General features: G+C 37.8%; 53 protein-coding genes and 1 tRNA gene (2 of these 54 cut by a window edge). 42 read left to right on the top strand and 12 right to left on the bottom strand.

Annotation, left to right across the window (positions count from 1 at the left end):
- Nucleotides 1-574, bottom strand: the 5' end (the start) of a protein-coding gene (locus O3643_RS00285; RefSeq protein ID WP_371499016.1) for a UDP-N-acetylmuramoyl-L-alanyl-D-glutamate--L-lysine ligase. Its footprint begins 872 nt before the window's first position; 574 of the gene's 1,446 nt are visible here — the first part of the coding sequence; it begins with the start codon at nucleotides 572-574; its stop codon lies beyond the left edge, outside the window.
- Nucleotides 575-679: 105 nt separating this feature from the next.
- On the opposite strand from O3643_RS00285, the gene O3643_RS00290 reads away from it, so the two are divergent.
- The 20 genes from O3643_RS00290 (at nucleotide 680) to O3643_RS00385 (ending at nucleotide 23,995) form a co-directional block, all read left to right on the top strand.
- Nucleotides 680-2,302, top strand: a complete 1,623-nt coding sequence (locus tag O3643_RS00290) for an oligosaccharide flippase family protein (protein WP_371499018.1) — start codon at nucleotides 680-682, stop codon at nucleotides 2,300-2,302.
- Between the two features lie 189 nt (nucleotides 2,303-2,491).
- Entirely contained in the window at nucleotides 2,492-4,450 is a 1,959-nt protein-coding gene (locus O3643_RS00295; protein ID WP_371499020.1) for a peptide ABC transporter substrate-binding protein, read from the top strand.
- Between the two features lie 142 nt (nucleotides 4,451-4,592).
- Entirely contained in the window at nucleotides 4,593-5,687 is a 1,095-nt protein-coding gene (locus O3643_RS00300; RefSeq protein WP_371499022.1) for a cystathionine gamma-synthase, read from the top strand.
- Nucleotides 5,688-5,691: 4 nt separating this feature from the next.
- A complete protein-coding gene (locus O3643_RS00305; protein ID WP_371499024.1) occupies nucleotides 5,692-6,858 on the top strand; it encodes a MalY/PatB family protein in 1,167 nt (388 codons plus the stop codon).
- Nucleotides 6,859-6,950: 92 nt separating this feature from the next.
- Nucleotides 6,951-10,049, top strand: a complete 3,099-nt coding sequence (locus O3643_RS00310) for an SNF2-related protein (RefSeq protein ID WP_371499026.1) — start codon at nucleotides 6,951-6,953, stop codon at nucleotides 10,047-10,049.
- Nucleotides 10,050-10,095: 46 nt separating this feature from the next.
- The gene (locus O3643_RS00315; protein ID WP_371499028.1) at nucleotides 10,096-10,689 is read left to right on the top strand and encodes a cystathionine gamma-synthase; all 594 of its coding nucleotides are present in this window, start codon (nucleotides 10,096-10,098) and stop codon (nucleotides 10,687-10,689) included.
- 11 nt (nucleotides 10,690-10,700) lie between these two features.
- Nucleotides 10,701-12,035 carry a UDP-N-acetylmuramate--L-alanine ligase gene (gene murC / locus O3643_RS00320; protein WP_006151975.1) on the top strand — a complete coding sequence of 445 codons (1,335 nt, stop codon included), beginning with the start codon at nucleotides 10,701-10,703 and terminating at the stop codon, nucleotides 12,033-12,035.
- 8 nt (nucleotides 12,036-12,043) lie between these two features.
- The gene (locus O3643_RS00325) at nucleotides 12,044-12,559 is read left to right on the top strand and encodes a GNAT family N-acetyltransferase (protein ID WP_371499030.1); all 516 of its coding nucleotides are present in this window, start codon (nucleotides 12,044-12,046) and stop codon (nucleotides 12,557-12,559) included.
- Entirely contained in the window at nucleotides 12,556-13,050 is a 495-nt protein-coding gene (locus tag O3643_RS00330) for a GNAT family N-acetyltransferase (RefSeq protein WP_024053528.1), read from the top strand. Before O3643_RS00325 ends, O3643_RS00330 begins: the two co-directional genes overlap by 4 nt.
- An 82-nt stretch (nucleotides 13,051-13,132) precedes the next feature.
- Nucleotides 13,133-14,800: an endolytic transglycosylase MltG gene (mltG, locus tag O3643_RS00335; RefSeq protein WP_371499032.1), complete on the top strand. Its 1,668-nt coding sequence runs from the start codon at nucleotides 13,133-13,135 to the stop codon at nucleotides 14,798-14,800.
- A 74-nt stretch (nucleotides 14,801-14,874) separates the two neighbouring features.
- On the top strand, nucleotides 14,875-15,357 hold the full coding sequence (gene greA / locus O3643_RS00340) for a transcription elongation factor GreA (protein WP_006148148.1): 483 nt from the start codon (nucleotides 14,875-14,877) through the stop codon (nucleotides 15,355-15,357).
- Between the two features lie 82 nt (nucleotides 15,358-15,439).
- Entirely contained in the window at nucleotides 15,440-16,813 is a 1,374-nt protein-coding gene (locus O3643_RS00345; protein ID WP_371499034.1) for an amino acid permease, read from the top strand.
- Between the two features lie 97 nt (nucleotides 16,814-16,910).
- Nucleotides 16,911-17,321 (top strand): GNAT family N-acetyltransferase, encoded by a 411-nt coding sequence (locus O3643_RS00350; RefSeq protein WP_371499036.1) that lies wholly within the window; start codon nucleotides 16,911-16,913, stop codon nucleotides 17,319-17,321.
- A 198-nt stretch (nucleotides 17,322-17,519) separates the two neighbouring features.
- Nucleotides 17,520-17,729 (top strand): helix-turn-helix transcriptional regulator, encoded by a 210-nt coding sequence (locus tag O3643_RS00355; RefSeq protein WP_006151491.1) that lies wholly within the window; start codon nucleotides 17,520-17,522, stop codon nucleotides 17,727-17,729.
- The gene (locus O3643_RS00360) at nucleotides 17,719-18,207 is read left to right on the top strand and encodes a DUF6773 family protein (RefSeq protein ID WP_006148151.1); all 489 of its coding nucleotides are present in this window, start codon (nucleotides 17,719-17,721) and stop codon (nucleotides 18,205-18,207) included. The genes O3643_RS00355 and O3643_RS00360 overlap by 11 nt, the downstream gene beginning before the upstream one ends.
- A 107-nt stretch (nucleotides 18,208-18,314) precedes the next feature.
- Complete coding sequence (locus O3643_RS00365; protein WP_371499038.1) at nucleotides 18,315-19,775, top strand: nicotinate phosphoribosyltransferase; 1,461 nt, start codon at nucleotides 18,315-18,317, stop codon at nucleotides 19,773-19,775.
- Nucleotides 19,772-20,596 carry an ammonia-dependent NAD(+) synthetase gene (gene nadE / locus O3643_RS00370; RefSeq protein WP_247912609.1) on the top strand — a complete coding sequence of 275 codons (825 nt, stop codon included), beginning with the start codon at nucleotides 19,772-19,774 and terminating at the stop codon, nucleotides 20,594-20,596. Before O3643_RS00365 ends, nadE begins: the two co-directional genes overlap by 4 nt.
- A 553-nt stretch (nucleotides 20,597-21,149) precedes the next feature.
- Nucleotides 21,150-21,881 (top strand): ABC transporter ATP-binding protein, encoded by a 732-nt coding sequence (locus O3643_RS00375; RefSeq protein WP_000247939.1) that lies wholly within the window; start codon nucleotides 21,150-21,152, stop codon nucleotides 21,879-21,881.
- Nucleotides 21,882-21,898: 17 nt separating this feature from the next.
- Nucleotides 21,899-23,215 carry a beta-carotene 15,15'-monooxygenase gene (locus tag O3643_RS00380; protein WP_371499040.1) on the top strand — a complete coding sequence of 439 codons (1,317 nt, stop codon included), beginning with the start codon at nucleotides 21,899-21,901 and terminating at the stop codon, nucleotides 23,213-23,215.
- Nucleotides 23,216-23,452: 237 nt separating this feature from the next.
- A complete protein-coding gene (locus tag O3643_RS00385; RefSeq protein ID WP_371499042.1) occupies nucleotides 23,453-23,995 on the top strand; it encodes a GNAT family N-acetyltransferase in 543 nt (180 codons plus the stop codon).
- Nucleotides 23,996-24,041: 46 nt separating this feature from the next.
- Here the strand turns inward: O3643_RS00385 and O3643_RS00390 are convergent, their stop codons facing one another.
- From O3643_RS00390 to O3643_RS00405, 4 genes are all read right to left on the bottom strand, one after another.
- Nucleotides 24,042-25,124 carry a M24 family metallopeptidase gene (locus tag O3643_RS00390; RefSeq protein ID WP_371499044.1) on the bottom strand — a complete coding sequence of 361 codons (1,083 nt, stop codon included), beginning with the start codon at nucleotides 25,122-25,124 and terminating at the stop codon, nucleotides 24,042-24,044.
- A 115-nt stretch (nucleotides 25,125-25,239) separates the two neighbouring features.
- Nucleotides 25,240-26,022 carry a lipid II isoglutaminyl synthase subunit GatD gene (gatD, locus tag O3643_RS00395; protein ID WP_371499046.1) on the bottom strand — a complete coding sequence of 261 codons (783 nt, stop codon included), beginning with the start codon at nucleotides 26,020-26,022 and terminating at the stop codon, nucleotides 25,240-25,242.
- Nucleotides 26,022-27,365, bottom strand: coding sequence for a lipid II isoglutaminyl synthase subunit MurT (gene murT, locus O3643_RS00400; protein WP_371499048.1), 1,344 nt, complete (start codon nucleotides 27,363-27,365; stop codon nucleotides 26,022-26,024). Before murT ends, gatD begins: the two co-directional genes overlap by 1 nt.
- Before the next feature lie 98 nt (nucleotides 27,366-27,463).
- Nucleotides 27,464-28,780, bottom strand: coding sequence for an FAD-containing oxidoreductase (locus O3643_RS00405; protein ID WP_371499050.1), 1,317 nt, complete (start codon nucleotides 28,778-28,780; stop codon nucleotides 27,464-27,466).
- 339 nt (nucleotides 28,781-29,119) lie between these two features.
- Here O3643_RS00405 and O3643_RS00410 point away from each other — a divergent pair, with 339 nt between their 5' ends.
- From O3643_RS00410 to O3643_RS00500, 19 genes are all read left to right on the top strand, one after another.
- Nucleotides 29,120-30,694 carry a DEAD/DEAH box helicase gene (locus tag O3643_RS00410; protein ID WP_036753502.1) on the top strand — a complete coding sequence of 525 codons (1,575 nt, stop codon included), beginning with the start codon at nucleotides 29,120-29,122 and terminating at the stop codon, nucleotides 30,692-30,694.
- A gap of 272 nt (nucleotides 30,695-30,966) precedes the next feature.
- Complete coding sequence (gene codY / locus O3643_RS00415) at nucleotides 30,967-31,755, top strand: GTP-sensing pleiotropic transcriptional regulator CodY (RefSeq protein ID WP_004252433.1); 789 nt, start codon at nucleotides 30,967-30,969, stop codon at nucleotides 31,753-31,755.
- Complete coding sequence (locus O3643_RS00420) at nucleotides 31,755-32,330, top strand: cysteine hydrolase family protein (RefSeq protein ID WP_247912603.1); 576 nt, start codon at nucleotides 31,755-31,757, stop codon at nucleotides 32,328-32,330. The genes codY and O3643_RS00420 overlap by 1 nt, the downstream gene beginning before the upstream one ends.
- Before the next feature lie 77 nt (nucleotides 32,331-32,407).
- A tRNA-Leu gene (locus tag O3643_RS00425) sits at nucleotides 32,408-32,493 on the top strand.
- Nucleotides 32,494-32,627: 134 nt separating this feature from the next.
- Nucleotides 32,628-33,905, top strand: coding sequence for an ABC transporter permease (locus tag O3643_RS00430; protein ID WP_371499053.1), 1,278 nt, complete (start codon nucleotides 32,628-32,630; stop codon nucleotides 33,903-33,905).
- 13 nt (nucleotides 33,906-33,918) lie between these two features.
- Nucleotides 33,919-34,566 carry an ABC transporter ATP-binding subunit Vex2 gene (gene vex2, locus O3643_RS00435; RefSeq protein WP_070677916.1) on the top strand — a complete coding sequence of 216 codons (648 nt, stop codon included), beginning with the start codon at nucleotides 33,919-33,921 and terminating at the stop codon, nucleotides 34,564-34,566.
- A 47-nt stretch (nucleotides 34,567-34,613) separates the two neighbouring features.
- Entirely contained in the window at nucleotides 34,614-35,993 is a 1,380-nt protein-coding gene (gene vex3, locus O3643_RS00440) for an ABC transporter permease subunit Vex3 (protein WP_371499055.1), read from the top strand.
- 70 nt (nucleotides 35,994-36,063) lie between these two features.
- On the top strand, nucleotides 36,064-36,720 hold the full coding sequence (locus O3643_RS00445) for a response regulator transcription factor (protein WP_371499057.1): 657 nt from the start codon (nucleotides 36,064-36,066) through the stop codon (nucleotides 36,718-36,720).
- The gene (gene vncS / locus O3643_RS00450) at nucleotides 36,717-38,036 is read left to right on the top strand and encodes a sensor histidine kinase VncS (RefSeq protein WP_371499059.1); all 1,320 of its coding nucleotides are present in this window, start codon (nucleotides 36,717-36,719) and stop codon (nucleotides 38,034-38,036) included. Before O3643_RS00445 ends, vncS begins: the two co-directional genes overlap by 4 nt.
- A 147-nt stretch (nucleotides 38,037-38,183) precedes the next feature.
- The gene (locus O3643_RS00455) at nucleotides 38,184-39,065 is read left to right on the top strand and encodes a class II fructose-bisphosphate aldolase (protein ID WP_016466093.1); all 882 of its coding nucleotides are present in this window, start codon (nucleotides 38,184-38,186) and stop codon (nucleotides 39,063-39,065) included.
- Between the two features lie 130 nt (nucleotides 39,066-39,195).
- Nucleotides 39,196-40,128 carry an alpha/beta fold hydrolase gene (locus O3643_RS00460; RefSeq protein ID WP_371499061.1) on the top strand — a complete coding sequence of 311 codons (933 nt, stop codon included), beginning with the start codon at nucleotides 39,196-39,198 and terminating at the stop codon, nucleotides 40,126-40,128.
- Nucleotides 40,129-40,185: 57 nt separating this feature from the next.
- Nucleotides 40,186-40,731, top strand: a complete 546-nt coding sequence (locus tag O3643_RS00465) for a histidine phosphatase family protein (protein ID WP_371499063.1) — start codon at nucleotides 40,186-40,188, stop codon at nucleotides 40,729-40,731.
- 319 nt (nucleotides 40,732-41,050) lie between these two features.
- Nucleotides 41,051-42,043, top strand: coding sequence for an ATP-binding cassette domain-containing protein (locus tag O3643_RS00470; protein WP_371499065.1), 993 nt, complete (start codon nucleotides 41,051-41,053; stop codon nucleotides 42,041-42,043).
- 1 nt (nucleotide 42,044) lies between these two features.
- Nucleotides 42,045-42,863: an ABC transporter permease gene (locus O3643_RS00475; RefSeq protein WP_371499067.1), complete on the top strand. Its 819-nt coding sequence runs from the start codon at nucleotides 42,045-42,047 to the stop codon at nucleotides 42,861-42,863.
- 1 nt (nucleotide 42,864) lies between these two features.
- Nucleotides 42,865-43,650: an ABC transporter permease gene (locus tag O3643_RS00480; protein WP_371499069.1), complete on the top strand. Its 786-nt coding sequence runs from the start codon at nucleotides 42,865-42,867 to the stop codon at nucleotides 43,648-43,650.
- A 636-nt stretch (nucleotides 43,651-44,286) separates the two neighbouring features.
- Nucleotides 44,287-45,273 carry an ATP-binding cassette domain-containing protein gene (locus O3643_RS00485; RefSeq protein WP_003010129.1) on the top strand — a complete coding sequence of 329 codons (987 nt, stop codon included), beginning with the start codon at nucleotides 44,287-44,289 and terminating at the stop codon, nucleotides 45,271-45,273.
- Entirely contained in the window at nucleotides 45,270-46,064 is a 795-nt protein-coding gene (locus tag O3643_RS00490) for an ABC-2 family transporter protein (protein WP_003013825.1), read from the top strand. Before O3643_RS00485 ends, O3643_RS00490 begins: the two co-directional genes overlap by 4 nt.
- A 1-nt stretch (nucleotide 46,065) precedes the next feature.
- Complete coding sequence (locus tag O3643_RS00495; protein ID WP_003013947.1) at nucleotides 46,066-46,851, top strand: ABC transporter permease; 786 nt, start codon at nucleotides 46,066-46,068, stop codon at nucleotides 46,849-46,851.
- Between the two features lie 442 nt (nucleotides 46,852-47,293).
- The gene (locus O3643_RS00500; RefSeq protein ID WP_371499072.1) at nucleotides 47,294-47,608 is read left to right on the top strand and encodes a hypothetical protein; all 315 of its coding nucleotides are present in this window, start codon (nucleotides 47,294-47,296) and stop codon (nucleotides 47,606-47,608) included.
- Nucleotides 47,609-47,642: 34 nt separating this feature from the next.
- Here O3643_RS00500 and O3643_RS00505 read toward each other — a convergent pair whose 3' ends face one another.
- The gene (locus O3643_RS00505) at nucleotides 47,643-49,328 is read right to left on the bottom strand and encodes an N-acetylmuramoyl-L-alanine amidase (RefSeq protein ID WP_371499074.1); all 1,686 of its coding nucleotides are present in this window, start codon (nucleotides 49,326-49,328) and stop codon (nucleotides 47,643-47,645) included.
- 108 nt (nucleotides 49,329-49,436) lie between these two features.
- Nucleotides 49,437-49,796 (bottom strand): DUF3397 domain-containing protein, encoded by a 360-nt coding sequence (locus tag O3643_RS00510; protein WP_371499692.1) that lies wholly within the window; start codon nucleotides 49,794-49,796, stop codon nucleotides 49,437-49,439.
- A gap of 245 nt (nucleotides 49,797-50,041) precedes the next feature.
- On the opposite strand from O3643_RS00510, the gene O3643_RS00515 reads away from it, so the two are divergent.
- Complete coding sequence (locus tag O3643_RS00515; protein WP_225750514.1) at nucleotides 50,042-51,292, top strand: dicarboxylate/amino acid:cation symporter; 1,251 nt, start codon at nucleotides 50,042-50,044, stop codon at nucleotides 51,290-51,292.
- 13 nt (nucleotides 51,293-51,305) lie between these two features.
- Entirely contained in the window at nucleotides 51,306-52,247 is a 942-nt protein-coding gene (locus O3643_RS00520; protein WP_371499076.1) for a RimK family alpha-L-glutamate ligase, read from the top strand.
- A gap of 67 nt (nucleotides 52,248-52,314) precedes the next feature.
- On the opposite strand, the gene O3643_RS00525 is transcribed toward O3643_RS00520, so the two are convergent.
- Genes O3643_RS00525 through O3643_RS00545 form a run of 5 tightly spaced genes read right to left on the bottom strand, consistent with a single transcriptional unit; the run spans nucleotide 52,315 to nucleotide 57,019 of the window.
- Nucleotides 52,315-53,178, bottom strand: coding sequence for a YihY/virulence factor BrkB family protein (locus O3643_RS00525; RefSeq protein WP_371499078.1), 864 nt, complete (start codon nucleotides 53,176-53,178; stop codon nucleotides 52,315-52,317).
- A gap of 39 nt (nucleotides 53,179-53,217) precedes the next feature.
- The gene (locus O3643_RS00530) at nucleotides 53,218-55,272 is read right to left on the bottom strand and encodes a cation:proton antiporter (protein WP_371499080.1); all 2,055 of its coding nucleotides are present in this window, start codon (nucleotides 55,270-55,272) and stop codon (nucleotides 53,218-53,220) included.
- 11 nt (nucleotides 55,273-55,283) lie between these two features.
- Nucleotides 55,284-55,538 carry a hypothetical protein gene (locus tag O3643_RS00535; protein ID WP_006148185.1) on the bottom strand — a complete coding sequence of 85 codons (255 nt, stop codon included), beginning with the start codon at nucleotides 55,536-55,538 and terminating at the stop codon, nucleotides 55,284-55,286.
- The gene (locus O3643_RS00540) at nucleotides 55,531-56,088 is read right to left on the bottom strand and encodes a class I SAM-dependent methyltransferase (protein ID WP_371499082.1); all 558 of its coding nucleotides are present in this window, start codon (nucleotides 56,086-56,088) and stop codon (nucleotides 55,531-55,533) included. The genes O3643_RS00535 and O3643_RS00540 overlap by 8 nt, the downstream gene beginning before the upstream one ends.
- Nucleotides 56,072-57,019, bottom strand: a complete 948-nt coding sequence (locus O3643_RS00545) for a TIGR01212 family radical SAM protein (protein WP_371499084.1) — start codon at nucleotides 57,017-57,019, stop codon at nucleotides 56,072-56,074. The genes O3643_RS00540 and O3643_RS00545 overlap by 17 nt, the downstream gene beginning before the upstream one ends.
- A 191-nt stretch (nucleotides 57,020-57,210) precedes the next feature.
- Here O3643_RS00545 and O3643_RS00550 point away from each other — a divergent pair, with 191 nt between their 5' ends.
- On the top strand, nucleotides 57,211-57,671 hold the beginning of the coding sequence (locus O3643_RS00550; RefSeq protein ID WP_371499086.1) for a PTS transporter subunit IIBC. 1,726 nt of this gene lie beyond the right edge of the window; the window shows 461 of its 2,187 coding nt (coding positions 1-461); its start codon is at nucleotides 57,211-57,213; its stop codon lies beyond the right edge, outside the window.

The raw sequence follows: 57,671 nt of genomic DNA on the forward strand, positions 1-57,671 counted from the left end.
AGTAGGCTTGACTAGAAACTTCCATAATAAGGTGGCTTCTTCCATTCTTAACAGCCTGGGCCATCATATCAAAGAGGTCGATGCTTTCAGGTGTTGTCAGAGCAGACTTGAAGAAAGTTTTTCCGTCCAAAGTCGTATTCATAGTTGATAACATAGCAGGACGATGTTGCTGATTTAAGATATTGTAGGCGAAGTATGCCGCTGTTGTTTTTCCTTTGGTACCAGTGAAAGCGAGAAGTTTTAGTTTTTCCTGAGGGTTGCCATAAAATTCCATGGCAATCAAACTCATAGCTTTTTTAATATCGTTAACGACAATAACAGGGATGCCTACTTCGTAGTCCCGCTCGGCTACATACCAACCGAGTCCTTGTGAGATTGCCGAAAGAAGAAATTCCTTCTTAAAAGCAGCTCCTTTTACAAAAAAGAGGCTATTATCTTTTGCTTTTCGGCTATCATAGCAGATGCTATCAAAAGTTACATCGTTGTAGTTGTAGTGGTAATATCCTTGGTTGATAATCTCACGGAAGAGATTGTCTTTCTTTAAAATATCTAATACGGTTTCAATCTTTATCATACTTTCTATTGTAAACTGAAAGTCTGAATTTTACAAGTAACAAGGAAAAGTTTATAATGGAAGATAAGGAACATTTCCTAGTTATTAAAAATGAATGAGGAAGTTATGTCTAACGAAAATAATCATCAGCAGGCCCAGATGTTGCGAGGGACTGCCTGGCTAACAGCAAGTAACTTTATCAGTCGCCTCCTCGGGGCTATTTACATTATTCCCTGGTATATCTGGATGGGGACTTATGCTGCAACGGCTAACGGTCTCTTTACCATGGGCTATAATATCTACGCCTGGTTCTTGTTGATTTCGACAGCAGGTATCCCAGTGGCGGTCGCTAAGCAGGTCGCTAAATACAATACCATGCATGAGGAAGAGCATAGTTTTGCCCTGATTCGAAGCTTCTTAGGCTTTATGACTGTATTGGGACTTGCCTTTGCCTTGATTTTATACCTCTTTGCACCTTGGTTGGCGGACCTTTCCGGAGTCGGAAAGGACTTAATTCCTATTATGCAAAGTTTAGCGTGGGCTGTCTTGATATTCCCGTCTATGAGTGTTATCCGTGGATTTTTCCAAGGGATGAATAATCTTAAGCCCTATGCCATGAGCCAAATTGCTGAGCAGGTTATCCGTGTCATTTGGATGCTCTTAGCAACCTTTATCATCATGAAGCTTGGTTCAAAAGATTATCTATCAGCTGTTACCCAATCTACCTTTGCAGCTTTTGTGGGAATGGTAGCTAGTTTTGCAGTCTTACTTTATTTCCTTTATAAGGAAGGATTGCTCCAAAAAGTTTTTGAAACACGAGATAAGATTGACAGTAAGAGTCTTTTGGTTGATACGATTAAGGAAGCTATTCCGTTTATCTTGACGGGTTCTGCTATTCAGCTTTTCCAAATCTTGGATCAAATGACCTTTATCAATAGCATGAAGTGGTTTACCAACTATAGTAATGAAGACTTGGTTGTCATGTTTTCTTATTTTTCTGCTAATCCTAATAAAATCACCATGATTTTGATTTCGGTTGGAGTTTCGATTGGTAGCGTTGGTTTGCCTCTCTTGACTGAGAACTATGTCAAAGGGGATTTGCCAGCGGCTTCTCGTCTCGTTCAAGATAGTATCACCATGCTCTTCCTATTCCTCTTACCTGCAACGGTTGGAGTAGTCATGGTAGGTGAACCACTCTATACAGTCTTTTACGGTAAGCCAGATGGCTTGGCTATGGGTTTGTTTGTCTTTGCAGTCTTGCAGTCAACAATTCTAGGTTTGTACATGGTCTTGTCACCAATGCTTCAGGCGATGTTCCGTAACCGCAAAGCAGTCTTGTATTTTGTTTATGGCTCAATTGCTAAGATTGTTTTGCAATTACCATCGATAGCGATTTTCCATAGTTATGGCCCACTAATTTCAACAACTATCGGTCTCATTATTCCAAATGTTTTGATGTACCGTGATATATGTGAGGTGACAGGTGCACGCCGAAAGATTATTCTGAAGAGAACAATCTTAGTTACTATTTTGACTCTAGTTATGTTTATTCTAGTAGGACTCTTGCAATGGATTATTGGATTTGTCTTCCAACCAACTGGACGTTTCTGGAGTTTCCTATATGTCGCCTTAATTGGTACAATCGGTGGCGGGCTTTACGGAGTTATGTGTCTCTATACTCGACTTTTGGATAAGGTTATTGGACAGGAAAAAGCAAATCAGTTACGAGCACGATTAAAATTATCATAATAGTTTATAAATAAAATGAACAGTTTGAACTTTTAAGGAAAATAAGTTTAAATTGTTCATTTTTTATTTAAAAAAGAGAGAAAAAAATAAAAATTGTAGAAAAAAATAAATTTTTAACACATAATCACTTGACTAAAAAAAACTTTAACTGTATAATGATACAAATATTTAAATTTGGAGGTTCTGTTTATGAAAAAGTCTAAGGCAAAATATCTGACGCTGGCAGGCGTTATCCTAAGTGCAGGTCTGCTATTGGCGGCTTGTAGCAACTCAGCTAGTTCTACTAAAACATACAACTATGTATATAGTAGCGATCCATCTAGCCTAAACTATCTCTTAGAGAATCGTGCAACAACAGGTGATGTTGTGACAAACTTGGTAGATGGTTTGATGGAAAATGACCAATACGGGAACTACATTCCTTCATTAGCTGAGGATTGGACAGTTTCCCAAGATGGTTTGACTTATATTTACAAACTTCGTAAGGACGCCAAATGGTATACAGCAGATGGTGAAGAGTACGCCCCAGTTACAGCACAAGATTTTGTGACAGGATTGAAGTATGCTGCGGATAAAAAATCTGAAGCTCTCTATCTCGTTCAAGACTCTGTTGCTGGCTTGGATGACTATATCAACGGAAAAACAACTGACTTTTCAACAGTTGGTGTAAAGGCTATTGACGATCAAACAGTGCAGTATACTTTGAAACAACCAGAACCTTACTGGAACTCAAAAACAACTGCGACTATTCTGTTCCCAGTAAATGCAGACTTCTTGAACTCAAAAGGGGATGATTTCGGTAAAGTGGATCCAGCAAATATCTTGTATAATGGTCCATTTATTCTCAAATCATTCACCTCTAAATCTGTCATGGAATACAAGAAAAATCCAAATTACTGGGATGCAAAAAATGTATTCGTGGATGAAGTGAAGTTGACTTACTACGATGGAAGCGACCAAGATGCCTTGGCACGTAACTTCATGGAAGGAGTTTACAGCTACGCACGTCTCTACCCAAATAGTTCGAGCTTTGAAGGAATTAAGGAAAAGAATAAAGATAATATTATTTACAGCATGCAAGATGCGACATCCTACTATTATAACTTTAACCTAGATAGACAATCTTATAGCCATACTTCAAAAACAACTGATGCTGAAAAGACAGCCCAACAAGAAGCAGTTTTGAATAAATCATTCCGTCAGGCTATCAACTTTGCCTATGACCGTACTGCTTATGGTGCCCAATCTCAAGGGGAAGATGGAGCAACTAAGATTATCAGAAACTTGCTCGTTCCACCATCATTTGTAACACTTGATGGTGAAGATTTTGGTGATGTCATAGCTTCTAAGGTGGTCAATTACGGTCAAGTATGGCAAAATATGAACTTCGCTGATGCCCAAGATGCTTACTACAATGCCGATAAGGCCAAAGAAGTCTTTGCTCAAGCCAAGAAAGAATTGGAAGCCAAAGGTGTTCAATTCCCAATTCACCTGGATTTACCGGTTGACCAAACCTTTAAGAAGGGGGTGTTAGAGGCAAGTTCTTTCAAACAGTCTATTGAATCTGTTCTAGGTGCAGATAATGTCGTTATCGATATTCAAATGCTTACTACTGAGGAAATGGATAGTATTGGTTATCTAGCGAATACAGCTGCACAAAAAGACTATGACCTTTATAACGGTGGTTGGGGACCAGACTACCAAGACCCATCAACTTACCTCGATACTCTTAGCTTAACAAGTGGTGGTTCATTGCAAAACCTTGGTTTAGAACCTGGAGAAAGCAATGCTAAAGCAACTGCAGTTGGTTTGGATACCTATACTAAGATGTTGGAAGAAGCGAATGCTGAACAAGATTTGAACAAACGTTATGATAAATACGCTGAAGCTCAAGCTTGGTTGGTGGATAGCTCTCTAGCAATTCCAAACGTTTCTAAAGGTGGAACACCTACATTGAGAAAAACAGTTCCATTCTCTGCAGCCTTCTCTCAAGCTGGTAATAAGGGTGTTGAATCCTACAAATACGTGAAATTGCAAGATAAGATTGTCACAACAGCTGAGTATGAAGAAGCTAGACAAAAATGGCTGAAAGAAAAAGAAGAATCTAATAAAAAAGCCCAAGAAGATTTTGCTAAACACGTTAAGTAATGACTCTAAATTTAAAAACGGTAACCTTTAATGAGGTTATCGTTTTTTATATAGTTTGAAACTATAACTAGCTCTTGAAAACAAGAAAACGAAGGATCCAAAATAAGTGGTACAATAGTTACTATAGATTTGGAGGTAAAGTATGAGCAAATCATTTCATATCAACACAATTTTAGCACAAGCAGGGATCAAGTCTGATAAGGCAACAGGTGCTTTGGTTACACCAATTCACTTTTCAACGACTTATCAGCACCCAGAATTTGGTCAATCAACTGGATTTGACTATACCCGCACCAAAAACCCAACACGTAGCAAGGCAGAGGAAGTTTTGGCAGCTATTGAATCCGCCAAGTATGCTTTGGCGACTAGTTCAGGTATGTCTGCGATTGTCTTAGCCTTTAGTGTCTTTCCAGTAGGGAGTAAGGTCTTGGCTGTCCGTGACCTTTACGGTGGTTCTTTCCGTTGGTTCAATCAAGTGGAACAGGAAGGGCGTTTCCACTTTACCTATGCCAATACAGAAGAAGAGTTGATTGCTGAGCTAGAAAAGGATGTGGATGTACTCTATATCGAAACACCAACCAATCCTTTGATGTTAGAATTTGATATTGAAAAATTGTCAAAATTAGCTCATGCTAAGGGTGCTAAAGTTGTCGTGGACAATACCTTCTACAGCCCGATTTACCAACGTCCAATTGAAGACGGGGCAGATATTGTCCTTCATTCAGCAACAAAATATCTTGCAGGGCATAATGATGTGCTAGCTGGTGTAGTTGTGACAGATAGTGCTGATTTATACGAAAAACTCTTCTACAATCTCAATACGACAGGAGCTGTTTTGTCACCATTTGATAGCTATCAGTTGATTCGTGGGCTTAAAACTTTGTCACTTCGTATGGAGCGCTCAACAGCCAATGCCCAAGAAATCGTAGCCTTTCTAGAACAATCGCCTGCTGTCAAAGAAGTCTTGTATACAGGACGTGGGGGGATGATTTCCTTTAAAGTAGCTGATGAGAAGCGTATTCCTCATATCTTAAATACCTTGAAAGTGTTCTCTTTTGCTGAAAGTTTAGGTGGGGTTGAAAGTCTGATTACATACCCAACTACTCAAACACATGCAGATATTCCTGCAGAGGTTCGTCATTCTTATGGATTGACAGATGACCTCTTACGCTTGTCTATTGGTATTGAGGATGTTAGAGATTTGATTGAAGACTTGCGTCAAGCCTTGGAAGGATAAAACTATGGGAAAATATGATTTTACGACCTTGCCCAATCGTTTTGGACACCATACCTACAAATGGAGAGAAGTAGAAACTGACCGAGAAGTATTGCCGGCTTGGATCGCTGATATGGACTTTGAAGTGTTGCCTGAGATTCGTCAGACTGTCCATGACTATGCAGAGCAATTAGTCTATGGCTATACCTATGCTAGTGATGGGTTGATTGAAGCCGTTCAAAACTGGGAGGAAAAACATCATGGTTATCGCTTTGATAAGGATGCTCTAGTTTTTATCGAAGGAGTAGTACCTGCCATTTCAACAGCCATTCAAGCCTTTACCAAAGAGGGTGAAGCAGTCCTCATTAACACACCGGTTTATCCTCCTTTTGCTCGCAGTATAAAGCTCAATAATCGTAGACTAATCACCAACTCTCTAGTAGAAAAAGACGGACTTTTTGAGATTGACTTTGATCAATTGGAGAAAGATTTTGTCGAAGAGGAAGTAAAACTCTATGTTCTCTGCAACCCTCATAATCCTGGTGGACGTGTTTGGGAGAAGGAAGTCTTAGAGAAGATTGGACAACTGTGTCAACAACATGGAGTCTTGCTAGTTTCAGATGAGATTCACCAAGACGTTGCCTTATTTGGAAACAAGCACCAGTCATTCAATACGGTAAATGAAGCCTTCAAAGAATTTTCACTAATTTTAAGCAGTGCTACCAAAACTTTCAACATTGCAGGAACCAAGAATTCTTATGCTATCATCGAGAATCCTAAATTAAGAGTGGCTTTCCAAAAACGCCAGCTTGCGAATAATCAACATGAGATTTCAGGTTTGGGATATTTGGTAACGGAAACTGCCTATCGCTATGGTGAAGATTGGTTGTCAGAACTCAAAGAACTGATTGAGAAACACATAAATTATGTAGTGGATGTGTTTGGTAAAGAAACTAAAATCAAGGTCATGAAACCTCAAGGGACCTATCTCATTTGGCTTGATTTTTCAGCCTATGATATTAGTGATGAAGAACTAAGAAAACTCTTGAGAGACGAAGCCAAGGTTATCCTGAATAGGGGCTTGGACTTTGGTGAAGAAGGAACTCTTCACGCTCGCTTGAATGTAGCCATGCCGACATCTGTCTTGGAAGAAGTTTGCCAACGAATCATTGCCACTTTTTCAAATTATTAAAAACCTAGCCTTTTAGGAGAAAAGTACTCCTAGAAGGCTATTTTCATAGACAGAAATGTGGTATAATTAAGAGATAAAGTAAAGGGGACACTATGGCTAAATTGATTCCAGGAAAGCTTCGAATGGAGGGAGTAGAACTCTACGAAACTGGTCAGATTGAAATCATTAAAGAACAAGATCATCGCATCTATGCGCGTGTAGCGGATGAAGAAATTCGCTATAGTTTGGATGATGATTTGATTTTTTGTACCTGTGCATTTTTCAAAAAAAGAGGTTACTGTGTTCATTTGGCGGCATTGGAATATTACCTGAAAAATGACCAACTAGGGCAAGAAATCTTACTCAATCTAGAGGCTAATCAGGAAGAAAAGGAAATTGTTGAGACACAAGTGACTTTCGGAGGAAAATTCTTGGAGTCTATCCAAGTACCTAGTCAGTCTGACCTCTATCAGCTTTCTGCTCAAGGACAGGTGGAAGCAGGAACCAATCGCCTTATCTGGACTTTAAGGATTGGTCTTTCTAAGCAAGAAAAATTTTATGTAATCAGGGATATTCCTCTGTTTTTAAAAGTCATAGAGACCGCTAAACCATACATGATTGGGAAACATTACGAGACCTCATTAAGACTTGAGTATTTTGATAAAGCCAGCCAAGAAGTTTTGAGTTTCTTGCTAGGACTGGTTGAGGAGAAAACGGACAATCCTATTTTTTTCCCAAATCAAGGGCGACATCTCTATTTCCCTAAGACTTTTTTTGAACAAGGTGTCTGTCTTCTGATGGCCTTAGATGTATTCCAATTTGATCATCAGCTTACAACTTATCACCATCTTCTTTTCCAAGACTTTGATGGTCAAGCAGGTTTGTTTTCTTTTGAGATTAAAGAAAAATCCAACTATTATGAGATGGAAATCCTCGAACGGACAGGGGTCAATGTCTTTTATGGGGGACAAGTTTTATTCTCTAAAGGCAATTTTTACCTATTGACGAAAAAACAGGCTAGTTTATTAGATGCGCTTAGAAAAGTTCCTTTAGATAATGGTGGCAGAAAGATCTTACAGTTTGATACTCGTGATCGAGATCTTTTAGCTTCGACCTTGTCACAGTTTAAATGCCTAGGAAAAGTAGAAGCTCCTGATTCACTACAAATTCAATCCTTCCGTCCGTCTTTTTATATGGATCGTGAAGAGGATGGTTCTATTCGATTAGATATGCAATTTCAATATGAAACTTGCCTAGTAACCAATCGTAATGAACTAGAGAAACTTCCTTTTGCTAGTGACATTCAATTGGAAAAACAGATTTTTCAGTTGGCCTTATCTGCTGGGTTTGAAGCGGATTTTCGTTCATGGCGTCAAAGTTTGAAAGCTGAAGTAGTCCATACATTCTTTCAGGAAGTATTACCAGCCTTTTCAGCGCTAGGAGAATTAAAGATTTCAGAGAGCATGCAAGATCTTTATCAGATTCAAAAACCTCAAGTTCAGATATCATCTAAGGGAAGTCTTTTAGAAATTCAATTTGATTTTCAGGATATTGATCAAGAAGAAATCAATCGAGCAATGAAAGCTCTCGTTGCCAAGCAGGACTATTATATTAGCTCGTCTGATCAGGTCTATTATTTTGATGAACAGACAAAACGTATTCGTCAAGATTTAGAGGAATTAGGAATTGATGAGATAGAGAGTACTGCTTTCCAGGCTCGCAAGTCTTTAGCTTATACCTTATCTCATCTGTTTAAGGACCAGGACCAAGTTACTTTTACTGATGAATTTCGTCATTTGGCGCATCATTTAACGCATCCAGAGGATTTTCCGATGAAGTCCCTAGATATTCGAGCCCAACTCAGGGATTATCAGAAAAAAGGGATTCAATGGCTTCAGATGTTAGATCATTATGGATTTGGTGGAATTTTAGCTGATGATATGGGTCTTGGAAAAACCTTACAAGCCATCGCCTTTTTAAGTAGCCAACTTCAGGAGAATAGCCGTGTCTTGATTCTTGCTCCATCTGGTCTCATCTATAATTGGGCTGATGAATTTAAAAAATTTGCACCAAATTTGGATGTGGCTGTCGTACATGGATTGAAACCTTATCGCGAGACTATTTTAGCAGAAAAACATCAGGTCTATGTGACCAGTTATGCCACTTTCCGTCAGGATAGTGAAATCTATCGAAATTTATCTTTTGATTTTCTATTTCTAGATGAAGCCCAAGTGATGAAAAATGCCCAAACCAAAATTGCTAAGATTTTGAGAAAGTTTGTGGTTCCATCAGTCTTTGCTCTTTCCGGAACACCAATTGAAAATAATCTAGGGGAATTATGGTCTATCTTTCAGATTGTATTGCCAGGACTTTTGCCGGCAAAAAAAGACTTTATGAAATTGCCTGCTGAGAGAGTGGCACAGTTTATCAAACCATTTGTCATGCGTCGAAAAAAAGAGGATGTTCTTACAGAGTTACCTGATCTGATAGAAGTCGTTTATAAAAATGAACTGGAGGACCAGCAAAAAGCTATCTATCTAGCTCAACTTCAACAGATGCAAGAGCGCTTGGGACAAGTGACCGATGCAGAATTTCAACGAAATCGAGTTGAAATTTTAACAGGACTCATGCGTCTTCGCCAGATTTGTGATACTCCAGCTCTATTTATGGAAGATTATAAGGGAGATAGCGGGAAGCTTGATAGTTTACGAGATCTGCTAGGTCAAATTGCTGAGGGAAATCATCGTGTACTCATCTTCTCTCAATTTAGGGGAATGCTTGATCGCATCGAAAATGAGTTGCCTCAGCTTGGCTTAACTTCCTTTAAGATTACTGGCTCTACACCATCACAGGAGCGTCAAGAAATGACCAAGGCTTTTAACCAAGGTGAACGCGATGTGTTTTTGATTTCTCTAAAAGCTGGTGGAGTTGGTCTCAATCTTACTGGTGCAGATACAGTTATTCTGGTAGATTTATGGTGGAATCCAGCTGTCGAATCACAGGCAATTGGTAGGGCTCATCGAATGGGACAAGACCAAGCCGTCGAGGTGTATCGTCTGGTAACTAGAGGCACAATTGAGGAGAAGATTCAAGAGTTGCAGGAAGAGAAAAAGAATCTGGTCTCAGAAGTATTGGATGGAACAGAGTCTCGTGGAAGTCTCACACTTACTGAAATTCAAGAAATATTAGGAATTTCTGAAGCCAAGACTTGAAAAATCAAGACTTTACGTTATAATGGAGTATTGAAAGGGAATAAAAATGAAACAAGTACGATTTCCAATAGTGTCAGATGATGAGATCATGCTGACAGAGATGCCATTTATGGATTTATATGATGAGTCGGATCTCATTAGTAATATCAAGGGAGATTACCAGGACAAAAACTACTTGGAATGGTCACCAATTACTACCGAAAAAAAGCCACTGGTTCAAGCATCAGATAAGCTACCTGAAAAGAAGGAAAAATCCTATGCTGAACTTGCTCGTGAAGAAGCAAGAGCTGATCTAAAACGGAAACGTTCAGCAAAATATTTGACTCAAGATGTTAGTTTTACGAAACGTTATAAACCTTCAAATAATGTAGTAAGACAGGCAAATCAGCCAACAGCTCCATTCCAAAAGGAAAATCCTGGGGAGCTAGCAAAATTTAGTGACAAACTAACTCAGAACCATTATATTTTAGCTGAAATGGCTCCTCAGATGCAACAGACAACTAAAGAAGAGCATCTTGGACCAAAGAAAAATAATTATGATTTTTTAAAGAAAAGCCAAATTTATAACAAAAAAGAAAATCAATCAGAAAAAGAACGTAAAATTGCTCAAGAGTTGAACTTGACAAATATGACAGAGTAAAGGGGAAAAAGATGGCAAAAACCTATCATTTTATCGGAATTAAAGGATCAGGGATGAGTGCCTTGGCCTTGATGTTGCACCAAATGGGGCATAAGGTCCAAGGATCTGATGTGGAAAAATACTACTTTACACAAAGAGGCTTAGAGCAAGCAGGTATCAAAATTTTGCCTTTTGATGAGAAGAATCTTCAAGGGGATTTAGAAATCATCGCTGGGAACGCCTTTCGTCCAGACAACAACGTTGAAATTGCCTATGCAGACAAGAATGGGCTAAGCTATAAACGTTATCATGAATTTCTTGGTAGCTTTATGCGTGACTTTATCAGTATGGGTGTTGCCGGAGCACATGGTAAGACTTCAACAACTGGGATGCTTTCTCATGTTTTGTCACACATCACTGATACAAGCTATCTAATTGGAGATGGTACAGGTCGTGGTTCTGAAAATGCCAAGTATTTTGTCTTCGAATCAGACGAGTACGAACGTCATTTTATGCCATATCACCCAGAGTACTCTATTATTACTAATATCGACTTTGACCATCCTGACTATTTCACAAGCTTAGAGGATGTCTTCAACGCCTTCAATGATTATGCTAAACAAATCACCAAAGGTTTGTTTGTCTACGGTGAAGATGCTGAGTTGCGTAAGATTACAGCAAATGCCCCAATCTATTATTACGGTTTTGAAGCAGACAACAATGACTTTGTAGCTAGCGATTTGCTTCGTTCAACAACTGGTTCAACTTTCACAGTTCACTTCCGTGGTCAAGAGTTGGGTCAATTCCACATTCCAACTTTTGGTCGCCACAACATCATGAATGCAACAGCAGTAATTGGTTTGCTTTATACTGCTGGCTTTGACTTGGATTTGGTGCGTGAACACTTGAATACTTTTGGAGGCGTTAAGCGTCGCTTTACAGAAAAGATTGTTAACGATACAGTCATTATCGATGATTTTGCGCATCACCCAACTGAAATCATTGCAACTCTAGATGCTGCACGTCAAAAATATCCAAGCAAGGAAATCGTCGCTATTTTCCAACCGCATACCTTTACTCGTACAATTGCTTTGTTGGATGATTTTGCACAAGCCTTGAATCAGGCTGATGCAGTTTACTTAGCACAAATCTATGGATCTGCTCGTGAAGTTGACCATGGTGATGTTAAGGTTGAAGATTTAGCAGCCAAGATTGATAAAAAACATCAAGTTATCACTGTTGAAAATGTATCTCCACTCTTAGACCATGACAATGCTGTATACGTCTTTATGGGAGCAGGTGACATTCAATCATATGAATACTCATTCGAACGTCTCTTGTCAAATTTGACAAGTAATGTTCAGTAAGGAACACCATGGAATTTCCAATTAAAATAAGGGAAGTTCAGCAATCTGATATCGAGCAGGTTTGCTTGATACAGGAGAGTACTCAAAACTTCCAAGAAACATTTAATAGAGAAATAATAGAAGAACGTATCCGTAATTTTGCGGATACGTTTCTCTTAGCTAGTTTGGATGATCAGGTGATTGCTTATATTTTAGCGACAGATTTTGCTACATCCTCAGTAAGTAGATGGATAGTAGAGATGGCAGATGGAGAAGCTATTAGTAATAGAAATCTTGTGATTGATGCTTTATCTGTTCATCCGAATTATCAAGGGCAAGGATTTGGAACCTTGTTGCTCGCAACCATGAAACAAGTTGCTCTTCAACAAAATAGCCCCGGTATTTATCTGGTCTGTAAAGATGAATTGCTGTCTTATTTTGAGATGAATGAATTTATAGAGCAAGGAATAGTAGATCTGGGAGTCGGAAATGAAGTTAATTTTCTCATGTGCTGGAAGAATCCCTTTTATCAGGAGGAACTATGATTATTCGACAAGCTAGACTGAGTGATTTAGACCGTATTTTAGAGATTGAACTAGAAAATTTTTCTATTGAAGAAGCCATACCTCGATCTGTCTTTGAAGCACATTTAAAGGAAATAAAAACGAGCTTTCTAGTGGCTGAAAAAGAGGGAGAGATACTTGGTTATATCGAAGGTCCGGTAATCCCTCATCGTTATTTACAAGATCAGTCTTTCACTGAAGAAATAAAAGACCACAGTCATAAGGAAGGTGGTTATATATCTGTGACTTGTCTTTCTATAGCAAAAAAAGCTCAATCTCTAGGGCTAGGGAAAAAACTCCTGACAGCATTGAAAGAAGTGGCTCTTAAGCATGAACGAGAGGGGATCAATCTGACCTGTCATGACTACCTTATTGAATACTATGAGAAGCATGGTTTTGTCAATGAAGGAAAGTCTAAGTCCCAATTTGCGGGAGAAGAATGGTATGATATGGTCTGGGAAAACAAGAATTAGTGAGTAGAAAGGCTTCTAAGGTTGCTTTTCTTTAGTTTTTAAGATATAATATTAAGGATTATCAACAAGGAGGTAAATACCTTTGAGCGAAAATTCAAATGAAGAAAAGTTGAGTTTTAAAGAGCAAATTTTGCGAGATTTAGAACGACTAAAAAAAGAGGCAAATGAAGTTGAACAAACGGATGACCTTTTTTCAACTTTAGCAAAATCTTCTGAAGCAACTTCAGAAAAAAAGGAACCAAGTATTTCGGAAGAGGAGTTGATTGCAAAATCAGTTGCAGCTGTTGATCAATTGATTGATAATGCCCCAACTGTTCCTGAGCGTCCTGTTCTTGTAGAAGAAGTTCCAGAAGAAGCTGCAGAGGAAGTACAAGAAGAAATTCCAGAAGCAGTACGAGAAGAAGTAGTTGAGTCATCTCAATCAATTCCGGAAAAAGAAGAGAATAATTCAATTCCAACTAGAGTTTCAGTTTCTTATCGTGCATTTGATACTGTTCCAGAAAAAGAAACAGTAAACCTTACGTCACACAAGGAAGAATTGACAAGTCAAGAAGCTACTGAAGAAGCAGACCTTCCTAGAAGAAGTCGGAGAGAGACTGTGAAACCAGCCAAGAAAAAGAAGAAATCCCGCTTAAAAGGATTTTTAGTAACAGTTTTGGTATTATTGATTCTAATTGGTGCTGGTGGATTCTTTGGCCTACGCTATGCTGAATCAGCTCTACAACCAGTAGATCCAAGTTCTAAACAATATATGTCAGTTCAGATTCCAGATGGTGCTAATACTCAAGAAATTGGCTCAGTTTTGGAAAAATCTGGTGTTATTAAGAACGGTTTGGTCTTTACACTTTATGCCAAGTATAAAAACTACACTGGATTGAAGTCTGGTTATTACAACTTGCAAAAGAGTATGAGTGTTGAAGATGTCATTAAAGAGTTGCAAAAGGGTGGTACACCTGAACCTCAGGAAGTTGCTCTTGCAGACTTGACTATTCCTGAAGGCTATACTTTGGAACAAATTGCTCAAACTGTTGGCCAACTTCAAGGTGACTTTAAGGAACCTTTGACAGCGGAAGCATTCTTGGCTAAGGCCCAAGATGAGACCTTTATTGCTCAAGAGGTTGCCAAATATCCAAACTTGCTTGAAAGCTTGCCAGCAAAAGATAGTGGTGTTCGTTACCGTTTAGAAGGTTATCTTTTCCCTGCGACTTATACGATCAAAGAAAGTACAACTGTTGAAAGTTTAATTGATTCAATGCTTGCAGCTATGGATAAGAACCTTTCTTCACACTATGCTGCTATCAAAGAAAAGAATTTGACCGTAAATGAGCTCTTAACAATTGCATCACTTGTTGAGAAAGAAGGTGCAAAAACAGAAGATCGTAAGCTGATTGCAGGAATCTTCTATAACCGCTTAAATCTCGGTATGCCACTTCAAAGTAATATTGCTATCCTTTACGCAGAAGGCAAACTTGGTCAAAACATCAGTCTCTCTGATGATGTAGCCATTGATACATCTATTAATTCACCATACAATGTCTATACAAAAGTAGGTCTAATGCCTGGTCCAGTTGATAGCCCAAGCTTGGATGCTATCGAATCAAGTATCAATCAGACAAAGAGTGAATATCTTTATTTTGTAGCCAATGTTCAAGATGGTAAAGTTTACTATGCAACAACACTAGAAGAACATGATCGTAACGTTCAAGAACATATCAATAGTAAATTACCTCAATCAAATAGCACAAACTAAAATTATGTGGTTTTCCACATAATTTTGCTTTAAAGCATATATTTATTAATTCAATCAAAAGAAAGTTGAGAAAAATGGTAGAAAAAACATATCCAATGACCTTGGAAGAAAAGGAAAAACTCGAAAAAGAATTAGAAGAATTGAAACTAGTACGTCGTCCAGAAGTTGTAGAACGTATCAAGATTGCTCGTTCATATGGTGATTTGTCAGAGAACAGTGAGTATGAAGCAGCGAAAGACGAGCAAGCTTTCGTTGAGGGACAAATCTCAAGTCTAGAGACTAAGATTCGTTACGCAGAAATCGTTAACAGCGATGCCGTTGCAAAAAATGAAGTTGCTATCGGAAAAACTGTAACAATTCAAGAAGTTGGAGAAGACGAAAAGGAAGTATACATTATCGTTGGTTCAGCTGGTGCTGATGCCTTTGCGGGTAAAGTGTCAAATGAAAGCCCAATTGGTCAAGCATTGATTGGTAAGAAAAAAGGTGATGTTGTTACAATCGAAACACCTGCTGGAAGCTATGATGTTAAAATCTTAAAGGTTGAAAAAACCGCTTAATAGGATAAAAAGAAGGAGTGGATTTAGGGAAAGCGTTTTCTATCACTCCTTTTCTTATTTTTTAAAAACTTAAGGAGACTAGATGAATTCAGAAAAAAAGCACAAAAAGAAAAGTAAAATGGAACGTGGCCTAACCAATCGCCATGTTCAGGTTATGGCCATTGCAGGAACGATTGGTACGGGATTATTTCTTGGGGCTGGTCGGTCTATTAGTTTAACAGGACCCTCGATTGTTTTGGTCTATATGATTACAGGTGGCTTCATGTATCTCATGATGCGTGCTATTGGAGAAATGTTGTACCAAGACCCGGAGCAACACACCTTTATCAATTTTATTACTCGCTATCTTGGAAAGGGCTGGGGATATTTCTCGGTTTGGTCTTATTGGTTATCAGTAGTCTTTATTGGTATGGCTGAGATTACAGCTATTGCTCACTATGTTCAGTTTTGGTTTCCGTCTTGGCCATCTTGGTTGATTCAGGTTGTCTTTTTAACAATTTTAGGATTGGTCAATCTGATTGCAGTTAAAATATTTGGTGAAGTGGAATTTTGGTTTGCCATGATTAAAATCGTTGCTATTCTTGCCATGATTGCGACGGGTATTTTTATGGTCTTGACCGGCTTTGAAACTCCTTATGGATCAGCAAGTCTCGCCAATATTAGTGAGCAATTCTCCCTTTTCCCAAATGGAGGAATGAACTTTGTCATGGCCTTTCAAATGGTTTTCTTTGCTTACTTGATGATTGAATTTATCGGTGTAACCACATCTGAAACTAAGGATCCTCGGAAAGTATTGCCCAAGGCGGTTAAGGAAATTCCTTTGCGAATTATCTTCTTCTACGGTGGGGCTTTGCTTGCAATCATGTCTATTATTCCTTGGCGTGAGCTTTCTGCGACAGATTCACCATTTGTAACGGTATTTGAACTTGTTGGTCTTAAGTGGGCGGCGGCCTTGATTAACTTTGTTGTCTTGACTTCCGCTGCGTCAGCCTTGAATTCAACTCTTTACTCAACAGGTCGTCACTTGTACCAAATTGCCCATGATTCACCAAATCGTTTCTTGAAAGCTATTAAGGCAGATACACTTTCACGCCACAACGTTCCTCAGAATGCAATCATTGCTTCTGCCGTATTGATTGGTTTTGCAGCCTTCATCAATGTCCTTCCTGGCGTATCAGATGCCTTTGCTTTGATTACGGCTTCTTCATCAGGTGTTTATATCGCCATCTACATCTTGATCATGGTAGCCCATCTCAAATATCGTAAGTCTAAAGACTTTATGGCAGATGGTTATCTCATGCCTCAATATCGCTTGCTAAATCCTCTGACTATGCTCTTCTTCATCTTTGTATTTGGGACTCTCTTTTTACAAGATTCAACTGTAATGGGAGCTAGAGGTTCAGCTATCTGGATTATCGCTTTTGGTATTTATAGCCAATGGAAATTTAGAAAATAAGTCATAAGCTCATCAACTCAGGTTGGTGAGTTTTTTTAGTTTGACAGTCTATCTAAATATGGTTATAATCATGCTATAAGTGTATTTAGGAGGTTTTATGCAGCTAAGATTGGAGAATACAGAGTCTCAGAAAGCACAGGAAATTGGGGGATTGATTCGCTCTTATAATCGTTCCAAAAGAGAAGCTGCTGAAAGCGAGCCACTTAATATTTATGTCGAAGATGATAGCGGTGAACTCATGGCTGGTTTAGTAGGAGAGACTTTTGGAAACTGGCTAGAAATCGAATATTTGTTTGTGAAAGAAGACTTACGAGGACAAGGAATCGGCTCCCAACTATTGCAGCAAGCAGAAAGTGAAGCTAAGAAGAGAAATTGTCGCTTTGCTTTTGTGAATACCTATCAGTTTCAAGCGCCAGCCTTTTATCAAAAGCATGGCTACAAGGAAGTTTTTACATTGAAGGATTATCCATACACTGGACAAAGACACTATTATCAAAAAGATTTGTAAACAGAAAACAGAGAAGTGACTTTGTAGATATTTTGAAAAAATTTGAATAAGCAAAGAACTTTCTATCATGTAAGTGGTAGAGTTTTTTTGTAAAAAAAATCTCACAAAATGACAGATATATATTGCATTATGTAAAATATATGATATAATAAAGTTGAAAAAGAAGCGCGACTTTTAAAATTAAGGAGGAGGTAACAAGTGGTTAAGAATTTAAAATTAAAGTTAGCTCGAGTGGAGCTTGACATGACACAAGGTGATTTGGCAGAAGCTGTGGGTGTCACTAGGCAGACTATCGGCTTGATAGAAGCTGGCAAGTACAATCCTTCGCTTTCACTTTGCCAATCCATTTGCAGGTGCTTAGGGAAAACCCTGGATCAATTATTTTGGGAGGAAGAAGATGAAAAATAAATTTTTTTATTATCAATTATTGGATGAAAGAGAAGAACAACTGATGAATAAAGCAGGAGCAGAAAGTTTCCATATCACTATCGTTTTCTTGCTTTTATCTTATATGATTGCTATATTAGCACCAAGTCTTTTTAATCCGACTATGGTTCTCAGCATTAACATTATTGGACTTTTTTACTTCTTCAACCGGGCGAGAAACCTCGGTGCGACCTACTATAGTCGTTTTCATTTTACGATTTTGGGATGTCTATTAATGACACTACTAATCACAACTATTATAATGTTGCAAAACTACCAGTTCAATATAGAGATTTATCAGCACAATCCATTAAACTTCAAATACCTTTTTGCTTGGTGCTTTACCTATCTCTTTTATCTTCCTTGGGTCTTTCTTGGAAACCTAGGTTTAAAGAGTTATGGTGAATGGGCTCAGAAAAAGTTTGAGAAAGATATGGATGAACTTGAGAGTATGGAATAGCTTGTTAGCTTTTTATCCATCTTGGTAAAATGTGTTATAATAGTACTAATTTATGAGAAAAGAAGAAGCATTTTCATCTTTTTACAAATAAGGAAGAAGGACAGTATATGTACCAAGATGACAGTTTAACATTGCACACAGATTTGTATCAGATTAACATGATGCAGGTTTACTTCAACCAAGGAATTCATAACAAGAAAGCGGTTTTTGAAGTTTATTTCCGCCAACAACCTTTTAAAAACGGCTACGCTGTTTTTGCAGGTTTGGAACGAATTGTGAACTACTTAGAAAACCTGCGCTTTTCTGATAGCGATATTGCTTATTTAGAATCACTGGGTTATCATGGTGCCTTCCTGGAATATCTCCGTAATCTCAAGTTGGAATTAACTGTGCGTTCTGCTCAAGAAGGGGACTTAGTATTTGCTAATGAACCGATTGTTCAAGTGGAAGGCCCTTTGGCGCAGTGTCAATTGGTTGAAACAGCCCTCTTGAATATTGTCAACTTTCAAACCTTGATTGCGACCAAGGCAGCTCGTATTCGCTCGGTCATTGATGATGAACCTTTGATGGAGTTTGGTACACGTCGTGCGCAAGAAATGGATGCAGCTATCTGGGGAACTCGTGCCGCCGTCATTGGTGGTGCCAATGGAACTAGTAATGTGCGTGCTGGTAAGCTCTTTGGAATTCCGGTTTTAGGGACTCACGCTCATGCCTTGGTTCAAGTCTATGGCAATGATTACCAAGCTTTCAAGGCTTATGCCTCAACTCACCGTGATTGTGTCTTTCTTGTTGATACTTATGATACTCTTCGTATCGGTGTTCCTGCTGCCATTCAGGTTGCAAGAGAATTAGGTGACAAGATTAACTTTAAGGGTGTTCGTATTGACTCTGGAGATATCGCCTATATTTCTAAAAAAGTTCGTCAACAACTGGACGAGGCAGGGTTTACTGATGCTAAGATTTATGCATCCAATGACCTTGATGAAAATACTATTCTTAACCTCAAAATGCAAAAAGCTAAGATTGATGTCTGGGGTGTAGGAACTAAGCTCATTACAGCCTATGACCAACCAGCTCTTGGAGCAGTTTATAAGGTTGTTGCCATTGAAGATGAAAATGGTCAGATGCGCAATACTATCAAACTTTCAAACAATGCAGAGAAGGTGTCAACACCAGGTAAGAAACAAGTTTGGCGCATCACCAGCCGTGAAAAAGGCAAGTCTGAAGGTGACTACATTACTTACGATGGTGTCGATGTTGCTAGCATGACTGAAATTAAGATGTTCCATCCAACCTATACTTACATCAAGAAGACTGTCCGTAATTTTGATGCCGTTCCTCTTTTGGTAGACATTTTTAAGGAAGGTAAGCTAGTCTATGATTTACCAAGTCTGCCTGAAATCCAAGCCTATGCTCGTAAGGAATTTGACAAGCTCTGGGACGAGTACAAACGTGTTCTTAACCCACAACATTATCCTGTGGACTTGGCTCGTGGTGTATGGCAAGACAAGATGGACCTGATTGATAAGATGCGTAAGGAAGCTTTGGGCGAAGGAGAAGAAGAATGAGTTTGCAAGAGACCATTATCCAACAACTAGGCGTTAAACCAGTCATTGATGCCCGAGAAGAAATCCGTCGTTCCATTGACTTTTTGAAAAAATACCTTAAAAAACATCCTTTCCTTAAAAGTTTTGTATTAGGAATTTCTGGTGGTCAAGACTCGACTTTAGCTGGTCGTCTTGCCCAAATAGCTATGGAAGAAATGCGAGCTGAAACCGGTGATGATTCTTATAAATTTATAGCAGTTCGCCTGCCTTATGGAATTCAAGCAGATGAGGATGATGCCCAAAAAGCCCTAGCTTTTATCCAGCCAGATGTGAGTTTGGTGGTCAATATCAAGGATTCTGTAGATGCAATGGCAGCGGCAGTAGAGGCTACTGGTAGTCCAATGTCAGACTTTAATAAAGGGAATATCAAGGCTAGAAGCCGGATGATTGCCCAATATGCACTTGCAGGAGCTCATAGTGGAGCAGTTATTGGTACTGACCATGCTGCAGAAAATGTCACAGGTTTCTTTACCAAGTTCGGTGACGGCGGTGCAGATATTCTTCCTCTCTATCGCCTCAATAAACGTCAAGGAAAACAACTATTGAAGGAGCTCGGAGCCGATCCTGCACTCTATGAAAAAGTACCGATTGCCGATCTAGAAGAAGAGAAACCAGGATTGGCAGATGAAGTTGCACTCGGTGTAACCTACGCAGAGATTGATGACTACTTGGAAGGTAAACAAATCAGCCAAGAAGCCCAAGCAACCATTGAAAAATGGTGGCACAAAGGCCAACACAAACGCCACCTACCAATCACAGTGTTTGATACGTTTTGGGAGTAAAAAGGTCCGGGGGACCTTTTTAGCCCGAGCCTGAAAATAGAAAAGCGAGGAAGGTCCGGAGGACCTTTTTTGGCTGAGTCTTGAAACAGGAAAACGAGGAAGAGTTCTATGAATACATTTTTTAACTCTTATAACCTTGATTTAATAGCGTTTTAGGACTTTTGAATCTTGCAAAATAGACTCATTTTTCAAATTTTTGTAACTTTTTGGTAACTCTGTTGTATCAAAAAGTTTTTACATATGCTACTATCTTCGTTATAGCTAACTTTAATTCTCATTTATTAAGTATACCTAAGTTTTATGTTTAAATTTTGTATAGAATAGCTGTACCTCTTAATAGAGTTATGATTACGCTTTCAATTAAGCCTCGTTTATGATACTATTATAGTAATAGAAAAAATCCTTAGTTCGCTAAAGACCTTTATTCGAGTTCCAGATAAAAAAGAAATTTTATCCATTAAAAATACGTTTCATAAGTTACTTACTTGATATTAATAGAATTCCAATTTATATAATTAAATCAAAGATGACACTGGAATCAGGAGGATTTATTATGGTTAATAATGTAGCTGTTAAAGTCTCAAACCTTTCAAAAGAATTTTTGTTAGGGCAAGACAAAACTGTCTCTATTTTGAAAGATGTTTCTTTATCTGTCAATTATGGGGAATTTGTATCAATACTTGGTGTCAGTGGTTCTGGAAAGTCTACTTTGCTAAGTTGCTTATCAAGTTTATCTGAACCAACAAGTGGCGAAGTTGTTATCAATGGTATAAATCCATATACCTTAAAAGAAGGGAAGCTTGCTAAATTTAGAAGGCAAGATATTGCAATTATTTTTCAAAACTATAATCTGGTACCCGCTCTACCTGTACTAGAAAATGTTACACTTCCTCTGAGACTCTCAGGAAAGAGTGTTGATAGAAATAAAGTAAAAAAAATGTTGGATAGTTTGAATTTTAAAGCAGAACTATCATCATTAGTTGCTACCTTATCAGGTGGAGAACAGCAAAAAGTGGCTATTACTCGTGCAATAATAGCTGATAGTAAAATTATTTTTGCTGATGAGCCAACAGGAGCTCTGGACAGCGTCTCAAGAAAACTTATTTTTGAAACACTTCGTAATTTAGCGAGTCAAGGAAAATGTGTTCTTATGGTCACTCATGATATTGAGTTGGCTTCAAAAACTGACAGAGCACTCATTTTAAAAGACGGAAAAATATCTCGACAAATTATTAAACCTTCAGCTGATGAGCTCTACCAAGCACTTGAAAGTAGTAAAGATTAATTTGAGGAGGATTTATTATGCTAAAATTAATCATTTACCAATTTCAGTACTCAAAAAGACAATGGTTAGGAACAATACCATTACTATTTGTATCTAGCCTGATTGTTGGAACATCTTTATTTGGTATTGCTAGTGCAATAAAGACTGCTAATATTAACGCTTCACAACTTTTTCAAATGCTAATAGTTTTTGGCGGAACTACTCTATTTTTCCTTATTTCAAATAATATAAGACTGCTAATAGATATCTTTAAAAAGGATTACCAATTATGGGCTACCCTAGGCGCAAGCAGAACTCAACTATCTTTATTAGTATCTGGACAGTTTTATTTAATGGCAGTGATTGTTAGTAGTATTGGTACAATACTTTCATTTATCATGGCAGATAGTTACTACAAATTTTTACAAAATTTATTAGGAAGAGATGAGTTACCTGATTTAGTTATTACAGCCAACATTCAATCAATTTTATTGAGTGTTTTTATAGTCCCAACAATTGTCGGGATAGGGGCTTACTTTTATTCAAGTCGAATACTTAAAATATCATCAATATTAAAACCAAAAAAGAAAAAAAGAAAAGTTACAGTAACTGGTTTTATTAACATCTCTGTTCGTTTAATCCTATGGTTACTATGTATATGTTTTATTGTTTCAGCAGGTTTTAGCAGTAATAAAGAAATAATTTCAACACAGTCAAGCATAATATTATTTTTATTAATTATTCACATCCTTATTATTCAATCACTATCTCCATCAATTCAAATGTTTCTAATAAAATTTTTAATGAGGATATTCCCAACTGAAAATTATGTAATCAATACAGGCTTTTGGAATCTACTATCCAATCCTAGTTATTTGAAAAGTATACAAACTTCAATGAGCATGGGAGTAACTCTCATTTCTGGGTTTATTCTTTACACCCAAAATATGTATTCATTCATGAATACAGCAAACGGTGTACTCGAAGCAAGAGCTTCCTTTATTGCTTATCTGTCTGCTCCAATTATTCTGATTATTACTAGTTCTATTTCTCTTACAATTTTATCTTCAAATAAAGATATTGAAGACATTAAACAGTTAAAGACACTAGGAGTGTCAAGATTACAACTTTTTAAAATACGTATAGGCGAGGCAATAATACATTCGGTGCTAATTTTATTAGTATCAGTAATTTTCAATTTAATTATTTTAATTTTAGTTAGCTTTATTGGCCAACTTTTAGGCCAAAGTGTAGTAGATATATCGGGTTTTTGGCAACCGAGTCTTATAGTTATTTCTTTGTTAGTTATTTTTTATAGTATTACAAAGGGATTTTATATATTTCGAGATAGATAAATTGGAATAGTTACTGATTCAAAAAGAACACACTTATTGACATTGAAACAAAAGCAATACTAAAACGAAAAAGACAAAGATAAAACACCTTGTCTTTTTAAAAATACTAACAGCTTAGACTAACAATGGGACTTTTTTCATAATTTAGCACCTCTTTATTAACCTGGTCAAGATACGGATTTTGAGTCCAATTGACCTTTTTAGCTTGGGCATTCAAATAGAAAGCGAGTTACGATTATGAAACCACTAGGTACACAAACTATAGAAACTGAACGATTGATCTTGAGGAGATTTGTGGAAGATGATGCTGAAGCCATGTTTGAGAATTGGGCCTCTCGTCTAGATAATCTAACCTATGTTACTTGGGATCCACACCTGAATGTCGAACAGACTCGAAACTCTATTGGCAATTGGGTAGCATCCTATGACAATCGTAACTATTACAAATGGGCCATTTGTCTCAAAGATAATCCAGACTATGTCATTGGAGATATTTGTCTGGTCAGTGTGGATGAAGAAAACTCTAGCTGTGAAGTCGGATATATCTTAGGGATGGACTATTGGGGACGAGGGATCATGACAGAAGCCTTGAAGGCTGTTTTATCATACTGTTTGGATGAGATTAGATTTAAAGAGGTTAATGCTTGCTATGCAAGTTTAAATCCTACCTCTGGTCGTGTGATGGAAAAGGCGGGTATGACTTTTTGGAAGACGATTCCAAATGCAGTTGAACGAAAAGGTTATATAGCTGATAAAATTTATTATCAAATCAAAAAATAAGATGGAAAAGAATAACTTTTCCATCTTATTTTTTATAATATACTTTTTAATCAAAATAAAGCAAATCTTTGCTGGTGCTTGTAAAGAGGTCGAAGCCATCCTTCGTAACAACACCGCAGTCCTCGATACGGACACCGACTTTACCAGGGATGTAGATACCAGGCTCAACTGAGAAGCACATGCCTTCTTCGATAACCATGTCGTTTCCTTCCATGATAGATGGGAATTCGTGGACATCCATACCGATACCATGACCGAGACGGTGATTGAAGTACTCACCGTAGCCAGCTTTTTCGATCACTTCACGAGCCGCACGGTCTACTTCATGAGCTGTTACACCAGGTTTGATAAAGTCAAGGGCAGCTTGTTGGGCTTCAAGAGTCAAGTTGTAAATATCCTTCTTGAATTGGTCAGGTTTACCAACAGCGACTGTACGAGTCATATCTGATGCATAACCATTAACCATCACACCGAGGTCAAAGAGGAGAAGAGCATTATTTTCAACCTTGTTGGCCCCAGGAATACCATGTGGATTCGCAGCATTATCACCAGTCAAGACCATAGTATCAAAGCTCATTTCATAGCCTTCACGTTTCATAGCAAAGTCAATCTGCGCGATGATATCTGTTTCCGTATTATCAAGAGAGATATTGTCAAAACCAACTTTAACAGACTTGTCGGCGTAAACACCTGCAACCATCATCTTTTGCACTTCGTCTGCTGATTTGATCAAGCGCATGCGTTGGATCAATGGAGTTAAGTTCTCAAACTCAGCACTTTCAAAGACAGTTTTCAAACCGTGATATTTAGTCAAGATGAGATTATCAAACTCAACTGCTACACGTTTGAAATCAAGCTGTGACAAGGAGTTTTGGATTTTCTTCCAAGGGTTTTCAGAGTCCACATAGCCCACAACTGGGAAAGAGACAGTGCTAGTCGCACGTTCAACCTCAAGTGCTGGAACGAAGAGAAGCGGTTCTTGGTTTCCAAGGACAAAAAGGAACATTTGACGTTCGTGTGGATCACTGTAAAAGCCAGTGAGGTAATTAATTGTGACGGGGTCAGATACGACAGCGACGTCTAGCTTTTCTGATTCAAGATAAGTTAAGATTTGTTGTAATTTAGACATATGCTACCTTCTTTCTACCCCTCTATTTTTGCAAAAATTAGGAGAAAATGCAAGGGAGAAGGGGAAAAGAACCTAAAAAAATTCCAACAGCTAATAGCATGTTGGAATCTAAATATTAATTGAAGTCTGCCTTGCTTTTAACATCGCTATATTCTTCAGCAATTTCTTGGATAAGGATATCCTCATAAGCTGGAAAGTCGATGTCTTGACCATATTTTTTCTTAAGAGCAGTAGTGACCAAGCGATAGGCTAGGTTGGCATTACGAGATAAGATAGGCCCGTGGAAATAAGAACCGAAAACATTTTTATAGTGAACACCTTCACCGACCTTTTCTTCGTTGTTTCCATTTCCGTAAACAACCTGCCCCAATGGTTTTTGGTCATCTGAGAGGAAGGTGCGGCCTTGGTGATTTTCAAAACCATAGTAGGTTTCATCGAATTCTTCGTTATGAATTTTAATGTCACCAATGAATCGGTTATTGGTTTGGTTGAGTGTGTAATGTCCCATGACACCGAGACCTTCGATGCGTCTTCCAGAAGCTTCAATATAGTATTGGCCTAATAGCTGGAAGCCACCACAGATAGCAAGAACGACACCATCATTTTGGATAAAGTTATCAATACTATCTTTTTTATCGGGTAGATCACCAGCAATGATACTTTGTTCAAAGTCTTGGCCACCACCGAAAAAGGCGATATCGTAATGATTTTCATCGAAATCATCATGAAGCGAAACGATATCAACTGTTACATGTGCACCCAGCTTTTCAGCCACGTACTTGAGCATGAGGATGTTTCCATTATCTCCGTAGGTGTTCATGAGATTCCCATAGAGGTGGGCGATATTTAGTTGGTAAGGATAATTGCCGTCTTTTGAGGAAAGTGAAGTATAAACCATTAGTTCATCTCCTTTCTAACAATCTGACGATTGGCTAGTAATTCTCGGAATTCTAGCATAGCCGTATAAGTCGCAAGGATATAGGCATGCTTGCAGTCTTGAGCTTCAATTGTTTTGAGAACTTGTTCCAGGCTACTTGTTTCAGTGATCTTGTCAGCTGGATAGCCAGTAACACGTAGACGACGAGCAATTTCAGAATGACGAACTCCACCCGCATTGATTTCAGGAATGTCCATATCCGTAATTTGCTCAAAGTCAGCATCCCAAATCCAGCTGGTATCAATCCCATCAGCATAGTTGGCATTGAGGAGAACAGATAGACTAAATGGGTAAGGAGCTAGTTTGATCATTTCGATGGCCTGGGTAGCACCAACAGGATTTTTAATAAGAACCAGTGTGCATTCCTTGTCACCGATATGGAAGGTTTCTTGTCGTCCAAAGACAGCACGACTCTTGTCAAATCCTTGTTTAATCAGTTGAGAATCAGCGCCTAGGTAACGGGCGATAGCAACTGCAGCCAGAGCATTGTAGATATTATAAAGCCCACCGATTTGAATACCATATTCCTGACCATCAATAACAAAGCGAGAGCGATTGTTTGTTAACTCAACCAATTCTGTCAGACGGTAATCCAAGTTAGGACGCTTACATCCACAATTTTCACAGATGTAGGCACCCAAGTTGGCATAGGTATTGAGCTCGTACTTAAGAATGCTATGACATTCAGGGCAGAGAATACCTTCAGTATTGTAGTGAGCAAGTTGCGCTGGACCTTTTTCTAGATCAAAACCAAAATACTGAACAGGATTTGGAATTGCAGGTTTATAGAAAAGCGGACTATCACCGTTCAGCAGAACAGTAGCAGTAGGAACTTTTCGAATAGCGTCCAAAATCATGTTGTAGGTCGTATAAATCTCACCGTAGCGGTCCATCTGGTCGCGGAAGATATTGGTGATGACGAAAAGACTAGGCTGGATGTAGTCACAGATACGTGAGAGACTAGCTTCATCGATTTCAAGCACTGCAATATTTTTTCCCGTTTTTGAAGATTTTGCAGTCAAGAAAGTAGTCGTAATCCCAGTAATCATATTGGCACCACTTGGATTGGTCAGAACTTGACCATAAATTTCCTTTAGGATACCGACCGTGAGAGCGGTCGTCAAGGTTTTCCCATTGGTACCAGTTACTACAACAATTTCGTAGTTTTTCGCTAAATTTTGTAAAATATCTTTATCAAATTGAAGGGCAAGTTTTCCAGGGAGCGTACTTCCACGTCCAAGACGACTCAAGATAAAATGAGAAGAACGTCCAGCCAGAAGGCCCAAAGTAGTTTTTAATTTCATGTTTCTATTATATCATAAATGCTGAAAAAGACAGATTTGAGATTTTGGATAAGAAAAAACAACCCTAGGAGGGTTGTTTTTTATAAGTTTGTCTTAGCTTAAATCGCAAACAAGTCATTCAAGTTTTCAGCCAATGTTGGGTGAGTGAAGATTTGTTTTGTGAAGTAAGTGTATGGGATTTTGTTGTCCATAGCAACAGTGATGATATTGATGATTTCTTGTGATCCTTCTGAAAAGATAGTTGCACCTAGAATTTCTTTAGTTTCAGTGTTGACAACAGCTTTGAAGGCTCCACGAAGGTCACCATTTACATGACCACGAGGCATAGCAGCAACAGGGATTTCCTTAACAGCGTATGGAAGTTTCAAATCAGCTGCTTGGCTTTCAGTCAAACCAACTTGTGAAAGTGCTGGTGTGATGAACATAGTGTTTGGAACATTGAGACGGTCTTCAAGTGTGTAGCTGCCATCACCAGCAAGGTAGCTGTAAACAACACGGAAGTCATCTAGTGAAATGTAGGTAAATTGAAGTCCACCGTTGACATCTCCAACTGCAAAGACACCAGGAACGTTTGTTTGACAATGTTTGTCCACCTTGATAGCACCACGTTCAGTTAGTTCAATGTCTGTATTTTGAAGTTGAAGTGGTTCTACATTTGGTTTACGTCCAGTTGCGTAGAGAAGGGCATCGAAACGGTAGGTTTCATTCTCTGTCACGACAAGAACTTGGTCACCATCGTTTTTGATTTCAGTAGTATGGATATTTTGAAGGAGTTCAATGCCGTCTTCTTCCATGTATTGTTTAGCAAGAGCAGCAATAGAAGGTTCTGCGCGAGGTAGGAAAGTATCTAGAGCATCTAGGACTGTTACCTTGCTTCCAAGTTTATTGTAGAGACCAGCAAACTCAAGACCGATATTTCCACCACCAAGAATTCCGAGTTTTTCTGGTAATTGTTCCAAGTTTTGGATACCAGTTGAATCAAAGACATTCTTGCTAGTAGCTAGTCCTGGAATAGGCAAAACGTTTGAAACAGCACCAGTGTTGATGACGATTGTTTCAGCAGTTAGTTCTTGTTTTTCATCACCGGCTTGAATTTCGATGACCTTATTAGAAACAAAGTGGGCTTCGGCATCAATGATATCAACTCCAGTACCAGCGATCGTAGCATAGTTTTTACCATTGAGGCGGCTCGTAATTGTATTTTTTGTTGCCATAACCTCGTCAAATGACAAGTCCTTCTCTGCAGCAACTAACAAGGTTTTAGTTGGAATACAACCGATGTTGATACAAGTTCCACCGTACATAGCCTTGTTGCGTTCGATAAGGGCAACTTTTTTACCAGCTGAAGCTAGTTTGGCAGCAAGAGTTTTACCTGCCTTACCAAATCCAATAACAATTAAATCGTATGTTAACATTTTTAAATCCTCCTGTTTGATTTCATTCTAGCACAAGAAATAATTTTTTTCACAATTCTGCTACGGGAAAAAATTTTGGACTAATTTAGTCTCACGAAAGCTTTGGAGAATCAAGTCAAAAAAATAGAAAAATCGTTTACATGATTTAATCAAGTGGTTAGACTATCTTTTGGACCTCTCTTGTGTTATACTAGATAAGTTGCAAAGAAAGCAGTACTTTTCTTTAGTGGAAAAGAAGCAACACGGTCTTTCATAAAAACTGAAAGTACGTCATGACAAGAAAAGTATAAACTAAGCGCTATAGGGTGGCTTCGCACCACCTTTAGAAAGAAGAAAAACGTGAAATTTAATGAATTTAACTTATCTGCCGACCTTTTAGCAGAAGTTGAAAAAGCAGGATTTGTAGAAGCAAGTCCTATCCAAGAGCAAACCATTCCTTTGGCTCTTGAGGGAAAAGATGTTATCGGTCAAGCACAGACTGGTACAGGGAAAACTGCAGCCTTTGGCTTGCCAACTCTTGAAAAAATTCGTACAGAAGAAGCAACTATCCAAGCTTTGGTGATTGCCCCAACTCGTGAACTGGCTGTTCAAAGTCAAGAAGAGCTTTTCCGATTTGGCCGTAGTAAAGGTGTGAAAGTCCGTTCAGTATATGGTGGTTCAAGTATTGAAAAACAAATCAAGGCTCTTAAATCAGGTGCTCACATCGTTGTAGGAACACCAGGACGTTTACTTGACTTGATTAAACGCAAGGCCTTGAAATTACATGATATTGAAACCTTGATTTTAGATGAAGCAGATGAAATGCTGAACATGGGATTCCTTGAAGATATTGAAGATATCATCTCTCGTGTACCGGAAAATCGTCAAACCTTGCTCTTTTCAGCGACTATGCCAGATGCTATCAAGCGTATTGGTGTTCAGTTCATGAAAGAACCTGAGCATGTGAAGATTGCTGCTAAAGAATTAACAACAGAACTGGTAGACCAGTACTATATCCGAGTTAAGGAACAAGAAAAATTTGACACCATGACTCGTCTCATGGATGTTGATCAACCTGAGTTGTCTATTGTCTTCGGTCGTACCAAACGTCGTGTGGATGAATTGACTCGTGGGCTTAAAATCCGTGGTTTCCGTGCAGAAGGGATTCATGGAGATTTGGACCAAAACAAACGTCTTCGTGTCCTTCGTGATTTTAAAAATGGCAATCTTGATGTCCTCGTTGCAACAGACGTGGCTGCTCGTGGTTTGGATATTTCAGGTGTGACTCATGTCTACAACTACGATATCCCACAAGACCCTGAGAGTTATGTTCACCGTATTGGTCGTACAGGACGTGCAGGTAAGTCAGGTCAGTCTATTACCTTCGTTTCACCTAATGAAATGGGTTATCTACAAATCATTGAGAACTTGACTAAGAAACGTATGAAAGGTCTCAAGCCTGCAAGTGCAGAAGAAGCCTTCCAAGCTAAGAAGCAAGTAGCTCTTAAGAAAATTGAACGTGATTTTGCGAATGAGGAGATTCGTAGCAATTTTGAGAAGTTTGGCAAGGATGCTCGTCAATTGGCCTCAGAATTCAGCCCAGAAGAATTGGCCATGTATATCCTCAGCTTAACAGTTCAAGACCCAGACAGTCTTCCTGAGGTTGAGATTGCACGTGAAAAACCTTTACCATTTAAACCATCTGGTGGTGGCTTCGGTGGCAAAGGCAAGGGTGGTCGAGGAGGTCGTCGTGGGGATGACCGTCGAGATCGTGATCGCCGTGGCAATGGACGTCGTGATGACTATCGTAAAGGTGGACGTTCAAAGGATCGTTTTGATAAAGAGAAGCGTTACCGTAAGGATACTAAAAAACCACGCAATACTTCAAGCGAGAAGAAAACAGGCTTTGTTATTCGTAACAAAGGAGATAAATAACAAAAAAAGCGGTTCACTGAGGTGGATCGCTTTTATATATAAGGAGACCGAGAGTCATATGAAAAGTAATACGAGAAGTTTGTATTTATAAATTTGTTATCTTGTAATATTATCTTATCAAAAAAATAAAATACTGTCAATAAGAAAATTATAAAAAATAGGAAAAATTTTCGAATACACTTGAATTGCAATTCAATAAACAATTTTCAGATAATTGTTGAAAAAGTCAGAATTTTATGATATAATGAAAGCGATTATATGCGAGGTAAAATATGGCACATTTATTAGAAAAAACAAGAAAAATCACATCAATGTTAAAGCGTTCGGAGGAGCAATTACAAGATGAGCTTCCTTATAATGCCATTACACGTCAATTAGCAGATATTATTGACTGTAACGCTTGTATTGTGAATAGCAAGGGTCGTTTGTTGGGCTACTTTATGCGCTACAAAACTAATAATGACCGAGTAGAGCAATTCTTCCAATCAAAGACTTTCCCAGAAGATTATGTGCAAGGTGCAAACATGATCTACGATACGGAGGCCAATCTTCCAGTAGAGCATGATTTGACAATTTTCCCAACTGAGAGTCGTTCTGATTTCCCAGATGGTTTGACAACGATTGCTCCAATCCATGTCTCTGGTATTCGCTTGGGTTCATTGATTATTTGGCGTAATGATAAGAAGTTTGAAGAAGATGATTTAATTCTTGTTGAAATTGCCAGCACAGTAGTAGGAATTCAACTCTTAAACTTCCAACGTGAAGAAGATGAGAAAAATATTCGTCGTCGTACGGCTGTAACTATGGCGGTCAATACACTTTCTTACTCTGAACTTAGAGCAGTATCGGCTATTCTAGCTGAATTAAATGGTAATGAAGGTCAATTAACAGCTTCAGTCATTGCAGACCGTATCGGTATCACTCGTTCTGTAATTGTTAATGCCCTTCGTAAACTCGAATCGGCAGGGATTATTGAGAGTCGTTCTCTTGGTATGAAAGGAACTTATCTCAAAGTTCTAATTCCAGATATTTTTGAAGAAGTGAAAAAGAGGGACTATTAATGGCTAAGGCTTTAATTTCTATTGACTATACAGAAGATTTTGTAGCGGATCATGGGAAGCTGACTGCGGGAGCTCCAGCTCAAGCAATATCTGATGATATATATGGGGTGACCCAAAAGGCTTTTGAACGTGGAGATTATATCTTTTTTACCATCGATGCTCATGAAGAAAATGATGTTTTTCATCCTGAAAGTAAACTATTCCCGCCACATAATATTATTGGGACTAGTGGACGAAACTTGTATGGCAAGTTAGCAGACTTTTATCAGGAGCATGCTGGAGATAGTCGTGTTTTCTGGATGGACAAACGTCACTATTCGGCCTTTTCTGGAACAGATTTGGATATTCGTCTCAGAGAGCGTAGGGTAGATACAGTCATTTTGACAGGAGTTCTTACAGATATCTGTGTCTTGCATACAGCCATTGATGCTTATAATCTTGGTTATCAGATAGAAGTTGTCAAACCAGCAGTTGCATCCATTTGGCCTGAGAATCATGCCTTTGCACTTGGACATTTCAAGAATACACTTGGTGCGAAATTGGTCGATGAAAATTTGCTTGAAATTACAGAATAATACATTTCAAGATGAAAAAATCTGAAAAAAGTCTTGACAATTTTTTTCAAAGTTGATATACTAGTAAAGTAATCGACGCGGGGATGGCGGAATTGGCAGACGCGCAGGACTAAGGATCCTGTGACCGCTTTAGGTCGTGAGGGTTCAAGTCCCTCTCTCCGCATAGTAGTGAGCTAGCTTTGGCTGGCTTTTTATTTTTCATCAAAAAGAGCAAAAATATTTTTGCTCTTTTTTTGGTATTTCATAAACATTTCATATTTGAATATTATAATGGTTTTACAAATATGGAGGTGCTATATGAATCCCACTCAAAGAGCTTGGGCTTACGTCAGCAGAAAACGACTGAGAAGTCTCATATTATTCTTGATTTTATTTGTCTTATTGGCTGGAATATCGGCTTGTCTGACGCTCATGAAGTCTAACAAAACAGTAGAAAATAATCTCTATCGCTCATTGAATACATCTTTTTCGATTAAAAGAATAGAAGCAGATCAGACCTTTCAACTGTCTCAACTAGATGACCTTAAAAAAATAAAAGGTCTTGAGGAGATTTCCCCAGAGCTAGAAACAATAGCCAAGTTAACTGACAAAGAAGTCGTTACTGGAGAACAAAGTATCCAAAGGGATGATTTGACAGAGGCTGAAAAAAATCTTATCAGTTTGATTGCTTTGGAAGATTCTTCCAAGGATGTTTCTTTTACAAGTTCCGCCTTTACCCTCAAAGAAGGAAGACATCTCGAAAAAGGGGATCGTAAAAAAATCTTAGTCCACGAGGAATTGGCTAAGAAGAATAACCTAAAACTTGGAGATAAGATTAGCTTAAATCCTGCTCAAGTTGAAGGAAATAGTGGACAAAGGCTAGACTATGAAATCGTAGGTATTTTCTCAGGTCAGAAGCAAGAAAAATTCACTGGTCTTTCGTCAGATTTTAGTGAAAATACGGTCTATACAGACTTCGAAAGTAGCCAAACTCTTCTTGGGAATAAGGAAGCTCAAGTAACTGCCGCTCGTTTCTATCTAGAAAATCCAAAAGATATGGATAGTATCATTCAAGAGGTTGAAAAGTTATCTCTGGAAACCAAAGGTTATCAAGTTGAAAAGGAAAATAAGGCTTTTGAACAAATCAAGGATTCAGTTTCGACCTTCCAAACCTTCCTACAAATTTTCCTCTATGGCATTATGATTGCTGGTGTAGGAGCGCTGATCTTGGTCTTGTCACTTTGGTTACGAGAGCGAGTCTACGAGGTTGGTATTTTATTGGCACTAGGTAAGGGAAAAGGAGCAATCTTTAGCCAATTCTGCCTGGAAGTCATCCTAGTTTCATTGGCATCTATTCTGCCTGCATTTGTGGCTGGGAATGCCATTACTTCCTATCTCTTGAAGACTGTACTAGCAAGTGGCGACCAAGCTGCACTACAAGATACTCTGTCAAAAGCAACGAATCTTTCAACAAGTCTTCTATCATTTGGAGAATCTTATATTTTCCTACTTATCATCAGCTGCTTGTCAGTTGCACTTTGTTTCCTATTTTTATTTAGAAAATCACCGAAAGAAATTTTATCATCCATCAGTTAATAAAGGAGAAATTATGACTTTACTACAATTACAAGATCTTACTTATCGTTACAAGAACACTGCAGAAGCAGTATTATATAAAATCAATTACGATTTTGAACCTGGCAAGTTTTATAGTATTATCGGAGAATCAGGAGCTGGGAAGTCAACACTCTTATCTCTATTAGCAGGACTAGATAGCCCAGTCGAAGGTGCTATCCTATTCGAAGGTAAGGATATTCGTGAACAAGGTTATTCTTATCATCGCATGCACCATATCTCGCTAGTTTTCCAAAACTATAACCTGATTGATTATCTTTCTCCATTGGAAAATATCCGCTTGGTTAATAAAAAAGCTAGCAAGGATACCCTTCTTGAACTTGGTTTAGATGAAAGTCAAATCAAGCGGAATGTTCTCCAATTATCAGGTGGACAGCAACAACGGGTTGCCATTGCTCGTAGCCTTGTATCGGAAGCACCAGTGATTTTAGCAGATGAACCAACAGGAAACCTAGATCCTAAGACTGCTGGAGATATTATCGATTTGCTCAAATCTCTTGCTGAGAAAACAGGCAAGTGTGTGATCGTTGTGACCCACAGTAAGGAAGTAGCACAAGCATCAGATATTACACTGGAATTGAAGAATAAGAAACTGACTGAAATAAGAACAAACAGTAACTAAAACTTTTAAACATACTAAAAACTGAAGTAAATCTAGAAAGGAATCTTATGTTACACAACGCATTTGCCTATGTCACAAGAAAATTTTTTAAGTCTATTGTGATCTTTCTTATCATTCTCTTGATGGCTAGTTTGAGTTTGGTCGGCTTGTCTATCAAGGGAGCAACAGCCAAGGCTTCTCAAGAAACCTTTAAAAATATCACCAATAGTTTCTCCATGCAAATCAACCGCAGGGTCAATCAAGGTACTCCACGTGGTGCGGGGAATATCAAGGGTGAAGATATCAAAAAAATTACCGAGAATAAGGCCATTGAATCCTACATCAAACGAATTAATGCTATCGGTGATTTAACAGGCTACGAATTGATTGAGACACCTGAAACCAAAAAAAATCTAACGCCAGATCGAGCTCAACGTTTTGGAAGTAGTTTGATGATAACAGGTGTCAATGACTCTTCTAAAGAAGACAAGTTTGTATCAGGCTCTTACAAACTGGTCGAAGGTGAGCATTTAACAAACGATGACAAATACCAGATTCTCATGCACAAAGACCTGGCTGCTAAACACGGCTGGAAGGTGGGAGATAAGATAACACTCAACTCCAATATCTACGATGCTGATAATGAAAAAGGAGCCAAGGAAACAGTAGAAGTAACGATCAAAGGACTTTTTGATGGACATAACAAATCTGCTGTGACCTACTCACAAGAACTGTATGAGAATACAGCTATCACAGATATTCACACAGCTGCTCAACTCTATGGTTATACAGAAGATACAGCTATTTATGGAGATGCTACCTTCTTTGTAGCTGGAGATAAGAACCTAGATAGTGTCATGCAAGAAATAGGCTCCATCAACGGTATCAACTGGAAGATGTATAGCTTGATTAAGAGTTCATCAAACTATCCTGCCCTTGAACAATCTATCTCAGGCATGTACAAGATGGCTAATCTTCTCTTCTGGGGTAGCTTGAGCTTCTCTGTTCTTCTACTGGCTCTCTTACTGACACTATGGATTAACGCCCGTCGTAAAGAGGTTGGAATCCTCCTTTCAATTGGTCTAAAACAAGCAAGTATTCTAGGACAATTTATCACAGAAGCAGTAATGATTGCAATTCCAGCACTAATTTCAGCTTATTTCCTAGCCAACTATACTGCTCGTGCCATTGGAAATACTGTTCTTGCAAATGTCACTTCAGATGTGGCTAAGCAGGCTAGTAAGGCAGCCCAAGCCTCTAATCTTGGTGGTGGTGCAGAAGTTGACGGCTTTAGCAAGACACTTTCAAGTCTGGATATTTCCATTCAACCTTCTGACTTTGCTATCATCTTTGTACTTGGCTTAGTTCTTGTAGTATTAGTTATGGCACTTGCTTCAAGCAATCTCCTCTTTAAACAACCAAAAGAACTTTTGATAGATAGTGAATAAAAAACATGCTACCTATTCTCATTCAAATGAGATATAATATAGGTAGCATTTTTGATAGAAAAGGATTTATATGAAAATTCTAATTGTAGAAGATGAAGACATGATCCGCGAGGGAATTAGTGACTATTTGATGGATTGTGGCTATGAAACTATTCAGGCAGCAGATGGCCTTGAGGCCTTAGAACAATTTTCCAATCACCAAGTTGCTCTGATTCTCTTAGATATTCAAATGCCGAAACTCAATGGTTTAGAGGTTTTGTCAGAAATTCGAAAAAGTAGCCAAGTTCCGGTCTTGATGTTGACAGCCTTTCAGGATGAGGAGTATAAGATGAGTGCCTTTGCTGCATTAGCAGATGGTTATTTGGAAAAGCCTTTTTCTCTATCTTTGTTAAAAGTACGAGTGGATGCTATTTTCAAACGTTATTATGATGTAAGTCGTATCTTTACCTATGGGGATACTCAGGTAGACTTTGACAGCTATAGCGCTAAAGTAGCTGGTCAAGAAGTTGCAGTGAATGCAAAAGAACTGGAAATTTTAGACTATCTGGTTAAAAATGAAGGTCGAGCCTTAACACGGTCGCAGATTATCGATGCTGTATGGAAGATGACAGATGAGGTTCCTTTTGACAGAGTGATCGATGTCTATATCAAGGAACTACGGAAAAAATTGGATTTAGACTGTATTCTTACCGTGCGCAATGTTGGTTATAAATTGGAGAGAAAATGAGACGTTCAGGTTTATTTAAAAAAATTTTTATCTATACCTTCTCGGTATTTTCTACCTTGGTCATTTGTTTGCATTTGGCCATCTATTTCCTCTTTCCTCCGACCTATCTCAGTCACCGTCAGGAGAGCATAGGGCAAAAGGCTACAGAAATTGCCCAGTCTCTCCAAGGCAAAGATAGTCAAGCTATTCAGGAAGTCCTTGAACTTTATTCTAAAAGCAGTGATATTAAGGGTGCTGTTAAGGGAGAGATGACTCAGGATAAGTTGGAAGTCAATGATAATCTTCCCATTGATAAACAACGACAGACGGCCTCCTTGGTTATTGAGGAAAGAGAAGTTCAAACCAAGGATGGTCAGACCATGACCTTGCAGTTTTTAGCTTCTATGGATTTGCAGAAAGAAGCAGAAGACATCAGTCTTCAATTTCTGCCTTATACTTTATTAGCGTCTTTCATCATTTCGCTCCTCATCGCCTTTATCTATGCTAGAACCATTGTTGCTCCTATTTTGGAAATCAAACGAGTGACTCGACGGATGATGGATTTGGATGCAGAAGTGAGGTTGCGCGTGGATTCTAAGGATGAAATTGGCGATCTTAAAGAACAAATCAACAGTCTTTATCAGCATCTCTTGACTGTGATTGCAGATTTGCATGAGAAAAACGAGGCCATTCTCCAGTTGGAAAAGATGAAGGTTGAGTTTTTGCGAGGTGCTTCCCACGAACTGAAAACACCTCTAGCTAGTCTAAAGATTCTTCTGGAGAATATGAAAGCCAATATTGGACGCTATAAAGATCGTGACCATTATCTGGGTGTTTCTTTGGGTATTGTGGATGATTTGACTCACCACGTTCAGCAAATCTTATCCCTTTCTTCAGTGCAAGAATTGCGAGATAAGAAGGAAGAAATCAACCTTCTTGAAATGACAGATTTTCTCTTAAAGGATTATGATTTATTAGCCAAAGAGAGGGAAATCTCAGTTGTGAATCAACTGACTGACCAACAAACTTATCTAAATCCTTCGGTACTAAAGCTGGTTCTTTCCAATCTTATCAGTAATGCTGTGAAACACTCTGTTCAAGGTGGTTATCTAAAAATTGGGACAGAAGATGGCTGGGTTTTCATTGAGAACGCCTGTACACCTGAGGAGCAAGATAAGTTTGAACAATCTTTTGCAGTTTCTAGTCGACAAAGTAAGGGAGCTGGCTTGGGACTTTTCGTAGTTAAAAGTTTATTGGAAAACGAAGAAATTGACTATCGATTTGAACGCTATGAAGACCACCTAGCCTTTTATATGAACCTACCCAAAGACCTGTAAGATTAGGACTTTGAGGAGAGTTCCATATTTTTAGATAGAAGAAATTCAATCTAAACTACAGGAAAAACTAGATTTTTTTGTCAAAAAGTGATAAAATGAACAATGTAAATGGGATATCCCATAAAAATATACAGGAGGCCTGATAAAATGGCAATCGTTTCAGCAGAAAAATTTGTCCAAGCAGCTCGTGACAACGGTTATGCAGTTGGTGGATTTAACACAAACAACCTTGAGTGGACTCAAGCTATCTTGCGCGCAGCAGAAGCTAAAAAAGCTCCAGTTTTGATCCAAACTTCAATGGGTGCTGCTAAATACATGGGTGGTTACAAAGTTGCTCGCAACTTGATCGCTAACCTTGTAGAATCAATGGGTATCACTGTACCAGTAGCTATCCACCTTGACCACGGTCACTACGAAGATGCACTTGAGTGTATCGAAGTTGGTTACACTTCAATCATGTTTGACGGTTCACACCTTCCAGTTGAAGAAAACCTTAAATTGGCTAAAGACGTAGTTGAAAAAGCACACGCTAAAGGTATCTCAGTAGAAGCTGAAGTTGGTACTATCGGTGGTGAAGAAGACGGAATCATCGGTAAAGGTGAATTGGCTCCAATCGAAGACGCTAAAGCAATGGTTGCAACTGGTATTGACTTCTTGGCAGCTGGTATCGGTAACATCCACGGTCCATACCCTGCAAACTGGGAAGGTCTTGACCTTGACCACTTGCAAAAATTGACAGAAGCTCTTCCAGGCTTCCCAATCGTATTGCACGGTGGATCAGGTATTCCTGATGACCAAATCCAAGCAGCTATCAAACTTGGTGTTGCTAAAGTTAACGTTAACACTGAATGCCAAATCGCATTCGCTAACGCAACTCGTAAATTTGCTCGTGACTACGAAGCAAACGAAGCAGAATACGACAAGAAGAAACTCTTCGACCCACGTAAATTCTTGGCTGACGGTGTAAAAGCTATCCAAGCATCAGTTGAAGAACGTATCGACGTATTCGGTTCAGAAGGTAAAGCTTAATCTAGCTGAACAATACAAAATCAAACCCGCCTGAGAAGGTGGGTTTTTTGTTTCTGGATATACACAGATTATACTGGAAAATTCTTAAACTTAAGTTGCTAAAAGAGTCTAATTTTTGTACAATAATGCTATGAAAACACTGAAAAAATCAGCCCTTGTCCTTCTTAGTTTCCTTATCTTGTTTTTAGTAGGGACATTTATCTTTCATCGTATCAGCTTAGAAAAGGAACAAGCCTCTCTAACTCCTAGGGGTAAAACTGTTCTCGTTAATGGGCACAAAATCAATGTTTACGTTGAAGGGGATGGTCCAGAGACAATAGTAGTTCTCTCAGGTGCTGGAATTGCTTCAACAATCTTGGACTTTAAGAATGTGTCGGATTCCTTATCAAAAAAATATAAGGTAGTGATCGTGGAGCGGGCTGGCTATGGTTATAGCGAGGATAGTAATCAATCCAGAGACGTTATGGAAGTTTTGTCTGAGACACGTCAAGCTCTATCACAAGCAAATATATCAGGACCTTTTATCATTCTGTCTCATTCAATGGCTAGTCTTGAAAGTCTGGCTTGGCAGGAGAAGTATCCTGATGAAGTGAAATCCTTGGTTGGTCTGGATTGGGCATTACCAGCAAGTTATGAGGATTTAAAGGATAATCAGGCCTTGCTTACTGTGGCTTATTGGAGCAGTAAGATTGGCTTATTACGCTATTTCCCTGAGTCCTTTTATATAAAAAATCCAACTCTGACTGAAACTGAACGACAACAATATAAATTACTAGCATATAAGCAGTTGATGTCACAAGCCATGCTTCATGAATCCCGTTTGGTAAAGGAAAATGCCAAAAAAGTTCCATCTAGCATTAATCCGAAAATTCCCACCTTATTACTGGTTTCTAACGGTGAAGGCACGACCTTTAGCCAATCAGAATGGCAGCATTATGCAGAAACATTTGCTAGTGACCAGTCTAATGTTCAAGTCGTCTATATAGATGCGCCTCACGAACTTTATCATTATCAAAGTCATGAAATAGTTTCTCAGATTGAAGATTTTTTAAAGAGTCATTGATGGTTTAGAGATCATTTTAATTTTAGACTGATGACAATAATTGAAAGGTAATGACTTATGAATAATTCTTATATTTTACTTAGACATGCTCATTCAAAATTTTCAAGTGATGATTTTAATAGAACTTTGTCAGAAAAAGGATTTTCATCTCTTGACCAGTTAGAGTTTTTGAATTTTTTTAATATTGATCATTATTTTTCTAGTCCTTATAAACGAGCATTTGAAACGATTAATAGCTCGCCAATTCAATTTGATAAAATAGTTCTTGATAATCGGTTACGAGAGCGAAAATTATCTTCAACCTTTATAAAAGATTCTGAGTTTGAAGACAGTATTAAATATTTATGGCAAAATCCCAGTGAATCTCTTTCAGGAGGGGAATCAAATCAAGATGCACTAGCTAGAGTACTAAATTTTTTAATGGAATTGGAAGAGAGATACTCAGAAAAAACGATTTTACTTAGTTCACACGGGAATCTGATAGGAATACTACTACATCACTTTGATTCCAGTTTTGATTATGAAAAATGGGAGCAGATGACCTTTCCAGATTGTTTTCTAATTGATAGAAATGGGATTGTGAAAAGAATTATGAAAGATTAGTTCTTTGATTAAATAGTGATTCATATTGATCAAAATAGTTTGCCTTTTTACAATTCGTAGCCTGCCCCTAAAGGCAGGTTTTTTGGTGTTTTAAGGAAACTATTAAACCAGAATTTCTGATTCAAAAGTATTTTTTTAAGACAGAAATCTCTAATTTTATAATCTATAAGCAAACGCTTGCATTCCTTTTTTTATTGGATTATAATAGGTTGGTATAAAGCCTTCTGTAATAATAAAAATTTAGAAGTTTTAGAAAGTAAAGATTTAGAATATTTGTATTCAAAAATACAATGTTGTTACTTACGATAGGGAGATAGATATGGCAATGATAGAAGTGCAACATCTTCAGAAGAATTTTGTGAAGACTGTTAAGGAACCGGGCTTGAAGGGAGCTTTGCGCTCCTTTATTCATCCTGAAAAGCAGACCTTTGAAGCGGTCAAAGATTTGACCTTTGAGGTGCCTAAGGGGCAGATTCTAGGCTTTATTGGGGCAAATGGTGCGGGGAAGTCGACAACCATCAAAATGCTGACAGGGATTTTAAAACCGACATCTGGTTTTTGTCGGATTAATGGCAAGATTCCACAGGATAATCGCCAGGATTATGTCAAGGATATTGGAGTAGTTTTCGGACAACGCACCCAGCTATGGTGGGATTTGGCACTGCAAGAAACATACACGGTCTTGAAGGAGATTTACGATGTGCCGGACTCGCTTTTCCATAAGCGCATGGATTTTTTGAATGAAGTTTTGGATTTGAAGGAATTTATAAAGGATCCTGTGCGGACTCTTTCACTAGGTCAACGGATGCGGGCGGATATTGCGGCTTCCTTGCTTCACAATCCCAAGGTTCTCTTTCTAGATGAGCCGACCATTGGCTTGGACGTTTCGGTCAAGGATAACATTCGCCGGGCTATTACTCAAATCAATCAAGAAGAAGAAACAACTATTCTCTTGACCACTCACGACCTGAGCGACATTGAGCAACTCTGTGATCGAATTTTTATGATTGACAAGGGGCAGGAGATTTTTGATGGAACGGTGAGCCAGCTCAAGGAGACCTTTGGCAAGATGAAGACTCTTTCTTTTGAACTGCTACCAGGTCAAAGTCATCTCGTCTCTCATTATGAAGGCTTGCCTGATATGTCTATTGATAGACAAGGAAATAACCTGACTATTGAATTTGATAGTTCCCGCTACCAATCAGCTGATATTATCAGGCAAACCCTGTCTGATTTTGAAGTCCGTGATTTGAAGATGGTGGATACGGATATTGAGGATATTATCCGTCGCTTCTATCGAAAGGAGCTCTAGGATGGTCAAATTGTGGAGACGTTATAAACCCTTTATCAATGCAGGGATTCAGGAGTTGATTACCTATCGAGTCAACTTTATTCTCTATCGGATTGGTGATGTCATGGGTGCTTTTGTGGCCTTTTATCTCTGGAAGGCAGTCTTTGACTCCTCCCAGGAGTCTTTGATTCAGGGCTTCAGTATGGCAGATATCACCCTCTACATCATCATGAGTTTTGTGACCAATCTTTTGACCAGGTCTGATAGCTCCTTTATGATTGGGGAGGAGGTCAAGGATGGCTCTATTATCATGCGCTTGCTGAGACCAGTGCATTTTGCGGCCTCTTATCTCTTTACTGAGCTTGGTTCCAAGTGGTTGATTTTTATCTCTGTTGGACTGCCATTTTTAAGTGTCATTGTTTTGGTGAAAATCTTATCTGGGCAAGGGATTCTAGAGGTGCTAGGATTAACTGTCCTTTATCTCTTTAGCTTAATTCTGGCTTATCTGATTAACTTTTTCTTTAATATCTGCTTTGGATTTTCAGCCTTTGTATTTAAAAATTTATGGGGTTCCAATCTACTCAAGACTTCAATAGTAGCCTTTATGTCTGGAAGTTTAATTCCCTTGGCTTTCTTTCCGAAAATCGTTTCAGATATTCTGTCCTTCTTACCTTTTTCATCCTTAATTTACACTCCGGTTATGATCATTGTTGGGAAATACGATGCCAGTCAGATTCTTCAAGCACTTTTGCTTCAGTTTTTCTGGCTTATAGTGATGGTGGGCTTGTCTCAGTTAATTTGGAAACGAGTCCAGTCATTTATCACCATTCAGGGAGGTTAGGATGAAAAAATATCAACGCATGCATCTGATTTTTATCAGACAATACATCAAGCAAATCATGGAATACAAGGTGGATTTTGTGGTAGGTGTCTTGGGAGTCTTTCTGACTCAAGGCCTGAACCTCTTGTTTCTTAATGTACTCTTTCAACACATCCCCTCGCTAGAAGGTTGGACCTTTCAAGAGATTGCCTTTATCTATGGATTTTCCTTAATTCCAAAGGGATTAGATCATCTCTTTTTTGACAATCTCTGGGCTTTAGGTCAACGACTAGTTCGAAAAGGGGAGTTTGACAAGTATCTGACTCGTCCTATCAATCCTCTCTTTCACATCCTCGTTGAGACCTTTCAGATTGATGCCTTGGGTGAACTTTTGGTCGGTGGAATTTTACTAGCGACAACGGCGACTAGCATTGCTTGGACTCTTCCCAAATTCCTGATTTTTCTAGTTTGTATTCCTTTTGCGACCTTGATTTATACTTCCTTGAAAATTGCGACAGCCAGCATCGCTTTTTGGACCAAGCAGTCAGGTGCCATGATTTATATTTTCTATATGTTTAATGACTTTGCCAAGTACCCGATTTCCATTTACAATTCGCTCCTTCGTTGGTTAATTAGCTTTATTGTGCCTTTCGCCTTTACGGCCTACTATCCTGCCAGCTATTTCTTGCAGGACAAGGATGTCTTCTTTAATATTGGTGGTTTGATTCTGATTTCCCTTGTTTTCTTTGTTATTTCCCTCAAACTTTGGGACAGGGGATTGGATGCCTACGAAAGTGCGGGTTCTTAAAAATAAATAAAGCCTTGTCTCAGGACAGGCTTTTTTAATGGTGATGAAAATTTCACACCATCTAAAATAACTTAGTATTTTTGGAATTTTTGACCAAAGTGTGACCAAAATTTGACTAAATATTTGTTTTGATTTTGATGATTATGAGGTTAAGTAGATCATAGGAGTAAGTCTTTATAGGTATAAGTTATTTATGCTCGCTATGTTAGTTAAATAATTAATTTTTGACTGATTTATCTCTGTTTAATGTAAATTAGTTATGAGGAATATTGTCTTATTTATATACGAATATATAAAATAATGATACAATAATATTATATAGAAAATTGTAGATATTAGACTGACTATAAAAAATGGAGGTAATTTATGAATAGCAAGGAATGGATTATGGAATTTGAATCTTTAAATGTATGATTACTATAACCGTTATAAAATCAATAAGAAACGTTGTGGTCGGAATTTTTGATATCTTCTAAGAGTAGTCAGAGGATTATTGATTTAATAACAGAAGTACACGAAGACATATATTTAACATATATTATTTTACCCATCCCGAAGATTTTAGCTCAATCTTTAGCATTTTGGTAAAGTATGGAAAAAGTACAAGTAAATATATTTTATCGAAAGGAGAGATATATGAGTGAAATAGTTATTAATGCTCAGAATTTATCTAAAAATTTTTATAATTTTGATTCAAGACTCCCATTTATCAAGAGATTTTTGAAACGTAATCAAATAACGATTCGAGCTGTTCAAGATATTAGTTTTACGATTAAGAGAGGGAGTATAGTTGGCTTTATTGGGAGTAATGGAGCTGGTAAATCCACAACGATTAAAATGTTGACTGGGACTCTTTATCCTAGTTCCGGAAAATTAGAAGTGAATGGAGAAATTCCATTTAAAAGAAGTATAAATTTTAGAAAAAAAATTTCAATAGTAGTAGGAAATAAATTACAGTTATTTCAAGATGTTTCGGCTATGGATTATTTTCAATTGATTGGTACTTTATATGAGGTAGAACCGGCGATTTTACAAGAACGAATTCAGGAATTAAGCAATTTGTTGAATGTAAAAGATCAGCTTTACCAGCAGGTCCGGACCCTCTCTCTTGGACAAAAAATGAAAATGGAGTTTATCGCGGCATCTTTAACAAGTCCGGAAATATTATTTTTAGACGAGCCTACTATAGGGTTAGATATACAGTCTAAAAAAGATATCAGAACATTTTTAAAGAAAATGAATGAAGAATGTCATACTACTATTATTTTAACGAGTCATGATATGGATGATATTTCGTCTGTTTGTGACGAATTAATCGTCATTGACAAAGGAAAAATTATTTTGCAGGAGTCAATGGATGTTATTTTATCTAAATTTTCTGATTTTAAATATTTAAAGATAAAAATGACATTAGATTTGGTACCAGAGTTATGCTCTGTTAAAGGAGTAGTAGTCATTTCTCAAACAAAATCGGAATGTATACTAAAAATACCTAGAGATTTTGTCTTTGAGACATTAGAATCAATCAATAAGCTTGTAGATATAGAAGATTTTGAAATATCAAATCTTTCTTTAGAAGAAATTATTTTACAAAACTATTTTACAAAAAAGGAGCACAATTGAAAAAAGAAATGTCTATTATTCTGATATCATTTCGATCTATTTTGAACTATAAATCAAGTGTACTATTGTTAATGTTACAGGCAAGTATACAAATTATGATATCAGTATTTTTATGGACGTATATATATCAGAGTAACCAGATAAATATAGCAGGATATGATTTTACCTCAATGGTTCAATACTATTTGGGGACTATAATTTTTTCATATTTTGTTTTTTATCCAGTTGATTGGGAAATCAATGACGATGTTCATTCAGGAAATTTTTTTAGCATATTAATAAAACCTGTTACTTTTTATAAGTATTATTTTTGTAAAATGCTTGGAGATAGGCTTGCTCATTTATTATTTATCATCATTCCTGTCATTTTATTCTCCAGTGTTTATTACAAGAATGAGTTATTAACCATTGAAATTCTTATTTTAGGAAGTATTGCAATTATTCTATCTATGGTTCTATGGTTTTTAATATCATGTTGTGTAGGTATGCTTTCTTTTTGGTTAGAAAATATATTTTTTGTCCTTACTGTTAAAGAAATAGTAATTCAGTTTTTATCAGGAATATTATTGCCTTTAAGTTTTTTTTCAAATAATTTTCGTCTGTTTTTAGATGTATTACCTTTTAAATACTTAGTATATGAACCGCTTCAGATGTTTAGTAATGATACATATAAATTAATAGACTATTTGAGAATTATTTGTATTCAATTGATTTGGTGCATCATTTTTTATATTATATCAAGATTCATATTGAGAAAAGGAGTGGAGCACTTCTCAAATGTGGGAGGATAAAATGTTTAGAATAAAAGTAATTTTTAGGCTACTTCATTTTGGTTTTAAATCTGATATGAATTTTCATTTTGACTTCTTTTGTGGTCTATTTTCGTCGATACTGTGGATTGGTTTACCTATTGTATTTTTTAGATTGATTTTCTTAAACATAGACTCTTTTAATGGTTGGGACTATTATCAAATTTTATTTTTGGTAGGTTCCTACACTATTGTAGATGGAGTTATGATGGGATTGTTAATTAGAAGTATGGGAATTTTAGAATCAGATATTTTGAGTGGTAACTTGGATCAAATTTTATTGAGGCCGTTTGATACTCAGTTGTTCTATATTTTTAGATCATTTAATTTAGTTCAATTCGTGAATACTTTTTTTGGTCTTGCGATCATTTTTATAAGTTATGGAAATTTAAATGTACATTTAAATTCATTAAAAATATTATTTTATATCCTTTCTTTAATGTGTGGTTGTATTATATATTATTCAATTTGGTTTCTAATAACGATTAGTTCATTTTGGTTCCCAACTAAATTTTCAAAAGTAGATGTATTTTTGAATTATATTGGAATTTCTAAGTATCCATATAATATTTTTACAGGTATTAACAGATTGATCACTATGTTATTTGTTCCCAATTTATTAATTGCCAATCCTGCAGTATTAATATTTTTAGGGAAAGATACATTGAACCTATTTTTCTATCAAATAGTTTTTACAGTTTTTTTGATTATTATAAGTCGTACAATTTTTAGAAAAGGATTGAAAAAATATGAAAGTGCAGGAAGATAAACAATGTTGTTCAGTTATATGTTTGACTAAAGGAAGTGATTCGCTGTACTTTCGGATATGAGCTTGAAGGTGGAATTGCCGGAGTGAGTTTGAAAAAAAGTAAGCGAAATTTTTGACCAAAAATTGACCAAGTAAGTTAGAAAAGCCTTTAAATCAAGGGTTTGAGTCCTGTTTTTCGATTCCTGCAGGGGGCGTTTAAGAAGCGTAAAGAAACATAAAGAAACAAAAGGAACACTGAAAATTCAGTGTTTTTTGTTGCAATCGGCAGTGTGAAAGAAGTCCTCTTGGACTTCTTTTTTCTTTTGATAAGATTTTTGACCACATAGTCTATCATGACTACCACATAGGCAAAACCTATTGTTTGCGATTTTTATTTTTGCTATAGTAGTAATTGTCAAGGGGAGATAAAGCTTCCTAACAAAATAGAAAATGAGGTTATATCATGAAAAAAGTAGTAGGTATCGGTTTTTTAGTCATTGCAGCAGCAGTCTTGTATTTTGGTTTAGTTGGATGGCCAAGTTTGAATGTTAACATCTGGGCACTTTTTCCAGTAGGTCTATTCTTATTCTTTACTCTTGAGAATTTGGTTAAAAAAGATTATAAGGCCAGTCTCATGAGCTTGATTATTGCCTTTATCATTGCAAATGCTATTCTTGATATCTTGCCACTTTCAAGTGGTTTGGTTATCGGTGCAGGAGTGCTAGCTTGCGTGGGAATTGGATTTCTCTTTCCTGACGCTAATAAGAAAGAAGCATAATAAAAAAGCCTCGAGATTTCTCGAGGTTTTTGCTTTATTTGCCTGCGTAATATTTTTGAATTCCTTTGACAATACCAGCCACCAATCTATTTTGGTAAGCATCGCTACGAATTTGTTGGTTTTCGTTGAAATTGTCAATGTAACCAAGCTCCAATAGAACTGCTGGTTTATCAGTTTCTCGAAGGACAGCAAAGCTACTTTGGAGGAGACCTGCATCCTTAGCACCAGTTTCAGCTAGGAGTGAAGAGTGGATATCAGCAGCAAGGCGATTACTTTCACTGATACGATCAGGATGGTTATGCCAGTAAGGATTGATCTTAGCGCGATAGCCCGAATCTTCTTCGTAAGAATAAGTTTGGATACCAGATCGGTTAGAAGCAGGGTTGCCACTAGCATTGAAGTGGATACTGATGAAAATATCCGAGTTTGTACTATTCACCATTTTTGAACGTTCAGTGATAAAGTCGACATAGACATCACTATCTCTCGAAGAAAGAACGGTATAACCAAGCCCCTCAAGTTCCTTACGAAGTTTCTTGTAAACTTGCATAGTGAGGTCTTTTTCATTCGTGTTATAGTAAACAGCACCAGGATCTTTACCACCGTGTCCTGGATCTAAGAAAACAGTCTTCGTGTATTTTCCTTTTTCAAATCCACGACTTACAGGAATTTCGCCAATCCATTTCCCATTACTTTGGAACTGCTGTGCTTTTCCATCGATTTTGCGAGTTCCTGTGACATAGACACCATTTTCATCTAGATAGTAACGGGCATTGTAGTAGCTGTCGTCAATCCATTCACTCTTAGCCATGTAACCACCTGACTTGAGGTAGTATGAGCCAATCCATTCACGCGCAGCATAAGTACCACTAGATTTTAAGTAGAACCAGCTATTATAGTTTTTATCGAAAATCCATTCTTTCTCAGCCATAACCCCGTTAGCTTTTAGGTAGTAGTTACCTTGCCATTGGTTGTTTGCCATGCTGGCATCTTTTTTAAAATAGTACCATGATCCAGCGATTTTTTCCCATTTTTGTTGTGCTGCTTTACCAGAGCTTAGAGCGTAATATGATTTGCCATCATGTTTTACCCAGGAATTTTCAGCCATGGCACCACTGTTAGAAAAGAGATAACCATTGAAAATGGTGTTGCTGAGCATAATTCCTTCTTTGTCAAAGTAGTACCATACACCACCAACTTTTTCCCATTTTTGCTGAGAGATTTTACCAGATGGCTTTGCATAATACCATTTATCTTTGACTTTACCCCAGCCACTATCGACCATAGCACCGCTAGAAGTTAGAATGTATCCATCGAAAATAGTATTATCAAGCATGATTCCATTCTTATCGAAATAGTACCATTTGCCGTGAATTTTTTTCCAGTTTAGAGCAGGTTTGTTTGCTTCATAGAAGCGCCAGATATTTTCTTCAAATACCCAACCATTCTTTTTGACTTCGGGAGCTTTTGTCTCCTCTTTCTTGTCTGAACTTGTACTTGGAGTTGTAGTAGATGTTGTAGGGAGGCTTGAACTTGTTTCAGTAGTAGGAGCAGTTTCCTTAGTTGAAGGGGTGCTCTTTTTTTCTTTTTCTGTAGTTGTAGTTTCTTGTGTCGTTTCTGCTGTAGTAGTTTGTAGGTGTTTTTCTTCAGCAAAAGCTGGATTTGTTGTAAATCCTAGAAATGAAAGCGTGATGGCACTTGCCAAGAGCGTTTTTTTCACTTATTTGATCTCCTATTTTTTAATAATCTCTTTTTAAAATGTCATTAGAAAAGCACCTCATGTGGAAGAACTAGTCACCAACTGTTGAGGTGCTGGCATGATTTATTTTTATTTCATCATGAAGATTTGAACAATCATAACGATGTAGATGAGCAATGTGAGTAGAAATCCAGCTCTCCAAAAGAATTTAAGGAATTTTGGGTAATAAAAGCTGCGTTTTTTGCTCAGGAAGTAAAAAGCTAAAATAATAGCTAGCAAAGATAGGGCTGCCCCCAAAATGGGAAGTTGATTATGGGTAAAAACCTTTGCACTGATTAAATAGTATTCAAAAATCAGAAAAGGAAAAGCCAAATCTGCAAAGTTAATCCCCTTTTTCTTTAACTTAAAAAATCTACTAAAGATAATAGCCAAAGCCAAGGTTAGTACCAAAAGCAAGACGGAAGCGAGTTTCATTAAAATCATAACAATATTGTATCATAAAATTTGAATAAAAGAAAAGCATATTCCTTGATTTAACAGTGTTTTTCTAAAAATTTTTGTTTAGAAACTGATTTTTTATACTATATCAAAGATCAATGTGGTTTACTTTGTAAAGTTGGAGTAGTTTGAACCTTCATTATAAATCTTTTTTATGGTGACAATAAAAAATATATATTAGCCAGGAGAGAAGAATAGTAGTAGAATGAGTAGCAAATAAAACAAAGGAGTTTCTTATGAAATTAGTTACTTTATGGTCAAAACTCTCACTGGGCATTCAATTATTGGTGGCTTTGGTCTTGGGTGTTATCGCTGCCCTTATCTGGCCACAATTTGCAGGCTTTTATCAATTTTTAGGACAAGCCTTTATTAAATTGATCAATATGGTTATCATTCCGCTAATCTTCCCAACCATCGTTGTTGCAGTAGCTGGAGTTATCGGAAAAAAATCTTTCGGAAAAATCTTGACCAAGAGTTTGGTTTACTTTTTTGCCGTAACAACTGCCATTACTCTTTTGTTTGTATTTGCTAGTTACTATTTAGGATTTGGTCAAGGAGTGAATATCGGTCAAACTGGTGGAAACCTTGATGGGATTGCTAACAATGTCAAGTTCAGCGAATTTTTGCTTGGTTTCATTCCTTCAAATATCGTTAAATCTCTTTCAGATGGCGCTCTATTGCCAATTATCGTTTTTGCAATCTTTCTTGGTTACGGAATTGGGAATCTTAAGTCTGATAAATCTCAGAAGATTATCGAAGGTTTCCAAATCTGGATTGAAGCCATTTACAAGATTGTTGCAGTAATTATCAAACTATCACCGATTGGTATTTTTGGATTTATCGCTAAAGATGTTGCAACTACGGGTGTCGACAAGTTGATTGGGCTTGGTCAGTTTGTAATTGGAACTTATCTGGCTTATGCTGTTTTGGTTCTCCTTATTTTCCCTTTGATTGCTTTCTTCTTTAAAGTACCGTATTTATCAGCCTTTCGTGAAAATTGGAGTCTCTTGACTCTGGCCTTTGTTACGGGTAGTTCGAGTGTGGTCTTGCCATCACTTCTTAAAGATTTGAAAAAACAGGGGCATGACGAGCATACAATTGATTTAGTTGTTCCTTTAGGATATACTTTTAACTTAGAAGGAGCAGCGGTTTATTTCTCAGTAGCGACAATTTTTATCGCCCACGCCTATGGTATTCAATTCTCTTTATCAAGTCTCTTGTTTACTGTTTTATTGTTGACTTTGATTGGAAAAACTGCAGCAACTGTGCCATCAGGAGCTATCGTAGTTCTATTAGCTGCAGCACCTCAATTGGGCTTGCCAGTTGAAGGAGTGGCCTTGATTTTTGCAGTTGATTTCTTTGTCAATGCAGGCCGTACCATGATCAATGTTTTAGGTCAAATCTTAACAGTCAGCGTTATCGAAAAAACAGAAGGATATATTTTAGAAGAAGAAAAGGAAAGCCAATTATCAGTCAGCTTTTCTTAAGGAGATATAAATAATGAGTGAAGCAAAAGTTTATGTGATTCATGAGAATCTAGAATGGACTCAACATTTAGTGAAATGGTTGGAAGAATTAGAAGTCCCTTATGAACTATGGGATTTGTCTAGTGGGATTTTAGATTTGCAAAGCCCACCGCCGCAAGGTATCTTTTACAATCGTATGTCTGCCTCTTCTCACACTAGGGGACATCGTTATGCTCCAGAATTTACAGAGCAAGTGATTACTTGGTTAGAAGCACACGGACGCAAAGTTGTGAATGGTACCGGTGCTATCAACCTTGAAATTAGTAAAATCAAACAATATTTGAAGTTAAACGAATCTGGTATCGAGACTCCTGCAACAGTTGCGGTTTTGGGTCAAGAGAACATTATTGAAGCAGCAAGAAAATTAAACATTTATCCTTTGATTACCAAGCACAATCGAGCAGGTAAGGGATTGGGGGTTCAACTCTTTCAAAATGAAGAAGAACTGGCAGCTTATGTCAATAGCCCTCTCTTTGAACCATCAGTGGACGGGATTACCTTGTTACAAGCCTACATCAAGCCAAGTGATGGACGTATCCGTCGTTCAGAGTTTATCAATCAAAAATTCCTCTATACTGTTTCGATCGATTCTTCAGATGGTTTCCAACTGTGTCCAGCAGATGGTTGCCAAATCGGCAAGAGACCAGAGCAACTAGAAACGTCTGAAAAATTCCAGATTACAGAACCTCTACCAGATGACCGGAGAGAAGCTTATGAGAATTTCTTGAAAAATGCTCAGATTGAAGTTGCGGCGATTGAATGGGTTCAATCAGAGAGTGGAGACATTTATGTCTATGATGTAAATACCAACACCAACTACAATCCTACCGCAGAAAAAAAAGCCAATATTTTTGCTCACCAACATTTAGCTCAGTACCTAAAAACAGAATTGCAAGCCCTGACTAGTGGACAATAAAGTAGGAAATTCAAAAATCCCCCAGTATCAAATGACTGGGGGATTGATTTGTTTAATCGGTGAAATCTTATTGATCTGCTTTAAAGTCTGGGTCTTTTAGGCTTTGAACACTGGCATTGATGACAGCACCGATAATTAATATCTTGGCAATGATAATGAACCAGAACATCATAACAACGACGACGATTGAACTGAAAAATCTGACGTCAACGAGATAATTGACATAATTGTTGAAATAGGCTGCAAAGATGTTTAATAAAGCAATCGTCGTAGCTAGTACAAAGAGACTTCCAGGTATGACATAGCGAATCTTACTTACTTTAACATTTGGTAGGAAATAATAGAGCATAATCACGGTAGCAAAAAGAAAGGCATAAATCAGGGGACCTGTAAAATCCTGTAGATAAGAAAACAGGGCACTCTCGGATTTCCAGTAGTTTTTAAGCAAATCCAATAACATATGGCCGAACATACTGAGGAATAAGGCAAGCGCAAAGAGAATTTGAAGGCCAAAGCTAACCAAGAGACTCATCAGCTGGTGTGAGATAATTCCTCTATTTTTTGCAACTCCATAGGCTTTATTAAAGGCCTTCTGAAGAAAATCCATGGATTTGGAGAAAGTCCAAAGAGCTGATAAGATAGCAAAACTTAGTAAACCTGTTGATGGCTGAGTCAGAACTTCTCTGGCAATCTTCGCGACTACTTCATAGATAGTATCTGGTAAAAATTCCTTGATTGTTAATAGAAAGTTTGAGACGGGAATTTGAAAGTAGGGTAAGATATTGACCACTATCATGAGTAAAGGGAAGATTGAAATTAACCAATAGTAGGCAACAGCAACGCTAGTTAACTCACTATCGGAGGCTTGATAGTAGTGCAAAAAAGCTTTTAATAAGGGTCTATCAGTCAGCTGTTTCCACAACTTTTTCATGTTACAATCCTCCAGTTTTTCTCTTGTTTTTTATAGACTTTAATTTCTTCGAACTAATTCCATCATATCATAAGGTAAGGTATTAGCAGATTCTTTTAAGGAATAAGTTTCTAAATTATTGACATTTTGGCGTAGCTTTTTGGCATATTGAGCTGAGATGAGTTTTTGAGCTTCGTATTCAAAGATACACTTACGCTCAAGGTAGTATCCTCTAAGCATTTCATCGATGTTATTGGGTTTGATACGATTGATAACCCGTTCCACAAAGGCACCACTCGTAATATGACTGGTTTCGCGAAGACGAGATTCCTGCATGAAGCTAATCAGAGAACTCTTATAAATCCCTTTGAGGTTTTCCAAACTCTCGATAATAATTTCAGTGTTGGCTAGGTAGAGTTCAGCGATCTGGTCATAATCAATGGCAAGAAGTCTTTGTTTTTCCTTGTCTTTCCACGAGCGGAATGTTTTCCCAAATGTGAGCAATTCATGAAGTAGAAAACGAAGAATGCGTATGGAGACAAGGAAGTAGTAGGTTAGTCGAGAAGCAAAGTTTCGCTTAATATTTTTCTCCATGCTTTTCAAGTAGCGTTGGTAGACACGATAAGCACGATCTCCAATCTTTCCTTCTTCATAGGCTTGTTCCAAGCCATCGCTTTCAACACTGAGAATCAAGAGTTTAAGAGCTTCCCAGTCCTCTTGAATTTCTTTGTTTTCTTGACTAAGAATAAGATTTTCAATACGTCCATAATAATTGTCAACAGCCGCATAGAGTGGAACCTTGTTTTTTGTATTCTCTAAATCCTTCTCTAATTCCATGGCGACATCGTTTAAGATAGCGATGTGCATGAGCTGATCCTTAGACGGTTCTTTCTCTTCAGAAAGGTGTGGGAGTACTAGTAATCCCGTCAGGAAACTTACTAGAGTTACACCAGCTACGAGGAAGAGAAGAAGAGGATATTCTTGTTCCAGATTAGACGGTATCAAAAGGATAGTGGCAATGGATACAGTTCCCTTCACACCAGAAAAGGTAAGGAGGAGCATGTCTTTGACATATTTGTCTAAACTTTTATGAAGCTTCTTAATCCGAAATGCGTAAAATCCATAGATCATGACAAAGCGGATAGCAAAAAGTAGGAAGGTCAAGAGGAAAACGCTGAGTAAGAGAAGCATTTTGTTGTAGAAAGCACTCTTAAGAATTGGTTCCGCGATCATTTCCAGTTCCATCCCAAGAATGACAAAGACAGACCCATTGAGCATAAAGGTTACAGTCTGCCAAACAGTCTCAGTAACTGTATCAACTTGCGCTTCAAGGAGATTTATTTTCTTGAAACGACTGGCTTTCAGAATCCCAGCAACAACAACGGCGATGATGCCTGAAACATGAATTTCTTCGGCTATAAAAAAAGTCAAGAGAGGTAAACTAAGTTCCAATAAGAGCTCACTTGCGATATCTGTTGCACGGACGCTGAGTAGAAAAGTATGGAGGAAGCGATTGATTAGGGCTGTTATCAAGCCGACTGCAAAACCTCCAACGATGGAAATGGCTAATGAAGTTCCGGCTTGGGTAAGGGAGAATGTTCCTGTTGTCCAAGCGATGAGAGCCATTCGAAAGGCTACTAGTCCAGAAGCATCATTCAGAAGACCTTCCCCCTTTAGGATATTAGAGACCCGTTTTGGGAAGGAAAAGCGTTGAGAAAGGGATGCGAAGGCGACTAGGTCAGTAGGACCTAAGGCGGCACCAACTGCTACGCAGGCGGCCAACGGAAGGCTAGCCCAAAGGACATGGGCGACTCCTCCCATGCTCAGCGCTGATATAAAGATAACTGGGAAAATCAAGTAGAGGACAATCCGCCAGTGTTTTAGGATAGAAGTAATGTCTGCTTCTTGAGCCTCTCGAAAGAGTAGCGGGCCAATGACTAAAGCTAGGAATAACTCAGTATCTAAATGATATTGGTTGTTGGGTAAAAAAAGTCCAATTCCAATCCCTAACAAAATTTGAATCAGAGGCATGGCTAAAAAGGGCAAAAGCTTATTGGTCGTACTAGAAACAATAAGAACTAGTAAAAATACCAAGAGATAAAAAAGTAAATTCATTTTTCACCTCCCTATTTTTGTTTACGACAATTTTCAAAAAGTTCCTTTTGTTCTTGGATTTTTTGATCAATCTTTGAGCAGTCCTTATGCTCGATTTTCTTCTGACAACGCTCCATTTCAAGTGAAATCATTTTCTTCTTGATTTTCAGCATTTTTTTACTCATATGTGCTTCATCCAAAATACCAACTGCACGTTCATGTTGGGTTGACTCGACAAAGTTGTGACGAAGAGCTTCGATTTTATCTTTTAGGTATTGTTTATCCATGTCGATACCTTTCTAATTTTTCAATCATAACTAAAAATGGGGGATTGTTAATTTGGTTGAGGGTGCGATAGATAGTAGCAGTATATTCTTGTTGCGGTAACTGACTAACATAATCCATAACTGCATCCCGTTCTATATCTCCGCCTTCATGCCCGTAATAAATCATGATGGCTATTCGTCCCCCTTTAACGAGCATCTGACAGAGCTTTTCAAGTGCCTCAATGGTTGTGTGAGGTTTAGTAATGATAGACTTATCGGCAGTAGGAAGATAACCTAGATTAAAGATGGCTGCTTTCACCTCAGTTGCAAACTGATCTACGTTTTCATGACCTTGTAGAAGTAACTCGACATTGGTCAAACCGGCTTCTTGTAGACGTTGACTTGTTTTTTGAAGAGCTTGCTCTTGTATATCAAAAGCGTAGACTTGTTTAGCTAATTTGGCAAGGAAAAGTGTATCATGTCCATTTCCCATTGTTGCATCTAAAACAACATCATCTTTTGTGATGACTTGGGCAAGAAAATCATGCGCCATTTCAAGTGGTCTTTTCATTCATAAACTCCTGTTTTACAGCCTTGCATCCTTGAACACTACCTCGACGTCTCATTTCAGCTTCAATGCTATTTAGGACTTCCCATTTATTGAGACTCCACATAGGACCAATCAACATTTCTCTAGGTGCATCTCCTGTAATCCTATGGATGACTATATGTTTAGGAATAATTTCTAGTTGGTCACAGATAACTTTCACATAGTCATCTTGACTCATAAGCTGCAGTCTACCCTCGTGATAATCACGTTGCATTCGAGTATTGGTCATAAGGTGAAGTAGGTGAAGTTTAATCCCTTGAATATCATTATCAGTCACACAACGACGAATATTTTCCACCATCATATCATGAGTTTCACCTGGCAAGCCGTTAATCAAATGGGCAACAATTTCAATCTTGGGATATTTTCTTAAGCGTTTAACTGTCTCCACATAAAGTTCATAGGAGTGGGCACGGTTAATCAATTCAGAAGTTTCTTCATAGGTTGTTTGTAAACCTAACTCTACAGTAACATGCATTCGTTCTGACAGTTTTGCCAAGTATTCGATAGTCTCATCGGGAAGGCAGTCTGGCCGTGTACCGATATTAATGCCAACCACACCGGGTTCATTAATAGCTTGTTCATAGCGTTCGCGAATGACTTCGAGCTTTTCATGAGTATTAGTAAAGTTTTGGAAATAAACCAGATATTTTTTGACATCTGGCCATTTCCGGTGCATAAAGTCAATTTCTTTATAAAATTGCTCACGAATAGGAGCGTCAGGTGCAACAATAGCATCTCCAGATCCAGAAACCGTACAGAAAGTACAACCTCCATGAGCTACTGTACCATCACGATTGGGACAATCAAATCCGGCATCGATAGGAACTTTGAAAGTTTTTTCTCCGAATAAATTTCGATAATAATCATTCAAGGTATTATAGGATTTCATAGCTAATATTATATCAGAAAACCCCAGTAAACTCAAAGTTAGTAAACAATTGAAGAGAAGTAAGAAATTTTTAAAATCAAAAAATCTTATATAAATTCTTTACAAAAAAAATTAAAGTGGTATAATAGAGGTGTTGATGGTGCAAACGTTTTCGTAAATCGTTTGCACTAAAATAAAATAAGGAGATTTGAATGATGAAAGCTACATTCAAAAATGTTTTGTCTTTCGAGTTTTGGCAAAAATTCGGTAAGGCTCTAATGGTGGTTATCGCTGTTATGCCAGCGGCTGGATTGATGATTTCAATCGGTAAGACACTTGCAATGATTGACCCTAACTTTGCGCCACTTGTTATTACAGGTGGAATCCTTGAGCAAATTGGTTGGGGAGTTATCGGTAACCTACATATCTTGTTTGCTCTTGCTATCGGTGGTAGCTGGGCTAAAGAACGTGCAGGTGGTGCCTTTGCAGCAGGACTTGCCTTTATCTTGATTAACCGTATCACTGGTGCTATCTTTAGTGTTAGTGGTGATATGTTGAAAGATCCTAATGCTATGGTTTCAACAATCTTTGGTAACTCTATCAAAGTTTCTGATTACTTTATCAGCGTGTTTGAAGCTCCAGCACTTAACATGGGTGTGTTTGTAGGGATTAT

The sequence above is a fragment of the Streptococcus sp. 20925_1_44 genome (assembly GCF_041432435.1).
Classification (GTDB): domain Bacteria; phylum Bacillota; class Bacilli; order Lactobacillales; family Streptococcaceae; genus Streptococcus; species Streptococcus infantis.

Bases quoted from the DNA above. Each gene is read 5' to 3' on its own strand.
- O3643_RS00290 (WP_371499018.1), top strand. From the start codon at position 680: ATGTCTAACGAAAATAATCATCAGCAGGCCCAGATGTTGCGAGGGACT.
- O3643_RS00295 (WP_371499020.1), top strand. From the start codon at position 2,492: ATGAAAAAGTCTAAGGCAAAATATCTGACGCTGGCAGGCGTTATCCTA.
- O3643_RS00300 (WP_371499022.1), top strand. From the start codon at position 4,593: ATGAGCAAATCATTTCATATCAACACAATTTTAGCACAAGCAGGGATC.
- O3643_RS00305 (WP_371499024.1), top strand. From the start codon at position 5,692: ATGGGAAAATATGATTTTACGACCTTGCCCAATCGTTTTGGACACCAT.
- O3643_RS00310 (WP_371499026.1), top strand. From the start codon at position 6,951: ATGGCTAAATTGATTCCAGGAAAGCTTCGAATGGAGGGAGTAGAACTC.
- O3643_RS00315 (WP_371499028.1), top strand. From the start codon at position 10,096: ATGAAACAAGTACGATTTCCAATAGTGTCAGATGATGAGATCATGCTG.
- murC (WP_006151975.1), top strand. From the start codon at position 10,701: ATGGCAAAAACCTATCATTTTATCGGAATTAAAGGATCAGGGATGAGT.
- O3643_RS00325 (WP_371499030.1), top strand. From the start codon at position 12,044: ATGGAATTTCCAATTAAAATAAGGGAAGTTCAGCAATCTGATATCGAG.
- O3643_RS00330 (WP_024053528.1), top strand. From the start codon at position 12,556: ATGATTATTCGACAAGCTAGACTGAGTGATTTAGACCGTATTTTAGAG.
- greA (WP_006148148.1), top strand. From the start codon at position 14,875: ATGGTAGAAAAAACATATCCAATGACCTTGGAAGAAAAGGAAAAACTC.
- O3643_RS00345 (WP_371499034.1), top strand. From the start codon at position 15,440: ATGAATTCAGAAAAAAAGCACAAAAAGAAAAGTAAAATGGAACGTGGC.
- O3643_RS00350 (WP_371499036.1), top strand. From the start codon at position 16,911: ATGCAGCTAAGATTGGAGAATACAGAGTCTCAGAAAGCACAGGAAATT.
- O3643_RS00360 (WP_006148151.1), top strand. From the start codon at position 17,719: ATGAAAAATAAATTTTTTTATTATCAATTATTGGATGAAAGAGAAGAA.
- O3643_RS00365 (WP_371499038.1), top strand. From the start codon at position 18,315: ATGTACCAAGATGACAGTTTAACATTGCACACAGATTTGTATCAGATT.
- nadE (WP_247912609.1), top strand. From the start codon at position 19,772: ATGAGTTTGCAAGAGACCATTATCCAACAACTAGGCGTTAAACCAGTC.
- O3643_RS00375 (WP_000247939.1), top strand. From the start codon at position 21,150: ATGGTTAATAATGTAGCTGTTAAAGTCTCAAACCTTTCAAAAGAATTT.
- O3643_RS00380 (WP_371499040.1), top strand. From the start codon at position 21,899: ATGCTAAAATTAATCATTTACCAATTTCAGTACTCAAAAAGACAATGG.
- O3643_RS00385 (WP_371499042.1), top strand. From the start codon at position 23,453: ATGAAACCACTAGGTACACAAACTATAGAAACTGAACGATTGATCTTG.
- O3643_RS00390 (WP_371499044.1), bottom strand. From the start codon at position 25,124: ATGTCTAAATTACAACAAATCTTAACTTATCTTGAATCAGAAAAGCTA.
- gatD (WP_371499046.1), bottom strand. From the start codon at position 26,022: ATGGTTTATACTTCACTTTCCTCAAAAGACGGCAATTATCCTTACCAA.
- murT (WP_371499048.1), bottom strand. From the start codon at position 27,365: ATGAAATTAAAAACTACTTTGGGCCTTCTGGCTGGACGTTCTTCTCAT.
- O3643_RS00405 (WP_371499050.1), bottom strand. From the start codon at position 28,780: ATGTTAACATACGATTTAATTGTTATTGGATTTGGTAAGGCAGGTAAA.
- codY (WP_004252433.1), top strand. From the start codon at position 30,967: ATGGCACATTTATTAGAAAAAACAAGAAAAATCACATCAATGTTAAAG.
- O3643_RS00420 (WP_247912603.1), top strand. From the start codon at position 31,755: ATGGCTAAGGCTTTAATTTCTATTGACTATACAGAAGATTTTGTAGCG.
- O3643_RS00430 (WP_371499053.1), top strand. From the start codon at position 32,628: ATGAATCCCACTCAAAGAGCTTGGGCTTACGTCAGCAGAAAACGACTG.
- vex2 (WP_070677916.1), top strand. From the start codon at position 33,919: ATGACTTTACTACAATTACAAGATCTTACTTATCGTTACAAGAACACT.
- vex3 (WP_371499055.1), top strand. From the start codon at position 34,614: ATGTTACACAACGCATTTGCCTATGTCACAAGAAAATTTTTTAAGTCT.
- O3643_RS00445 (WP_371499057.1), top strand. From the start codon at position 36,064: ATGAAAATTCTAATTGTAGAAGATGAAGACATGATCCGCGAGGGAATT.
- vncS (WP_371499059.1), top strand. From the start codon at position 36,717: ATGAGACGTTCAGGTTTATTTAAAAAAATTTTTATCTATACCTTCTCG.
- O3643_RS00455 (WP_016466093.1), top strand. From the start codon at position 38,184: ATGGCAATCGTTTCAGCAGAAAAATTTGTCCAAGCAGCTCGTGACAAC.
- O3643_RS00460 (WP_371499061.1), top strand. From the start codon at position 39,196: ATGAAAACACTGAAAAAATCAGCCCTTGTCCTTCTTAGTTTCCTTATC.
- O3643_RS00465 (WP_371499063.1), top strand. From the start codon at position 40,186: ATGAATAATTCTTATATTTTACTTAGACATGCTCATTCAAAATTTTCA.
- O3643_RS00470 (WP_371499065.1), top strand. From the start codon at position 41,051: ATGGCAATGATAGAAGTGCAACATCTTCAGAAGAATTTTGTGAAGACT.
- O3643_RS00475 (WP_371499067.1), top strand. From the start codon at position 42,045: ATGGTCAAATTGTGGAGACGTTATAAACCCTTTATCAATGCAGGGATT.
- O3643_RS00480 (WP_371499069.1), top strand. From the start codon at position 42,865: ATGAAAAAATATCAACGCATGCATCTGATTTTTATCAGACAATACATC.
- O3643_RS00485 (WP_003010129.1), top strand. From the start codon at position 44,287: ATGAGTGAAATAGTTATTAATGCTCAGAATTTATCTAAAAATTTTTAT.
- O3643_RS00495 (WP_003013947.1), top strand. From the start codon at position 46,066: ATGTTTAGAATAAAAGTAATTTTTAGGCTACTTCATTTTGGTTTTAAA.
- O3643_RS00500 (WP_371499072.1), top strand. From the start codon at position 47,294: ATGAAAAAAGTAGTAGGTATCGGTTTTTTAGTCATTGCAGCAGCAGTC.
- O3643_RS00515 (WP_225750514.1), top strand. From the start codon at position 50,042: ATGAAATTAGTTACTTTATGGTCAAAACTCTCACTGGGCATTCAATTA.
- O3643_RS00520 (WP_371499076.1), top strand. From the start codon at position 51,306: ATGAGTGAAGCAAAAGTTTATGTGATTCATGAGAATCTAGAATGGACT.
- O3643_RS00525 (WP_371499078.1), bottom strand. From the start codon at position 53,178: ATGAAAAAGTTGTGGAAACAGCTGACTGATAGACCCTTATTAAAAGCT.
- O3643_RS00530 (WP_371499080.1), bottom strand. From the start codon at position 55,272: ATGAATTTACTTTTTTATCTCTTGGTATTTTTACTAGTTCTTATTGTT.
- O3643_RS00535 (WP_006148185.1), bottom strand. From the start codon at position 55,538: ATGGATAAACAATACCTAAAAGATAAAATCGAAGCTCTTCGTCACAAC.
- O3643_RS00540 (WP_371499082.1), bottom strand. From the start codon at position 56,088: ATGAAAAGACCACTTGAAATGGCGCATGATTTTCTTGCCCAAGTCATC.
- O3643_RS00545 (WP_371499084.1), bottom strand. From the start codon at position 57,019: ATGAAATCCTATAATACCTTGAATGATTATTATCGAAATTTATTCGGA.